Source organism: Xenorhabdus indica (assembly GCF_014467235.1).
Taxonomy (GTDB): domain Bacteria; phylum Pseudomonadota; class Gammaproteobacteria; order Enterobacterales; family Enterobacteriaceae; genus Xenorhabdus; species Xenorhabdus indica.
The window spans coordinates 89,786-144,018 of record NZ_NKHP01000012.1 but is presented as its reverse complement, the minus strand read 5'-3'; the positions used below and the strand labels follow the sequence as shown (position 1 = coordinate 144,018).

Annotated in this window: 45 protein-coding genes and 3 pseudogenes; 23 read left to right on the top strand and 25 right to left on the bottom strand. The window is 42.1% G+C overall.

Features of this window, described 5'->3' with window-relative positions:
* The first annotated feature begins 337 nt into the window (after positions 1-337).
* Positions 338-1,786: a flavin-containing monooxygenase gene (locus tag Xind_RS25460; protein ID WP_047679008.1), complete on the top strand. Its 1,449-nt coding sequence runs from the start codon at positions 338-340 to the stop codon at positions 1,784-1,786.
* Between the two features lie 478 nt (positions 1,787-2,264).
* On the top strand, positions 2,265-3,371 hold the full coding sequence (gene asd / locus Xind_RS25455; RefSeq protein ID WP_187650061.1) for an aspartate-semialdehyde dehydrogenase: 1,107 nt from the start codon (positions 2,265-2,267) through the stop codon (positions 3,369-3,371).
* Between the two features lie 443 nt (positions 3,372-3,814).
* Here asd and Xind_RS25450 read toward each other — a convergent pair whose 3' ends face one another.
* The 6 genes from Xind_RS25450 to dnaA all read right to left on the bottom strand — a co-directional run bounded on the left by Xind_RS25450 (position 3,815) and on the right by dnaA (position 11,723).
* Positions 3,815-4,117, bottom strand: coding sequence for a TM2 domain-containing protein (locus tag Xind_RS25450; protein WP_187650039.1), 303 nt, complete (start codon positions 4,115-4,117; stop codon positions 3,815-3,817).
* Between the two features lie 348 nt (positions 4,118-4,465).
* The gene (locus Xind_RS25445) at positions 4,466-5,263 is read right to left on the bottom strand and encodes a hypothetical protein (RefSeq protein WP_187650038.1); all 798 of its coding nucleotides are present in this window, start codon (positions 5,261-5,263) and stop codon (positions 4,466-4,468) included.
* A 347-nt stretch (positions 5,264-5,610) separates the two neighbouring features.
* On the bottom strand, positions 5,611-8,025 hold the full coding sequence (gene gyrB, locus Xind_RS25440) for a DNA topoisomerase (ATP-hydrolyzing) subunit B (RefSeq protein ID WP_187650037.1): 2,415 nt from the start codon (positions 8,023-8,025) through the stop codon (positions 5,611-5,613).
* Between the two features lie 38 nt (positions 8,026-8,063).
* A complete protein-coding gene (gene recF, locus Xind_RS25435; protein WP_187650036.1) occupies positions 8,064-9,194 on the bottom strand; it encodes a DNA replication/repair protein RecF in 1,131 nt (376 codons plus the stop codon).
* A gap of 35 nt (positions 9,195-9,229) precedes the next feature.
* The gene (gene dnaN, locus Xind_RS25430; protein ID WP_047678996.1) at positions 9,230-10,330 is read right to left on the bottom strand and encodes a DNA polymerase III subunit beta; all 1,101 of its coding nucleotides are present in this window, start codon (positions 10,328-10,330) and stop codon (positions 9,230-9,232) included.
* Positions 10,331-10,334: 4 nt separating this feature from the next.
* A complete protein-coding gene (gene dnaA, locus Xind_RS25425; RefSeq protein WP_047678994.1) occupies positions 10,335-11,723 on the bottom strand; it encodes a chromosomal replication initiator protein DnaA in 1,389 nt (462 codons plus the stop codon).
* A gap of 764 nt (positions 11,724-12,487) precedes the next feature.
* Between dnaA and rpmH the strand changes: the two genes are divergently transcribed.
* From rpmH to mnmE, 5 genes are all read left to right on the top strand, one after another.
* A complete protein-coding gene (rpmH, locus tag Xind_RS25420) occupies positions 12,488-12,628 on the top strand; it encodes a 50S ribosomal protein L34 (RefSeq protein WP_038267117.1) in 141 nt (46 codons plus the stop codon).
* Positions 12,629-12,646: 18 nt separating this feature from the next.
* Entirely contained in the window at positions 12,647-13,006 is a 360-nt protein-coding gene (rnpA, locus tag Xind_RS25415) for a ribonuclease P protein component (protein WP_038267113.1), read from the top strand.
* Positions 12,970-13,230 (top strand): membrane protein insertion efficiency factor YidD, encoded by a 261-nt coding sequence (gene yidD, locus Xind_RS25410; protein ID WP_047678992.1) that lies wholly within the window; start codon positions 12,970-12,972, stop codon positions 13,228-13,230. Before rnpA ends, yidD begins: the two co-directional genes overlap by 37 nt.
* Before the next feature lie 2 nt (positions 13,231-13,232).
* The gene (gene yidC, locus Xind_RS25405) at positions 13,233-14,870 is read left to right on the top strand and encodes a membrane protein insertase YidC (protein ID WP_047678990.1); all 1,638 of its coding nucleotides are present in this window, start codon (positions 13,233-13,235) and stop codon (positions 14,868-14,870) included.
* 92 nt (positions 14,871-14,962) lie between these two features.
* Complete coding sequence (mnmE, locus tag Xind_RS25400) at positions 14,963-16,327, top strand: tRNA uridine-5-carboxymethylaminomethyl(34) synthesis GTPase MnmE (protein WP_047678988.1); 1,365 nt, start codon at positions 14,963-14,965, stop codon at positions 16,325-16,327.
* Positions 16,328-16,590: 263 nt separating this feature from the next.
* On the opposite strand, the gene Xind_RS25395 is transcribed toward mnmE, so the two are convergent.
* From Xind_RS25395 to Xind_RS25380, 4 genes are all read right to left on the bottom strand, one after another.
* The gene (locus Xind_RS25395) at positions 16,591-17,406 is read right to left on the bottom strand and encodes an energy transducer TonB (protein ID WP_187650035.1); all 816 of its coding nucleotides are present in this window, start codon (positions 17,404-17,406) and stop codon (positions 16,591-16,593) included.
* An 8-nt stretch (positions 17,407-17,414) separates the two neighbouring features.
* Positions 17,415-20,366 carry a TonB-dependent receptor domain-containing protein gene (locus Xind_RS25390; RefSeq protein WP_047678984.1) on the bottom strand — a complete coding sequence of 984 codons (2,952 nt, stop codon included), beginning with the start codon at positions 20,364-20,366 and terminating at the stop codon, positions 17,415-17,417.
* A 53-nt stretch (positions 20,367-20,419) separates the two neighbouring features.
* The gene (locus tag Xind_RS25385; protein ID WP_187650034.1) at positions 20,420-21,895 is read right to left on the bottom strand and encodes a surface lipoprotein assembly modifier; all 1,476 of its coding nucleotides are present in this window, start codon (positions 21,893-21,895) and stop codon (positions 20,420-20,422) included.
* 93 nt (positions 21,896-21,988) lie between these two features.
* Positions 21,989-22,729 (bottom strand): Slam-dependent surface lipoprotein, encoded by a 741-nt coding sequence (locus tag Xind_RS25380; protein WP_047678980.1) that lies wholly within the window; start codon positions 22,727-22,729, stop codon positions 21,989-21,991.
* Positions 22,730-23,132: 403 nt separating this feature from the next.
* Between Xind_RS25380 and Xind_RS25375 the strand changes: the two genes are divergently transcribed.
* Complete coding sequence (locus Xind_RS25375; protein WP_187650033.1) at positions 23,133-23,897, top strand: N-acetyltransferase; 765 nt, start codon at positions 23,133-23,135, stop codon at positions 23,895-23,897.
* Here Xind_RS25375 and fdhD read toward each other — a convergent pair.
* Together fdhD and Xind_RS25365 are read right to left on the bottom strand one after the other, a co-directional pair.
* Positions 23,894-24,724: a formate dehydrogenase accessory sulfurtransferase FdhD gene (fdhD, locus tag Xind_RS25370; protein WP_047678976.1), complete on the bottom strand. Its 831-nt coding sequence runs from the start codon at positions 24,722-24,724 to the stop codon at positions 23,894-23,896. The two genes, Xind_RS25375 and fdhD, sit on opposite strands and share 4 nt — an antisense overlap.
* 156 nt (positions 24,725-24,880) lie before the next feature.
* The gene (locus Xind_RS25365; RefSeq protein ID WP_246432510.1) at positions 24,881-26,971 is read right to left on the bottom strand and encodes a plasmid pRiA4b ORF-3 family protein; all 2,091 of its coding nucleotides are present in this window, start codon (positions 26,969-26,971) and stop codon (positions 24,881-24,883) included.
* A gap of 364 nt (positions 26,972-27,335) precedes the next feature.
* Here Xind_RS25365 and Xind_RS25360 point away from each other — a divergent pair, with 364 nt between their 5' ends.
* Positions 27,336-28,985 carry an LTA synthase family protein gene (locus Xind_RS25360; RefSeq protein WP_047678974.1) on the top strand — a complete coding sequence of 550 codons (1,650 nt, stop codon included), beginning with the start codon at positions 27,336-27,338 and terminating at the stop codon, positions 28,983-28,985.
* Between the two features lie 81 nt (positions 28,986-29,066).
* On the opposite strand, the gene Xind_RS25355 is transcribed toward Xind_RS25360, so the two are convergent.
* A complete protein-coding gene (locus Xind_RS25355) occupies positions 29,067-29,723 on the bottom strand; it encodes a helix-turn-helix transcriptional regulator (RefSeq protein WP_047678972.1) in 657 nt (218 codons plus the stop codon).
* 95 nt (positions 29,724-29,818) lie between these two features.
* On the opposite strand from Xind_RS25355, the gene Xind_RS25350 reads away from it, so the two are divergent.
* Together Xind_RS25350 and Xind_RS25345 are read left to right on the top strand one after the other, a co-directional pair.
* Positions 29,819-31,234, top strand: coding sequence for an MFS transporter (locus tag Xind_RS25350; RefSeq protein WP_187650032.1), 1,416 nt, complete (start codon positions 29,819-29,821; stop codon positions 31,232-31,234).
* A 203-nt stretch (positions 31,235-31,437) separates the two neighbouring features.
* On the top strand, positions 31,438-32,499 hold the full coding sequence (locus Xind_RS25345) for a TPM domain-containing protein (protein WP_052189378.1): 1,062 nt from the start codon (positions 31,438-31,440) through the stop codon (positions 32,497-32,499).
* Positions 32,500-32,886: 387 nt separating this feature from the next.
* Here the strand turns inward: Xind_RS25345 and Xind_RS25340 are convergent.
* The 3 genes and pseudogenes from Xind_RS25340 to Xind_RS25330 form a co-directional block, all read right to left on the bottom strand.
* Positions 32,887-33,237: pseudogene (locus Xind_RS25340) on the bottom strand (CmlA/FloR family chloramphenicol efflux MFS transporter); the annotation flags it as partial.
* The gene (locus tag Xind_RS25335; protein WP_187650031.1) at positions 33,234-33,848 is read right to left on the bottom strand and encodes a tail fiber assembly protein; all 615 of its coding nucleotides are present in this window, start codon (positions 33,846-33,848) and stop codon (positions 33,234-33,236) included. The pseudogene Xind_RS25340 and the gene Xind_RS25335, both read right to left, overlap by 4 nt.
* The gene (locus tag Xind_RS25330; protein WP_187650030.1) at positions 33,848-34,825 is read right to left on the bottom strand and encodes a tail fiber protein; all 978 of its coding nucleotides are present in this window, start codon (positions 34,823-34,825) and stop codon (positions 33,848-33,850) included. The genes Xind_RS25335 and Xind_RS25330 overlap by 1 nt, the downstream gene beginning before the upstream one ends.
* Before the next feature lie 578 nt (positions 34,826-35,403).
* Between Xind_RS25330 and Xind_RS25325 the strand changes: the two genes are divergently transcribed.
* Together Xind_RS25325 and Xind_RS25320 are read left to right on the top strand one after the other, a co-directional pair.
* Positions 35,404-36,396 (top strand): hypothetical protein, encoded by a 993-nt coding sequence (locus Xind_RS25325; RefSeq protein ID WP_246432509.1) that lies wholly within the window; start codon positions 35,404-35,406, stop codon positions 36,394-36,396.
* A gap of 119 nt (positions 36,397-36,515) precedes the next feature.
* A pseudogene (locus Xind_RS25320) lies at positions 36,516-37,116 on the top strand (IS1 family transposase).
* Here the strand turns inward: Xind_RS25320 and Xind_RS25315 are convergent.
* A pseudogene (locus Xind_RS25315) lies at positions 37,109-37,466 on the bottom strand (Arm DNA-binding domain-containing protein); the annotation flags it as partial. The pseudogenes Xind_RS25320 and Xind_RS25315 sit on opposite strands and share 8 nt — an antisense overlap.
* 187 nt (positions 37,467-37,653) lie before the next feature.
* Positions 37,654-38,517: a YicC/YloC family endoribonuclease gene (locus Xind_RS25310; protein ID WP_047682795.1), complete on the bottom strand. Its 864-nt coding sequence runs from the start codon at positions 38,515-38,517 to the stop codon at positions 37,654-37,656.
* Between the two features lie 139 nt (positions 38,518-38,656).
* Here Xind_RS25310 and rph point away from each other — a divergent pair, with 139 nt between their 5' ends.
* Both rph and pyrE read left to right on the top strand, forming a co-directional pair.
* Positions 38,657-39,418 (top strand): ribonuclease PH, encoded by a 762-nt coding sequence (rph, locus tag Xind_RS25305; RefSeq protein WP_047682820.1) that lies wholly within the window; start codon positions 38,657-38,659, stop codon positions 39,416-39,418.
* A gap of 84 nt (positions 39,419-39,502) precedes the next feature.
* Positions 39,503-40,144, top strand: a complete 642-nt coding sequence (pyrE, locus tag Xind_RS25300) for an orotate phosphoribosyltransferase (RefSeq protein WP_047682793.1) — start codon at positions 39,503-39,505, stop codon at positions 40,142-40,144.
* Positions 40,145-40,413: 269 nt separating this feature from the next.
* Here pyrE and slmA read toward each other — a convergent pair whose 3' ends face one another.
* The 3 genes from slmA to coaBC all read right to left on the bottom strand — a co-directional run bounded on the left by slmA (position 40,414) and on the right by coaBC (position 42,833).
* Entirely contained in the window at positions 40,414-41,013 is a 600-nt protein-coding gene (gene slmA / locus Xind_RS25295) for a nucleoid occlusion factor SlmA (RefSeq protein WP_187650029.1), read from the bottom strand.
* 154 nt (positions 41,014-41,167) lie between these two features.
* Entirely contained in the window at positions 41,168-41,626 is a 459-nt protein-coding gene (gene dut, locus Xind_RS25290) for a dUTP diphosphatase (RefSeq protein WP_047682787.1), read from the bottom strand.
* Positions 41,604-42,833, bottom strand: a complete 1,230-nt coding sequence (gene coaBC / locus Xind_RS25285; RefSeq protein ID WP_187650028.1) for a bifunctional phosphopantothenoylcysteine decarboxylase/phosphopantothenate--cysteine ligase CoaBC — start codon at positions 42,831-42,833, stop codon at positions 41,604-41,606. Before coaBC ends, dut begins: the two co-directional genes overlap by 23 nt.
* A gap of 256 nt (positions 42,834-43,089) precedes the next feature.
* Here coaBC and radC point away from each other — a divergent pair, with 256 nt between their 5' ends.
* The 7 genes from radC to Xind_RS25250 all read left to right on the top strand — a co-directional run bounded on the left by radC (position 43,090) and on the right by Xind_RS25250 (position 49,221).
* Positions 43,090-43,782, top strand: a complete 693-nt coding sequence (gene radC, locus Xind_RS25280; RefSeq protein WP_047682781.1) for a RadC family protein — start codon at positions 43,090-43,092, stop codon at positions 43,780-43,782.
* Between the two features lie 262 nt (positions 43,783-44,044).
* Positions 44,045-44,281, top strand: a complete 237-nt coding sequence (gene rpmB, locus Xind_RS25275; RefSeq protein ID WP_038239873.1) for a 50S ribosomal protein L28 — start codon at positions 44,045-44,047, stop codon at positions 44,279-44,281.
* A gap of 11 nt (positions 44,282-44,292) precedes the next feature.
* Positions 44,293-44,460 (top strand): 50S ribosomal protein L33, encoded by a 168-nt coding sequence (gene rpmG, locus Xind_RS25270; RefSeq protein WP_010847629.1) that lies wholly within the window; start codon positions 44,293-44,295, stop codon positions 44,458-44,460.
* A gap of 165 nt (positions 44,461-44,625) precedes the next feature.
* Complete coding sequence (locus Xind_RS25265; RefSeq protein WP_047682777.1) at positions 44,626-45,738, top strand: glycosyltransferase family 4 protein; 1,113 nt, start codon at positions 44,626-44,628, stop codon at positions 45,736-45,738.
* 198 nt (positions 45,739-45,936) lie between these two features.
* Complete coding sequence (locus Xind_RS25260) at positions 45,937-46,926, top strand: glycosyltransferase family 9 protein (RefSeq protein ID WP_047682774.1); 990 nt, start codon at positions 45,937-45,939, stop codon at positions 46,924-46,926.
* Positions 46,927-46,942: 16 nt separating this feature from the next.
* Positions 46,943-48,049 carry a glycosyltransferase family 4 protein gene (locus tag Xind_RS25255; RefSeq protein WP_047682772.1) on the top strand — a complete coding sequence of 369 codons (1,107 nt, stop codon included), beginning with the start codon at positions 46,943-46,945 and terminating at the stop codon, positions 48,047-48,049.
* Positions 48,046-49,221 carry a glycosyltransferase family 4 protein gene (locus Xind_RS25250; protein ID WP_047682770.1) on the top strand — a complete coding sequence of 392 codons (1,176 nt, stop codon included), beginning with the start codon at positions 48,046-48,048 and terminating at the stop codon, positions 49,219-49,221. Before Xind_RS25255 ends, Xind_RS25250 begins: the two co-directional genes overlap by 4 nt.
* 68 nt (positions 49,222-49,289) lie before the next feature.
* On the opposite strand, the gene rfaL is transcribed toward Xind_RS25250, so the two are convergent.
* Complete coding sequence (rfaL, locus tag Xind_RS25245) at positions 49,290-50,552, bottom strand: O-antigen ligase RfaL (protein WP_187650027.1); 1,263 nt, start codon at positions 50,550-50,552, stop codon at positions 49,290-49,292.
* 114 nt (positions 50,553-50,666) lie between these two features.
* On the opposite strand from rfaL, the gene mutM reads away from it, so the two are divergent.
* Entirely contained in the window at positions 50,667-51,476 is an 810-nt protein-coding gene (mutM, locus tag Xind_RS25240) for a bifunctional DNA-formamidopyrimidine glycosylase/DNA-(apurinic or apyrimidinic site) lyase (protein ID WP_187650026.1), read from the top strand.
* Positions 51,477-51,512: 36 nt separating this feature from the next.
* Here mutM and coaD read toward each other — a convergent pair whose 3' ends face one another.
* Genes coaD through waaA form a run of 3 tightly spaced genes read right to left on the bottom strand, consistent with a single transcriptional unit; the run spans position 51,513 to position 54,045 of the window.
* Entirely contained in the window at positions 51,513-51,995 is a 483-nt protein-coding gene (gene coaD / locus Xind_RS25235) for a pantetheine-phosphate adenylyltransferase (RefSeq protein WP_187650025.1), read from the bottom strand.
* On the bottom strand, positions 51,992-52,768 hold the full coding sequence (locus Xind_RS25230; protein WP_187650024.1) for a glycosyltransferase family 2 protein: 777 nt from the start codon (positions 52,766-52,768) through the stop codon (positions 51,992-51,994). Before Xind_RS25230 ends, coaD begins: the two co-directional genes overlap by 4 nt.
* Positions 52,768-54,045, bottom strand: coding sequence for a lipid IV(A) 3-deoxy-D-manno-octulosonic acid transferase (gene waaA / locus Xind_RS25225; RefSeq protein WP_187650023.1), 1,278 nt, complete (start codon positions 54,043-54,045; stop codon positions 52,768-52,770). Before waaA ends, Xind_RS25230 begins: the two co-directional genes overlap by 1 nt.
* Positions 54,046-54,233: the final 188 nt, after the last annotated feature.

The following is a 54,233-nucleotide window of genomic DNA, read 5'->3' as shown; positions in this document are numbered from 1 at the left end:
TCAGTCCATTTTGGGATTTTTTTGATTTGGCGATTAATCAGATCGCAAAAATTGGACTGAGTTCCCTCCAAGTGATCTACTATTTTGAAAGCTTATTTACTTTCCATATTAGCGGTTTTAATAATTATACGCACTTTAAGTGATAATTAATTTTTTATCCATGATTTTTCAATACTAATTAATTAAAAGAAATTTTTTAATAATCAGCTATGTATCTAATCATGATACTCCTGCCTCATAAATACAAATGGTTGTTCTATTGAATAAAAAATAACATACCGTCAGTAACGGGAGATTGATTTAATCAAAAGAGTACATTTATAGGGGAGGCAATAATATGGATAACCATTATGATGTTTTGATTATGGGAGCGGGCGTTTCTGGCATTGGTATGGCATGCCATTTGGCAAGAGAATGTCCTGACAAAAAAGTGGGGATCTTAGAGCGTCGTCACGCAATAGGTGGAACTTGGGATTTATTTCGCTATCCGGGGATTCGCACAGATTCAGATATGATGAGCTATGGCTATAAATTTCGTCCCTGGACAGATACCAGTATTTTTGCTGATGGGCCTTCAATTAGGCGCTATCTGAATTCAGCAGTAGAAGAGTATGAAATTGATAAAAAAATTCAGTTTGGATTAAAGATCACCAAAATTAACTGGTCAAATGAAACTCGCCAATGGACTGTTACCGCAATAGATGAAACCAGTGGAGAAACTCGGCAATTTACTTGTCATTTTCTTATCGGCGCGACGGGTTACTACAATCAGGATGAACCTTATGTACCTAAGCTCCCCGGCCTTGAAGATTTTAAAGGCACAATAGTTCATCCACAACACTGGCCTGAGACATTAGATTACAAACGAAAGCGGGTTGTTGTGATTGGAAGTGGCGCAACCGCAGTCACTTTACTTCCGGCAATGGCATATGAGACTGAGCATATTACTATGCTACAACGTTCCCCAAGTTATATTTTTTCAATACCGGGCAGGGATAAGATAGCTGAGTTTCTGAATGGCATTATTCCACAACGTTGGATTTATACATTAAGCCGAAAACGCAATATCTTATTTTTTAGCTTGTTATATAAAATCAGCCGGTATTTTCCTCACTTTTTGAAATCGTTATTGTTGGGATTAGCCCGCAGAAAAGTTGGCCCTGATTTTGACATGAAACACTTGACACCCAAGTATATGCCATGGGATGAACGGTTGTGCTTTGTGCCTGACAGCAATCTATTTAAGGTTCTGAAAGAGGGGAAAGCTTCTATCGTCACTGATCAAATTAAACGTATTACTGAAGACGGGATTTTATTGCAATCAGGTAAAAAATTATCTGCTGATATCATAGTGACAGCGACAGGGTTGCAATTACAACTGATGGGGGGAGCTGAGATTGCTATTGATGGTCAACCACAGCAAGGTAATAACATGATGTTCTATAAAGGGACATTGATACAGGATATTCCTAATTTTGCTTATCTATTTGGTTATATTAGCAACGCCTGGACATTAAAAGTTGATCTCTCAGCGGAATATATTTGTCGTTTATTACATGAAATGGATCGCCGTCAGGCTACGGTTGTGACACCACATGCTCAGCCGGATGAGGTAGTACCTGATAAACATTTATTTGGTGCCTTGCAATCTGGCTATGTGAAACGAGGCGAAGATGCACTTCCCCGTCAGGGACGCAGTCCAAATTGGCAAGTGTCACATGATTATCAAAAAGATAAACAAGTCTTACGGCAGCCAGTGGATGATCCCGCTCTGGAATGGTTGTAATCATAATCAGCCCGTTATGATAACGGGCGAATTATTTTTTATCAGATTTCAGAGTAATAAGGGGTCATGCTCCCAATAATTAGATCTTGTGATAAACGCCCTATTTTTTATTATGGGTGAGATATGGCTAAAGTCGATGTGATTTGTCGTTATTGTCATAAAAATTTTTTGATTGGCTATTATTCTGTATTGAAATCAAGGAAATCTACAGCGTATTTAAGATATAAATTCAGGAGGAGATATTAGTTGATATAATTTTTTATTAAATGATCAATTAATAAATTATTTACTCCAGACTAATTATATTTGCAAAGGAATACCTGAATAAATTTCGATATGGTTTAAAAATGGCATGCGGATTGCCGCAAAATGGTTAGTTCTGTGGCGCATAAATTTACTTGCACCTTTTCTCATATTTTGTCAGCTTTAGTAGTGTCAGGGGTGCTGACAACGACTTTTTCAAGACAGGGTAACTATGATGAAAAGTGTAGGTTTTATCGGCTGGCGTGGTATGGTTGGCTCAGTATTGATGCAAAGAATGGTGGAAGAAGGGGATTTTAACCAGATCAAACCCGTTTTTTTTACGACTTCCCAACATGGACAACCAGCCCCAGAGTTTACTGGTAAGTCGGGCGTTTTGCAGGATGCTTTTGATATTGAAGCACTGAATGCGTTGGATATTATTATTAGTTGTCAGGGAGGGGATTATACCAATGAAATTTACCCCAAACTGAAAGCAACGGGCTGGCAGGGATATTGGATCGATGCGGCTTCTGCACTCCGCATGAATGATGATGCTGTCATTATTCTCGATCCTGTTAACCATCAACATATTCAGAACAGCCTGAATAAAGGGATTAAAACTTTTGTTGGCGGTAATTGTACTGTCAGTCTGATGCTAATGTCATTAGGTGGTTTGTTTGCTAATAATTTGATCGAGTGGGCATCAGTCTCAACCTACCAGGCAGCTTCTGGTGGTGGTGCTCGCCATATGCGCGAATTGTTGATGCAGATGGGCATGCTACATGATCAGGTTGCAGATGAACTGCAAAAATCGGCTTCTGCGATTTTAGATATTGAAAAGCGTGTAACTGATTTCACTCGCAGTGGTATTCTGCCGACCGACCAATTCGGTGTTCCTCTGGCGGGGAGTTTAATCCCGTGGATTGATAAGCAATTAGAAAATGGGCAGAGCCGTGAAGAGTGGAAAGGTCAGGCGGAAACCAACAAGATTTTGAATACGGGTGATGACATCATTCCGGTTGATGGCCTGTGTGTCCGTATTGGAGCACTGCGTTGCCATAGTCAGGCATTTACCTTGAAATTGAAAAGAGATATTCCGATTCACGAAATTGAAACGTTGTTGGCATCCCATAATGATTGGGTTCGCGTGATCCCGAATGATCGCGAACTGACCATGCGTGAATTAACACCGGCGGCGGTGACGGGGACTTTGAATACACCAGTAGGGCGTCTGCGTAAGCTGAACATGGGGCCGGAATATCTGTCTGCCTTTACGGTTGGTGATCAGTTACTGTGGGGAGCGGCAGAGCCGTTGCGCCGTATGTTGCGGATTTTGTTGTAGTAAAGCATTTAATAGACCGCCATTATTGAATAAATATTGGTGGTTGTTTTGTTTTTTTATATCTTACACTTACGTAATAGGGGCAATCAGGATGTGTCGCCATTTTATGTTGGTCCCTGCATGCTAGTTTTTTATAAATTCTCATGTTATTGATTTTAACATAATTTAGATCTCAGCGTTGTTTTTCACTTTCCGCAATTAGCTTATCACCTAGGTATTTTTAATGCCTGCCGCTCTTTCGGTGGAGCGCTGGCTAATTTCGTCAATGCACAGATAATAGCATCTACATCAAGGGGTAACTGTCCGGTTTTCGATACTTGTCAAATGCACAAACAAGAGTTGTTCTCGATAGGTGAGTGATAGTAGCTTGAAACTGATTTGAGGTGTTTTAAATGGTAAGAACGGGCGGTTTAATTCGCCCGTTTAACATAAAAGGAGTTTAATTAACCATACTTCTTAGCGAAATCTTTATCTGACATGCATAAATAGATAATAAATTCAATAAAAGAAATGATATAAGGAATAAACGTCCAGCAAAAAATAAGGTATAAAAACCCTGATCCTATTTTTCCTAGATAAAATCTATGCACCCCGATAAAACCAAGAAAGAAAGCTAATAGAGCTGCAGTTATTCTGCTTTTTTCACCTTGTGTTTCTTCTTTTTGAACTGCACCACAGCTAGGGCAAGAGCTTGCGGAGGTGTGGATTTCTTTTCCACAGCCACGGCAATAAACCATGTTTGACATATAAATATCCTTAGTGTTATCTATCTTATTCTTATTTATATTAAAACTATCAAGTTAAAAAACCAATGATTTTAAGAAAAATAAGACAGTCTCAGGGTGACCAATGGGAAGAAGGTTATAAATCCAATTTATTGATAGTGATGAATGTTTAGATAATAGCCAATTCTCAGACATGTACTGTCTCCCGACATTCCATTCATAGCCATATCTACGTTTTGTTTATGTGTGTCAGAATGACATGCGGTTCCAGTTGCCAAGAATGGCGATCGTTATTTCTGTATTTTGAATGTATCTTCCGAATAATTGGTGAGTATTATTTGCTAGCATGGTTAAGTTTCTCGATAAAAATTAAGGACACAACCCAGTAAAGCGATATCCTCCATTTGCGGCAGAAAATACCCATAATTTGCTGTTACTTGGGTCTAATATCATCGAATATGGTGCATCATCAATAAACCCAAGCCTGTTGTAGGCATTTGAAAGGTGTTTCGTTGCGGTCGTCAATTTTAATTTTCCATGATGGCCTGTTTGGTAGGACAAATTGACAGCTTTTTCTATCAATAAATAAGCACAATTTTGGATCCCCGGATGGGTAATCAGGTAACTGACTTCAGGATAATATGGGTAGTGATCATCTTCATTGTAGGTAAATAACATTATTCCAATGGGCACCATCAGAGAAGACACTGAGTCTGTTGGAAAGTGAGTTGTATAACAAACAAAGTAGGTATAATTGCAGCCTTGATATAAGGTACTATCTTTTTTTCTGATGCGAAATGATAAATTATCTTTCACTGTACATAACAGGCTATCTGTTATACAACATCGAAGATCCCATAATTCTTCGGTGGAAGGATTCGATTTTGCTTCTATATTGTCTCTTCTTCGATATGTATTTTCGATATGTGACAGCCATCCATCCTGTTGAATTGAATTATATAATTTCCTGACTGCCATTTCCGCTTCTTGCAATGTTGCTTTTTTGACTATTGGAATATATCCATTTATTAATCTGGGGTTGTGATGATTGACATTGATATTCAACATATTTTTGGAGGGCTGAGTATGGAAAGAGTTTGAGCGGGATAAAGTTCCAGATGGCGTTTTGTGTATATAGCTATTAAAAGAAGAATTTCGTTTTAACATAATAATAACCTTTATAATAGAAATTGAATATGATTAATAAAATTAAGCTACTCTTAACATTTAGGTTCAATATGTTATTGAGAATTAAAAATTCCTGATTTATATAATGAAAGTGAAATTTTTCTTATCTTATTAATAAGATCATTTTTTGTTTTTTATGAAGAAATATCCTTAAATAATCGCTCGTTATCAGGGTAAATAAATGAAGGATTTTTCAATTAATTTGAGAAGTAATATAAGGCAGTTTTAGATGGTTTTCCAAGTAACCAATGAATATTTTATAGATAAATTTTGAACCGTCTTTTCCCCGGATAACGTTTTAGTTATCCGGGGCAGGTGTAGGAATATCAGATATCAATATTCGCAGCTTTCAGTGCGTTCTCTTCAATAAATGCACGACGAGGTTCAACAGCATCACCCATCAGGGTGGTGAACAGTTGATCGGTCGCAATGGCATCTTTCACAGTGACACGCATCATACGGCGAGTTTCTGGGTTCATTGTGGTTTCCCACAACTGATCAGGGTTCATTTCCCCCAGACCTTTATAACGTTGGATAGAAAGACCACGGCGTGACTCTTTGCTCAGCCATTCCAGTGCTTGCTCAAAGCTACTTACTGCCAGACGGCGTTCGCCACGCTCAATATAAGCACCTTCTTCAATCAGATTACCGATCAATTCACCCAGTTTGCTGATGCGACGGTATTCGCCTCCGTGAATAAAATCGAAATCCAGATTGTAGTTAGTATCAACACCGTGTGTGCGGATGCACAGAACCGGCTCATAAACCTGACGCTCGCGATTTTCATGGATTTGGTAGCTGTAAGTGCTGCCATGTTGCTCTTTGTCATTCAAACGAATGGTCAGTGCACTTACCCATTCTTCCACTTTGGTCTGATCGGTTAAGGCATCTTCGGTCAATACCGGATGGTAGATTAAGTTATTCAGTAGCGCCAGCGGGTACAAGCGTTCCATGCGTTTGATTATTTTTTGTGTAGTATTGAATTCAGTTACCAGTTTTTCCAGTGCTTCGCCTTTTAGAGCCGGAGCGTGTGGATTGGTATAAAGTGATGCACCATCCAGTGCAATGGACATTTGGTAGGCTTCCATTGCATCGTCGTCCTTGATGTATTGCTCCTGTTTGCCTTTTTTCACTTTGTACAGTGGTGGCTGAGCAATATAGACATAACCACGTTCAATGATCTCCGGCATCTGACGATAGAAAAATGTCAGCAACAGAGTACGAATATGGGAACCGTCAACATCGGCGTCGGTCATGATGATAATGCTGTGATAACGCAGTTTATCCGGATTGTATTCATCACGGCCAATACCACAACCCAATGCGGTAATCAGGGTTGCCACTTCTTGTGAAGAGAGCATTTTGTCAAAACGCGCTTTTTCAACGTTCAGAATTTTACCTTTCAGTGGCAGGATAGCCTGATTTTTACGGTTGCGCCCCTGTTTGGCTGAACCGCCCGCAGAGTCACCTTCCACCAGATAGAGTTCGGACAGTGCAGGATCACGCTCCTGACAATCAGCCAGTTTGCCCGGCAGACCTGCCAGATCTAATGCCCCTTTGCGGCGGGTCATCTCACGTGCTTTGCGAGCAGCTTCACGGGCACGTGCTGCATCAATGATTTTGCCAACAACAGTTTTGGCGTCGTTAGGGTTTTCCAGCAGGTATTCCACCAGCTTCTCGTTCATCATCGTTTCAACCGCAGTTTTCACTTCAGAAGAAACCAGTTTGTCTTTCGTTTGTGAAGAGAATTTCGGATCTGGAACTTTAACCGAAATAACCGCGATCAGACCTTCACGGGCATCATCACCGGTAGCACTGACTTTGGATTTTTTGTTGTACCCCTCTTTATCCATATAGCTATTGAGAGTACGGGTCATCGCTGTACGGAAGCCCACTAAGTGGGTTCCCCCATCGCGCTGAGGTATGTTGTTGGTAAAGCAATATATGTTTTCCTGGAAGCCATCATTCCATTGCATGGAAATTTCAACACCAATACCGTCTTTTTCAGTGGAGAAATAGAAAACATTCGGATGGATCGGGTTTTTATTGCGGCTCAGGAATTCAACAAATGCCTTAATACCCCCTTCATAATGGAAGAGATCTTCTGTATTGGTGCGCTTGTCAACTAAACGGATGGAAACGCCGGAGTTCAGGAATGATAATTCACGCAGACGTTTTGCCAAAATATCAAATTCGAAATCGGTGTTAATTTTGAACGTATCCATACTTGGCCAGAAACGCACAGTTGTTCCTGTTTGTTCTGTATCACCAACGACTTTCAGTGGTGCTTGCGGAACTCCATGATGGTAGGTCTGTTCATGTACTTTACCGTCACGACGGATAGTCAGTTCCAGTTTTTCAGATAAGGCGTTAACAACAGAAACCCCTACGCCATGCAGGCCGCCGGAAACCTTATAGGAGTTGTCATCGAATTTACCCCCCGCATGCAGCACGGTCATGATGACTTCCGCTGCTGAAACACCTTCTTCTTCGTGTATGTCGGTAGGAATACCGCGGCCATCATCCTGTACAGAAACTGAGTTATCTGCATGGATTGTGACAATTATTTTGTCACAATGGCCTGCGAGGGCTTCGTCGATAGCGTTGTCAACAACCTCGAAGACCATGTGGTGCAGGCCAGTACCATCATCGGTATCACCGATATACATGCCTGGACGTTTACGAACAGCATCCAGCCCTTTTAATACCTTGATACTTGAGGAGTCATATGTATTCGACATCAACGTTTCTCGCTTATCTTAATCCTGTGGTTGAACCTCTATACCCTTCGTCTTTCGAATTGCCGCTTTGTTGGCTGCACCTCGAAATCCATTGGGCATATTTTGCCATGTTCTACGCGAAACATCCTGCTATTTACATCAATCATGTCTGCAACTTGCTCAGGCGTTATTGCACTGACAAACACCTGGGCCTGCGTAGATTTCAGACGCTCGGCTAATAAATTACGACGACCGGCATCCAACTCAGAGGCAAAATCATCAAGCAGATACAGGCATTTTTGCCCGCTCTGTCGGGTGAAATATTCACCCTGTGCTAACCTCAGGGCACACATCAGTAACTTAAGCTGACCACGTGAGAGCATATCTTCTACAGATATGCCGTCTGCCCTGATCCGCAGATCGGCTTTGTGGGGACCGGATGCGGTATAGGTTAATGCTTTGTCGCGCTCAAACTGACGCGCGAGCAGTTCTGCATATTCACTTTCTTTATCCCAACCTTGTTGGAAAGAGATATTGAGAGTGAATTCAGGTAAAAATTGTTTGCAGGTTTTTTCAATATCTCCGGCAATACCTGCAATATATTCTGCACGCCATTGGCTTATCTGGGTCGCAAGCGGTGCAAACTCGTGATCCCAGTGCTGGATCTGGTTATAACGGGTTACCTGTCGTAATGCCGCATTTCGTTGTTTGAGCAGCCTTTTCAGGTTGACCCAACCAGTAAAAAAACGCGGTTCATTATGAAAACAACCCCAATCAATAAAAGCACGGCGGTATTTCGGGCCACCATTCAACAGCGTAAAACCTTCTGGTGTGATAAGTTGCATCGGCAACATTTTTGCCAGCTCGGCAATTTTGTGCCCATCACTGCCATCAATTCTGACTTTGCTGTCACCCTGACGGTTTTTGCTTAATCCAACCGATAGCGTTCGTTCATGGGATTGTTGCTCCAGCCTCCCATGAAGAATGAACTCCTCACAATCCTGACGGATCACTCTTCCCGCCTGAACACTGCGAAAAGCGCGTCCATGGCCCAAGGTGTAAATGGATTCCAATACACTCGTTTTGCCGCTGCCATTTGGCCCAACAAGAAAATTAAATCCCGTTGCCAACGGCAAATCGGCATTTGCGATATTACGAAAATCGCGGATCAACAGACGCGAGAGAATCATGAGTTATGAATTAATACTTGTTACAGACGTATTCTTTACAGACGCATCGGCATCACGACATAAGTCGCTGCCTGACTGGCTGAATTCTCTATTTTTACACTGGATGTGGCGTCCGTCAGCAGTAAACTGACTTGCTCGCATTTTAATGCGTTGAGGACATCCAATACATAACTGACATTGAAGCCAATTTCCATTTCAGCGCCGTGATAATTGACGTCGACGATCTCTTCTGCTTCTTCTTGTTCCGGGTTATTTGCGGTAATTCGAAGCTGGTTTTCGCTTAGGTAAATGCGAACACCACGGAATTTTTCGTTGGATAAAATCGCAGCTCGTGAAAATGCCTGCTTAAGCATGTCACAATTTGCTTCCAGCGTTTTATCAGGATTCTTGGGCAGGACACGACGATAATCAGGGAAACGCCCATCAACCAGTTTTGAAGTAAATATAAAGTCACCAACGTGGGCGCGAATATTGTTGCTGCCAATCTGCAATTGGAGTGGGTTATCTCCACCATCCAGTAATCGCATTAATTCAATGACACCCTTACGAGGGACAATCACTGAGTGTGAAGGTAAACTCTGGCCGATATTCATTGAACAGACCGCCAGACGGTGGCCATCTGTAGCAACAGTACGCAGTTCTTCCCCTTCAGTTTCGAATAGCATACCGTTCAAATAATAGCGGACATCCTGATGTGCCATTGAGAATTGAGTAGACTCAATCAGACGTTTTAATGTTGCTTGTGGTAGTGAGAATTCAACTTCGCTTTGCCAGTCATCCAGATTGGGGAAATCGGATGCAGGTAAGGTAGAGAGTGAAAAACGACTGCGTCCGGAGCGAACCAGAATACGGTCACCATCCAGCTCAACGCTGATTTCCGCTCCGTCAGGCAATCCGCGCCAGATATCAAAGAACTTACGCGCGGGAATGGTGGTTGCTCCCTCTTCATGTGGCTGAGTGAGTGCTACACGAGCCTTCATTTCCATTTCTAAATCTGTACCTGTCAGTGACAGGGAGCCGGTTGTCACCTGCAACAATAAATTGCCTAAAATAGGCAGAGTAGGGCGGCCACCTAAAGGGCTGCTGACCTGCTGCAAGGGTTTTAATAATTGCTCACGTTCAATGATAAATTTCATAGCGCTAGGAAGATAATGTTCTGATTAAGTTAGAAAAATCTTCTTTGATGTCATGACTTTCTTCACGCAATTGTTCTATTTTACGACATGCGTGCAATACGGTTGTATGGTCACGACCACCAAAGGCATCCCCGATTTCAGGCAAGCTGTGATTTGTCAGCTCTTTTGCCAGCGCCATTGCCATCTGTCTTGGACGGGCAACAGAGCGTGAGCGGCGCTTGGAAAGCAGATCAGCAACTTTGATTTTGTAATATTCAGCGACTGTTTTCTGAATATTATCAATAGTTACCAGCTTTTCTTGTAGAGCCAATAAGTCACGTAATGCTTCGCGTACAAAATCAATAGTAATCGCCCGGCCAGTGAAATTGGCGTTGGCGATGACTCTGTTCAAAGCGCCTTCGAGTTCACGGACGTTGGATCGCAGGCGTTTAGCTATAAAGAAGGCCACTTCCCCCGGTAACTGAATCTGGTTTTCATCTGCTTTTTTCATCAGAATGGCAACTCGAGTTTCCAGCTCCGGTGGTTCAATAGCAACAGTTAATCCCCAGCCAAAACGGGATTTTAACCGATCTTCAACGCCATTAATCTCTTTTGGATAGCGATCTGATGTCAGAATAATCTGTTGATTACCTTCCAACAGAGCATTGAACGTGTGAAAGAATTCTTCTTGTGATCGCTCTTTATTAGCGAAAAATTGAATGTCATCAATAAGCAGGGCATCTACTGAACGATAATAACGCTTAAACTCTTCTATCGCATTGTTCTGCAACGCTTTAACCATGTCCTGTACAAAACGTTCAGAATGCATGTATACCACTTTGGCATTGGCTTTACGTGCCATGATGCTGTTGCCGACAGCATGTAAAAGGTGGGTTTTACCCAATCCCGTGCCTCCATAAAGGAATAGCGGGTTATATGCTCCTCCCGGATTATCGGCAACTTGTCTGGCTGCTGCCCTGGCGAGTTGGTTGGATTTACCTTCAACAAAGTTATCAAATGTATGTTTCGGATTTACGTTTGAACGATAGGATAACTCCGGCTGCGCTTTTGCATTATCCCAGCTCGGACGTACAGATAAACTGGATGGAGCAGTAGCCACCGGCATATCAGCAATGATTTTCTGAGACGTAGACTGGCTCGGTGAAACAGGCTTATTACCCACTTCAAAACGCAGTAATGGTACTTCAGGACCACAGAAATCATTTAATAACAAATTGATATTATTTATATATTTCTCTCTAACCCAATCCAATACAAAGCGATTAGGCGCATAAAGAGCCAAAGTGTTATTACTTAGTTCTGCCTGAAGGGGTCGTATCCACATACTGAATTCTGTGGCAGGTAACTCATCCTGCAAACGGGCAAGACATTGCTGCCAAAGCGAAAGTGACACGGCAAACTCCCCTAAAACAAGACCAATAAAAGAAACTGGAATAAATAGATACGTTATACTGGGCACAAGACATTACTATTTACCGATGAGAACGTTTTGACCGATAAGAATATTACCGATAAGAACATCTACCGATGAGAAAGCTCGCAGTACCTTGTGGCGACTTTTACTTTCATCGCTCTCCCAACGATCCGTACAGCGAGATCGGAATCGTGACCAATGATCATAACGCAAAAGACGATATAAATCCTCATTCTTTTACACAGCTTTGACGCTTTTTATCCACAGGGAGATCACCACGCGTTGGTACTCGTAGAATATAAAGCCCATAGAAGATACTGTAGTGTAATCATGGTATATAGCAAATCCCATTTAGTTATCGTTTAAAATTCAAAGGGAAAACAGCAGTATAATTACCAACCAAATGTCAGGATCTGTGTTGCATCCTTGCGCTTTATTACACAGTCCGTATAATCTTGCACCCTGTGTGTAATGCCGAACGATTTTTTTCCGGCTGTGGCTGGTGGAAGTCAGGGTTAACACTTTAAATAGCAAAATATTAGGTAGCAACAAGTCTGACACCGATTGAAGCGCGGTCAGGCTCGCGTCATCTTGGATTGACTAAGGGTAGTACATTTTATTACAATCCTGCCTCTTTCTATATATTGATGTTGCGATTGAGGCATCGGTGTCTACTTATTTCTCACTGGTCGCCAACGCATTTGCTGAATCAGTTACAAATTTTAAGTTAGGTAGAAATCGCTATGAAACGCACTTTTCAACCATCCGTACTGAAGCGTAACCGTACTCACGGCTTCCGCGCTCGTATGGCCACTAAAAATGGTCGTCAGGTTCTGGCTCGCCGTCGTGCGAAAGGCCGTGCTCGTCTGACTGTTTCTAAGTAATAAAGCTAACCATTCCAAGTGGTTAAGCTCGCTTTTCCGAGGGAGTTACGTTTGTTAACTCCCGAGCATTTCACTTATGTTTTCCAGCAGCCACAACGGGCAAGTTCCGCAGAGATCACCATCCTTGGACGCCTTAATGAGCTGGGGCATCCCCGCATCGGTCTAACCGTCGCCAAAAAAAATGTTAAACGCGCCCATGAGCGTAATCGTATTAAGCGATTGGCTCGTGAAAGTTTTCGTTTAAACCAACATAAATTGCCTTCCATGGATTTTGTCATTTTGGTGAGGAAAGGGGTCGCTGAGCTTGATAATCGTGAGCTAACGGAAACGTTAGGCAAATTATGGCGTCGTCACTGTCGCTTGGCTCGCGCCTCTTGATTATTTTAATCAGAGGTTATCAGTTAGTGATTAGTCCACTACTGGGGCCTCGTTGTCGTTTCAACCCTACTTGTTCCCAATATGGTATTGAGGCATTACGCAGGTTTGGAATGATAAAAGGCAGTTGGTTAACGGTGAAACGCGTATTAAAATGCCACCCTTTACACGAAGGTGGTGATGATCCTGTCCCACCTAGAAAAAACGAAGATAACAGAGAACATTAACGATGGATTCGCAACGCAATCTCCTTCTCATCGCTTTGCTGTTTGTTTCGTTCTTGGTCTGGCAGGCGTGGGAGAATGATAAGAACCCACAACCAACAGTACAGATCTCGCACCAAACAAGTACGCTGGGTAGCGAAGCAGGCAATGGGCAAGGCAAACTGATCACCGTGAAAACGGATGTGCTTACGTTGCACATCAATACCCGTGGTGGTGATATTGAAGAGGCTGACCTGCTGGCCTATCCTGATACTATGGGTTCCAAAACACCATTCAAACTGCTTGAATCAACCCCTGAATTTACTTATCAGGCTCAAAGTGGATTAGTGGGTCAAGATGGTCCTGATAACGCAAAACGTTATAAAGAACGTCCTTTATATAGCACAACACAAACGAATTATGTTCTGGCTGATGATCAGAATGAGTTGCGTATTCCGATGACTTACACTGCGCCGGATGGTGTAGTTTACGTTAAAACATTTGTTCTGAAACGTGGCGATTACGCGGTTTCAGTTGATTACAGCATCGATAACGTGACTGACAAGCCATTAGAAGTTGCGTTTTTTGGTAAGCTGAAACAGAGCGTTGAGTTACCAACGCATCGTGATACAGGTAGCAACAACTTTGCTCTGCACACTTATCGTGGTGCTGCTTATTCATCAGATGATGAAAAGTACAAAAAATACAGCTTTAGTGATATTGAAGATAAGGATTTATCTTTATCTACAAAAGGTGGCTGGATAGCGATGTTGCAGCAATACTTTGCTACAGCTTGGATCCCGAATCAAAACGAAACCAGCACTTTCTACACTCGACATCAGGATAAAAAATTAGCGGAAATCTGGTATCAAGGTGCTTCTGTTGATGTCGCTCCTCACAGTAAACAGTCCGTTTCTTCTACCTTGTGGGTTGGCCCTGAAATTCAGGACAAAATGGCAGCGGTTGCTCCACATCTGGATCTGACTGTTGATTACGGTTGGTTGTGGTTTATTTCCCAACCTTTGTTCAAACTATTGAAATTCCTGCATGAGTTCATCGGTAACTGGGGCTTTTCCATTATTGCGATTACCTTTATCGTGCGTGGTATCATGTACCCGCTGACTAAGGCGCAATATACCTCTATGGCGAAAATGCGTCTGTTGCAGCCGAAAATTACTGCGATGCGTGAGCGTTACGGTGATGATCGTCAGCGCATGAGTCAGGAAATGATGGCGTTGTACAAGACAGAGAAAGTAAACCCATTGGGTGGCTGTTTGCCTCTGTTGATTCAGATGCCAATCTTCCTTGCATTGTATTACATGCTGATGGGATCTGTTGAACTGCGTCATGCACCATTTATGGGCTGGATTAAGGACTTGTCTGCCCAAGACCCGTATTACATCCTGCCATTGCTGATGGGTGTGACTATGTTTGTGATCCAGAAACTGTCACCAACTACCGTCACTGACCCAATGCAGCAGAAGATCATGACTTATATGCCAGTCGTGTTTACTATCTTCTTCCTGTGGTTCCCGTCTGGTCTGGTGCTGTATTATATCGTCAGTAACCTGGTTACTATTATCCAACAGCAGGTTATTTTCCGCAGTCTGGAAAAACGTGGGTTACATACTCGCGAAAAGAAAGTAGACCTTTCTAAAAAATAAGTCTTTTAAAAATAGATTTTTTAAAAAATATAATAGAGGGCGGTCATTGGCCGCCTTTGCTATTTCAGAAAATGGGTAAAAGAGAGAATTTCATGAATACCACCGATACGATAGTCGCTCAGGCCACTCCTCCGGGACGAGGCGGTGTAGGCATTCTGCGTATTTCTGGCCCCAAAGCTGCGGAAGTTGCTGAGGTGGTATTGGGAAAACTCCCGAAACCCCGTTATGCCGACTACCTGCCGTTTTGTGATCTGGATGGTTCTGTATTAGATCAAGGTATTGCCCTTTATTTTCCTGGCCCTAACTCATTTACCGGTGAAGATGTGCTGGAGCTCCAAGGGCATGGCGGGCCGGTTATTCTTGATTTACTGTTGAAACGTATTCTGGCAATTTCCGGTGTACGCATCGCAAATCCGGGAGAGTTTTCTGAGCGCGCATTTCTGAATGATAAACTTGATTTAGCTCAGGCTGAGGCAATTGCGGATCTGATTGATGCCAGCTCAGAACAGGCTGCCCGTTCTGCAATGAACTCTTTGCAAGGAACATTCTCCAAACAGGTTCATCAAATGGTGGAAGCGCTGACTGACCTGCGTATCTATGTTGAAGCGGCGATTGATTTTCCTGATGAAGAAATTGATTTTCTTTCCGATGGCAAGATAGAGGCCAAGTTGGATGAAGTGATTGCAGAACTTGAGCAAGTTCGTTCACAAGCACGTCAAGGCAGTCTTTTGCGTGAAGGGATGAACGTGGTGATCGCCGGTCGTCCAAATGCAGGTAAATCCAGTTTGCTGAATGCGTTGGCTGGCCGTGAAGCTGCGATTGTCACCGATATTGCGGGGACAACACGTGATGTTTTACGCGAGCATATTCATATTGATGGCATGCCGTTGCATGTGATTGATACCGCAGGTTTGCGTGAAGCCAGTGATGAAGTAGAACGCATTGGTATCGAACGCGCATGGCAAGAAATCGAACAAGCTGACAGAGTACTGTTTATGGTGGACAGTACGACAACCAATGCTACCGAGCCTGCACAAATCTGGCCGGAATTTATGGCAAGTCTGCCTGCATCTTTGCCTATTACGGTTATTCGTAATAAAACAGATATGACCGGAGAAGAAACCGGTGTATCAGAGGTAAATGGTCATTCATTGATCCGCCTTTCTGCCCGTGAAGGTGATGGCATTAATTTGCTGCGTGATCATCTAAAAGAAACCATGGGCTTCAACAGTAATACCGAAGGCGGTTTTCTTGCCCGCCGTCGTCACTTACAGGCCCTGAATACCGCAGCAGAACATTTGCAGGAAGGTCATCAACAATTAGTATTTGCCCGTTCAGGAGAGTTGTTGGCGGAAGAACTGCGTTTAGCACAACAAGCATTGAGTGAAATCACGGGAGAATTTACTTCTGATGATCTGCTTGGCCGGATTTTCTCAAGTTTTTGTATTGGGAAGTAATATTCTGAAAGTCCCAAAAACATAAAGCTATTTCAAATGATATCGGCTGATTTGAAAAATTTTATTCACTGAGGGAAAGGATTCTAATCCATTGTGCTCCGATTTTAGTTTTTTGGAGCACAGTTTTTGGAGCTTTAGTTATCCCCGTAATACGGTATAAATTCCGGGAAAAATTTTTCAGTAAAAATTGCGGGTTCATGCAAGAAGTGATGAAAAGAACCGGAATATCCAGGGCAACTGACTTCAAGCTAAAAAACGATTTGTCAATCCAACTCAAAGCTAATTTTCAGTGTGATATCTGCCGCCAGATTTGCAGGTTTCGGGCCAATGGATTTAGCAAGACTGAGTGCTTTTAAAGCCTCATTATCCATTGCACTGTAACCGGAGGATTGAACGACTCTGGCTGTGGTGATGGAACCATCATCTTGCAGTGTAAAATTGACGGTAACCGTACCTTCCTGCCTCATTCGTTTTGCTTTGCGGGGATAACGTTTATGACGTTCAATTTCCTGTCTGAGTTTTGTGCGGTAATTATCTGATTCACTATGACCTTGACCCATCACTGGTTGTGAAGTTGCCGCTCTGCTCATGCCGCCTTGTGAATTGATCTGCTCAATGCCATTGGTTTCCAGCTCTTTTAGGTGCTGTTTCTGAGCGGATTGAACGGATTGTTTTTCTCCATTTTCTTTTGGTTTTTCTTTCCGCTGCTTTTTCGGCTTTTGAATGTTAACTGGCTCGACAGGTTTCTCGATCTTTTTTTCTGTTTGAACTTTTTTATCCAGTGTAATTGCTGGTGTTGTTGGTGATTCAGGAACAGTTGGCAATAGCTGAGATAATTCAACAAACTCCGGTTCCTCCTTCCACGATGAAACCGCTACCATAGTGATCGAAAACTCTTTTTCAGGCGAATTTTGGTTGAGATGTTGAGCACTCTCATCGTAAGAATCTGTATGTCGGTTTAACAGCCATATCAGACTGGTATGCACTAAAACAGCAATCAGGATACCAACCAGAAAGCGTTTATTGAGTGTCAATGGAACATAGTTAACAGGGTTGTCTGATATCGCTGTGTTGATCATATTATCCTCTAAAACTGGCTGGTAAGACTGAGTTTAAAGGTTCTGCCCGGTGCCGGTATCATTGAGCGCGTCAGCGGATCAAGATAATAGCGGTTGGTTAAGTTAGTACCAGTCAGCTCCATTGATAGGGTAGGGGTGATCTGATAGCTAACATAAGCATCGACAGTGAATACCGGATTCCAGCGCATTGGATTGTTGGACTGCCCTTTGTAAACATCTGGCAAGATATTCATCAGCCATTTTTCATCTTTGTTTTCCGCTCCGCTGTGATAGAGCATCCGGCTGCCTAGCTCCAGTTTTTCATCAAACAGACGTCCGCCGATATTCAGATTAGCTGAATATTTCGGTTGAATGGAAGTACGCAGATAACCTCCTGGAAAACCACCGTCAATACACTCAGGGATACCATAACGATTCTGGGAGTCGATTCTTGCGACTGAGTTATTGTCACACACCTTGTTTTTCATATTGTAGACCAAGCCAATATCGGTAAAAACACTACCGTTGTCGTAACGCGCCTGTAACTCCAGACCAGCCAGTTTTTGTTTATCCAGTTGGGAGAAACGATAGGTATTATCCCGGTCGAACACATTTTCAATAACAGTATTGTAATAGGAGAGTTTGATATCGGCATTGCGTTCAGCATTAACCAATTGGCTGAAATCATAGACGAAGCCCACTTCTGTGGTTTTGGCTCGTTCTGGTTTGAAGTTTAGGCCTGTGTAATTTGCTTTAAAGCCTGAAAAGCCGACAGTATCTTCAAAAATACTCGGCATTCTTACTGCTTCAGCATAACGGGTATAGATTCGGAGATTGTCGGTGATATAGGCCGTAGCAGAAAATGTTGGTGCCCATGCGTGATCCTTACGTTTTGGGGCTGGTTCCCAGGGATTGGTAGGATCAGAGCCAGATACACTATTTGCATCGACTACCATGCCGTATTCATATTTATAAACTTCTTTGCCAGTTATTGGATCGATGATTCTCTCATTCATATCAAGCTGACCGTTGAAATAGGGGTTTTGGTTCTTTTTGAGCTGACCATTACTGGAATCATATTCCCAAGTGAATTCTTCTTGAACCATCCAACGCATCTGCTCATGGCGATCAATTTTGGATTTAATTTTTTTTACTTTATTACGTAACTCTTTTTTTTCTTTTCTGTTAAGTTTGGAATAATAATCGTTATTCTGCTTTTTCTTAAAATATTCCGATTCTTCTGCTGTTAGTGTTCGCCAATAACTCATCTCATGCCCGATGGAATCACCCACTTTTTTATAACGTCCATCTCTCGCGGCACGACGTTCATTGAGAAAATCATCTTTGGACCAATAGGAAACACGTTTAGCACCCGCGCTTAATGCCAGCCATGAAGCAGGGCGCCAATCAAAGTTAAAAGCGAGATTGATTTCTTGACGTTGCCCTTTCCTTGCCGGTGACTGGAAAAAGTACATATTTTGGGGATTATACTCATCGTTGGAATCCAGATGTTCGCGTTGGAAATTTCCTATCAGGGTCAAGTCCAGATTGCGGGTCAGCTCAAATTTATTAGAAATATCCACGCCCCAGCGATTATTTTGGGAATTGGTGACGGCTGTATTTATCAATGTGCCATCAATATCGGGGGTCTTTTTGTCGCGCTCGTTTTCCCATTTATAATCCCGGCTAACCGGACTACGGGGATATCCACCCGCGGTATTGGTATTCCCTGTCGTGCGGGTTGTCCACAAGTTTATATCGAAATCGATATAGGGATTTTCAGCAGGGTGCCATTTATAAGTCAGGTTGGCTGCTTGTTGACGGACATTAGCCAGCGGCCATTGAGGAACCACATTATCTTCAGCAAGTACCATTGCCAGTCTTGAAGGCATAATATCGCCAAAATCCATGCGAGTATTGCGAAAACCAAGTTGTAGTGCTTGATCATCGGTGAAGTGCCAGGTGTTTTTGATTAACACAGATTGCATCTCACTGGAAGTATTAGGAACTTCATTACCGGGGCGGTAGATGCGGGCAGCAAAGGGCAAATAAGGGTCTAAACTTGTTTGTGGTTCAGTCATCAGTTTTTTATCGGCTTCTGTAACGGCTTCATCATAACGATGGGCTCCACCTTTACCGGCAAAATAGTTACCCTGACGGCGATAAGCATAAGCCAGCATCAAATCAAAATATTGCTGCCTTGTGCCCACGGCGATACGGAATGCATTGTCTTTGAAACCAAACAGTTTATTGTCTTTTGATGAATGTGGCGTGATTTTCAAGGCAGGATCAGTTTCAGCATCTTTGTAGGTAAAGTCAGGAATATCGCGGTAATCCTGCCCCAGTGACAAAGAAGGGATACGCTCTCTGACTGAATTACTACTGGTTTCCAGTTTGGTATTGATGCCAAACGTTTCTCCTTCCGGCACCACATCATCAATATTTAGTGTTTTGATAGCGACTGCGCCCCCGATAGATCCTTTGACTTTACGATTCAGGGAGGGGCCTTTTTCGATTTCAATACTGCTGATTAAGTTTGGGTCAATATAGTTGCGGTTATTAGCACCGTTGTAACCACGCCCAACGGTAATGGCCTGTTCCGTTCCATCAATAGTGACGGGAACACGTCCCTGCCCCTGAATACCACGGATATTAATATCTAAGGCACCACTATTGCGGGCATCACCGCTGTATACACCTGCGGCACCTTTAATGACGTCAGCAGGAGATGCACCTTTGTAGCGCTCGATCTGCTTTTTGCCGATATAGATATTAGAAATATCTTTGTCATAGACCGCATCATAACCGGTTTCATCTTTATGACTGCTATCTGTAACCCGAATTTTACCTAAATCAGTCTTGCCGTTTGGGGCTGTGGTCGCAGGTTTGGATTCAGCAAACAGAGGTGGTGCTGCCAGTGAAAATGCCAGTGATAAGGCCACTGTGGTGGGGGTAAGCCGGGTTTTGAGTCGATATGCCATTGCTATTTCCTGCCTCAATTATCATCGTACAAATAAAAATCATCAGATTTTGCTTAAAAATATTTTTCCAGCCTGATCAGCACTTCGTTTTTGTTAAAGCTGTACAACCAATCCACATTGCTGTGATTGCGTCGGTGGCGGAAAGTCACAGAGGGGGTCATGCCCAATATTTCAGCGGCAGGAATTTTGATAACAGCAGTGTAAATTTGCTCCGTATCCTGACGTCTGGCCCTAAGCATCGGGCTGTAAGCGCCAAAGCGCCGATCCCGCAGTGTGGCAAATAGTGAACCATTGATACCGCGGTAGATTTGCCCGGCAATCCCGGCACGTGCACCCCATTGTTGATAACGGTCTGCGGGATGCAGGTCGTTATCCCGGTAAACCCAGTCACCGCCGCCAAACAGGATAAATTCTTTGTTAATGGCGTGGGATAAGGTGAGGTAAGAAGAGGTGAGTGCGCCATCTTTTCTGCGGTAATGTTGCTGATGGCGCAATTGTTTGTGCTCAAGTTCAATATTAAGCGCTGTTTGGGAGGTAATTCCCCATCTCCACTCAGTTTTGAGACCTGTGGCGCGATAAAAGGTATCACCAGCCCGCTGCTTATATTCAAACACAGGGCCAAAAGAGATATTGTGGTTCCTGTTTTTATAATTATAGCCGCCGATTAGCTGGAAAGTGTTTTCGTTCTCATCATGGTAATCACGATAGTTTTCACCATAAATCAGACCACGCCCAAAAATACCGTGATGGCCGATAAGCTGGTAGCGCCGGTTTAATGTAGCATCATAAGACATCCCCCACGCCTTGATGGCTCTGGGGACTTGGCTTTGAAAGAATCGGTTATTCTTTAGGTCATAATACTGAGAGAAGCTTTCCTGATCAGGAGACATATTGACGTTATCGTTATAGGCATAACCAGCAGAGAATGAGCCACGCCAACCATTTCTCAGTTTTATGGCTTCCAGGTAACTGTTAATGTTCTTTAAAACTGCTTCTGGTAACTGTTGCGGTTCACTCGATGCTGAGAACAGGTCTTCAGCTTCCCGGTTTTTATGATCTTCAAAATAGACACGAGCTAATTCTAGTTTGATGCGAAGAAAATCGGGTTGTTGTTTCAGAATTTGTTGATAATGATAGGCAGCGAGATCCAGGTCACCTTCAAGACGTGCCAGCCCACCCTGGGCAAAATTCACCAACATAACATCATGCCCGGATAATTTTTGGTAAGCGGCGAGAAAGCGACTGACATCCGGCCATTGTCGGTGGTTTACGGCAAGATAGAGAGCCTGACCGATATCATTTAGATTATTTTCTACCTGAAATGTTCGCCCATTAATGACAATAGATGAAGCGTCGTCCTCGGTAAAAATGGGATCAGGGGTAATCAGATGGGTTTCTTTTTCCTGTTGATTATGTTGTGCCTCTTGCCAGATTTTATGTGAGGTATCTTCATCCGCATAAGTGGATAAAGAAAAGCATAAGGCTATCAATGCTGTTAATAATATTGGCGTTTTTCTATTGTCAAACATTGGGGAAACCAGATCACAAAGTTCATGCTATTAGAAAAAATAAAAACAGAGAACAGTGCCCATTTGGGGCACTGTTCTCTAAAAAATTAACAATTACTGTTTAGTACCACCGAAGGCGGTATCTTTGGATCTGTCATCGTCAAATTTGGCATATCCAGCCAGACTGGATGCATTATCTCCAAAGAAGTGACCTTCTGTTGTCCCGACAAGGTTGCCAATGTTAGCGTCGCCCTCAAACTTAGCATCGGCATAGATATCGGCATCAATATTTATTGTCATTGCAGCATTTGACATCGAACCAATCAGTGTTTTTTCACCAAAATCTGCGGTAAATTCACCGGACAGAGCATTATTACCGCTGTATTGGTTAATACCTGTTACTGTATAAGTTGCTGTACCATCGGTTGGAATGTTGGTAGTGACATCCTTGCCAGCGTAATAAACCGTATGGGTTGAGTCATCGGCATTACCCGTCTGGGACCATTCACCAAAGTAAACATCCGCATTGGCAACTTTGCTGAAATGAAATACTCCCATACTACCGTGCGTACCTGGAGCACCCGCCATTGAGATATTATGAATGCCATTATTATCGGCTGGAGCCATACGGGTCAGACCAGCAAACCCAGTGATCTGACCACCGTAGACGGAACTGACACCTATACCCGGTTCACCCGCTCCGCCACCGTGTGGACCACGACCCGCTTCGGTTTTCCCAACCTTAATATATGATGGTGTACTTACTTGACTCTGACCAAATCCTACTGCTGCCTGAGCCTGTGCCATAAATCCTAAGACGCCTACAGCGGCGACTAATACTTTAATCTTTCTCATTATTATCCTCGCTTGGAATAGGGGTTCCTTTTTACCCCATCATGAAAAATGAACTGATTTACTGCGCAAAGAAAATTACACTTTTCATATGATAATGTAAATGATAATAATTCTTGTTTGTTTTTTGTTGTGTAGGGTGGTTAAAAGAGGTTTTTATATAAGGTGGTGAATTTATTTAATTTTTTCTTTTTTTGATAGAAGGGGAACAATTTTCTTTTTGTCAAAAATGTGAGATTGGTAAACTTAAACACTTTATATTGTTGTGGTATTAATAATCTAATTTTATTCAGTGAAATAGTTATTTATACTCGGAGAAGCTTTTTTTTGCATGAGCATAACGCGAATTCTATTAAGAATGTCTTTATATTTATCAATCTGATATCTGTTTATTATGGAACCTGTTATGGACGCCAAAATCATTATTCAATCAGCTAAAGAAAGGGAAGATTTCAGGGAAGAATCTTATGATCTTATCAGTGCCAGTTGGCCGGAATTTGTAGATCATGGTGAGGTGGTCGAGCAATATTGGGATACGTTATATGAGCCTGATTTTAGTCATTTTCAAAAATGTGCCATCCTTAAACAAGGGCAACAAGAACGTCTGATTGGATTATTGAATTCAATTCCTTTTCCGTGGGAGCAAACTTCCTTAAATCAACTGCCTGACGATGGTTGGGATGCAGTATTGCGTAAGGGTGCAGAGGCTAAGGGAAAAAAGCAAGCAAATATGCTGTCAGCTTTGTCTGTGACTGTTGATCCTGAATTCCGTGGACATCATGTTCCGGCTTTATTAATTGATAGTGTGAAACAAACCGCGCGTGAAGCAGGGTTGCAAGGGATGGTTGTTCCTGTCAGGCCAAGTCTGAAAAGTTGTTATCCACTGCAAGATTTTGTCGAATACTGTAACTGGAAAAATGAAAAAGGGGAGCCATTTGATCCCTGGATACGTACTCATTGGCGTTTAGGGGCCAAAATCATCAAACCTGCACTCCGTTCGATGAATATTTACGGTACAGTGGAAGAGTGGCAAGAATGGATAGGTATGAAATTCCCACAAAGTGGGGAATACATCATTCCAGGTGGATTAGTGCCATTGGTGGTGGATACGGAGAAACAGATGGCCCACTACATCGAACCCAATTTGTGGGTGTTTCATAGCCTTGATTAATCTTTTAACCGTTGAGGGTGTGTATATATTGTTGCTCGTCCCGGCTTACAGAAACCTGCCAGTGTCAGGTTACATTTTTCCGCTACTTCGATTGCAAGTGAAGTAGCGGCAGAAACTGCAAACACTATTTCCACGCCACAATTGGCGGATTTTTGCACCATTTCGTAACTGGCCCGGCTGGAAACCAAAACAGCCCCTTGCTGCCAACCTGTTTTTGATCGCATTCCCAGTAACTTATCCAATGCAACATGGCGACCAACGTCTTCGCATCCACCCAGTAAATTTCCTTCTAAGTCAATCCAACCAGCAGCATGTGTACAACCCGTTATTGCACCGATATTTTGCAAACGGGGTAATTGTGAAAGCGCCTGATCCAGATAGCTTAATGAGAAATTTTGTGTAAAGGGCAGGGGAGTGATTGGGCGAAATATTTCAGATAGCTGTTCGGTGCCACAAATACCACAACCCGTTCTGCCAGCCATACTGCGACGGCGCTCTTTCAATTCAGCAAAGCGGCGACTGGAGAGTTCGATATGTAATTCAATGCCGCCGTGACAACTGATAATTGAATCAATACCACGAATTTCCTGCGGAGAAATGATCAGCCCTTCCGATAATGAGAAGCCGATTGCGAAATGTTCGAGATCTTTCGGACTTGCCATCATCACAACATGAGAAATGCCGTTGTAAACTAAGGCAATGGGGACTTCTTCTGCCACCCAATCCAGTTTGGGGCTGCTCAGATGGTTTTTTTGTTGTACATAGGTACGGGAAGTACCGCAAATCTCATGAGTGATTAAGTGGTTTCCTGACCTTGTGTTACCCATCTGCTTCATTCTCCATCGGATTAATTTATGATGCTGTTAATTGAATATCATCGGCTCAATCCGGCGCTTGCGTTGTCAGTAAAAATACCAGAGACTATTTTCTTCTCTGTTTTTACTGACTTTATTGATTGAACAGTTCTTTATTCGAATAAAAAACTATTCGAATAGTTTTCTGAGCCTATGATTCGCTTCTTGTTTATCAAAAGGTTCAAGTGATTCACTTGGGGACAACCCGATATATTCCAAGTGCTCTGCTTCATCTTCGGTCAATAGCTTTCTCTTTCTCAACTTGAGTAAATAATTCCATTCCCAAATACCGCCAGAATCTTCAGTTGGGCAGACTCCGTTACCTGCGGTAACTTTAGGCTGAAGGACATCTTTTTCAAGTACCTTCTCTACTGTTACCTGATGGAGCCAGTCATCACCAAAGTCATACTGGTAGTTGAGTTCATCACCAATATCACGTAAGAATAAACCAATACATACCTGGTCATAATTTTCTTCCGGGATTTCTATTCCCCCAAGTTCAAAACGGAACAGGTGCATATTTTCCCATCCCATGACATTTTGTATCACATCATGCAATTCATTCAGTGTCATCTGGTTACTGACTTGAACCCGACGCCAGATAGCAGGGCTTGCTTCCAGTAAGCTGATTTTGATAACCAACCCTTGTGGTGGGATTGAAGAAGAGAGGTCATCCAGATCCATAGTAAAAAGCCGAAAACTGAATTCAGACAGGGTATCAAATAAACCAAATCTCTTACGGTTTATCGCGGGATCGTGGAGCGCATGAGCCAAATCCAGATATTCATTCGTCAAACGTTTCTCTTCTGGTGGTAGCTTATATCTCTCGACAGCGGCGGAGTAAGTCAGACGCCCGGTAAACACGTCCTTGTTTGCATAATAGTAGAGTTTCAATAAGTCTCTGGGTTTTTTCGCTTTCAATATACATTCTTCTGGTGCCAGCCAGCTCATCATGAGCGCTGATTCAACAGATTGGCCGAGGCTGAAGTAACCGAGACGACTCTGCTCTTGCCGCTTCGGGTTTACCTCATAACCCAATTTCTGGCTCCATTGTTCAAGATTAAACTCTTCTGGTTGAGTCCAGTCGATAGGCAATTGTGACAACCAATAAAGTGAGTAAAGGTCGAGAGGTGTATTTTTAGCTTGCTGAACGGAAAAGATCCACGGTAGCACTTGTTGCAGCCAGTCTGGAGAAACAAGCGTAAATTCAACACTGGTATCGGTGCTTAATTGTGCTATTAACTCACTGAGTGTTTGGTCAGGGACGGTATTCAATAAGGTTTCCCGGATACCAGATTTAAAATCCAGCATCATACTTATCTGGTACTCCTTACCATCCAGTGTGGCTTTCATCATCATGCTAGCGCAATCATTACCGTCAACCTGGGTGGTGTATAGTTCGTATATTTCTGCTGTCGCCCGTGCCTTATGGTGTGCCAGTGCACGTTTTTTCCATCGCTTCAGATAGGGTTTAATTGAAGGATGACGGTTGAAACGGGCACACAGGTTTATAAGCTGTAAGTAGGATAAATGTTTCCAGGCAGAAGAAGAACATTGATCCAGCACTTGTGCACTGGTAAGCGCTATTGGTTCCTCAAAGTATTGAGTTAGCAAAAGTAGTGCATCAATACCCCATGAATACTGTATGACTTCCGACAGTATATAGTGTAACGCGTCAAGGGGGGCAACAGAAAAACCATCTTCAAAAAATTCAATGAATTCGATGCCGGATTGAAGATTAAGTTCATGAATGAGTTCTTTTAATTTAGGAGGATTTTGGGGAAAAGAAGCCACATTTGTGCTATCGGTATGTTTTGTAATATCCAACAATTGAGCAATGTCAGCTTTGATGTGAAACTGGTATCGCTTCAAGATTGAGGAACATAACAATACGTTTTCACTATGCAGCTCGAAGTTTTCTTTAGCATAATTTAGTATTAGTTCAATAGCTTGTTCAAATTGTTGTTTGACTTCCTTAGGTGAATTGACAGCGATTAATGCGAGTTCTGAGATGGCAACTTCAAGCCAATCTTGGACGCTGTCTCCTATATCATCCATAGTTTCTTCAGGTAGAGTTAATGCCGTAGTGATCATCAAAAAGATATTCTCTGGATTGGCAAACCACTGAACTTGCTTTGGGGTTAGATGTCGTTGCTTCTCTGGCTGGAGGGCATATTCTTCTATCGCAGAGCACAATTTTTCAGGTGTTAGTTTCATCATCAATCTCTTCTATTTTCAATATATTAATCAATAAGAATAACCATGATTGTACTGTCCAATCTAACCTAGATTGTAAATATAGTTATTAACAGGATTTCATTCTGATAATACTCTTATTTGTCACTATGATCGCCAATTTATTCAACAGATTTTAAATTTAATAGTTAATTGCGATTGAATTAATCAACATAGTGTTAACAGTAGAATCATGGTGATAGATTTTTTAAAAACTTACCCTTATCTGTCAGGTTGGCACATTAGGTACTGAAAGACTTGCTTTATTTTGTCTACAGTATGTCGGGAAACCTGTGCTATTTTCATCGGCTGGTATGAAACTGGACTCATGCATGGAACACAGTAAGGTATGAAGAAAAAAATAATCTCAGGGGTTTATTTGGGGGTATTGTTGCTCGCAGCTCTGGTATTAGTATTTGAAAAAAGTGCTGATATCTATCCCGCGTTAGTTTCTGTTGGTGTATTTAGTACGCTCTTTGGGCTGGTATTTCTTATTACAGCACGCGGGTTGTTTTCCGCAGTATTTACCGGAACCCTTTTTATTATCATCAAATTCCTCAACCAGCTAAAAGTTCACTACTATAAAGACCAACTGATGTTCTCTGATTTGAATATTATGCTCGATCCTTCAAATCAGGAAACTCTGCACCACTATTGGCTAGCCGGTCTTGCAGTAGTAGCGATGCTGGTTTGGCTAATCTTCAATATGTTCCTGAGCTGGAGAAGTGCAAATCCAGTGCGAGGGCTAAAATGGCGGGTGTTGAGTGTTGTATTGGTTGCTGCCGGTGTTGGGAGTGTCAATCTTACCGTCAATGCTTACCATAACGAATGGCAGGCTGAATTACCCAAAGGGCGTGGGACAATGACCAATATGGTGATGTCAGCTAAAGATGTAGAGTACCAATCTCCTAAATTTGGTGTATCAGCAGATTATTTTTTGCAGCAGGCGAAAAATGTCACTCTGCCTGAACCACAATCAGAGGTAAAACCGGATGTGGTTGTATTATTGCAGGAATCTACGGTTAACCCGCATATTTATCAGTTACCGACGAATACTCGGTTACCAGACCTTTTTATGTTTCAGCATGATGCGGGGGTCAGCGCGCAAAGTCCACTCCGGGTACAAACCTTTGGTGGTGGAACGTGGCTATCAGAGTTCTCTATCCTGACGGGATTAGATACTGATGACTTCGGCTCGCGTAAAAATTCTGTGTTTTATTTTGTGGTTGACCATCTGCAAAATAGCCTGTTTCATGCCATGAAAGATAATGGTTATTATACTGTGGTGCTGACGCCATTTAATAAATCTGCCTATCATGCCGGACATGCATACCAGACACTGGGTGTTGATCGCATTATCCAGCCACAAGAGTTGGGTTATCCAGCAAGTATGGATGAGAATTTGTGGCAGATCAGGACACAAGATGTATTGTCTTACGTGAAAACTCTCCTGACTGAGGAGACGGATAAACCCATCTTTATTTACGCTCTGACTATGTACGAGCATGGGCCTTATGAAGAGAACCATAGCGACGATTATGGATTGACGGGCAAACTTGAAACTTCATCGGCAATAGGAAAATTCAGCCACTATATGGAAAAGATCACGACATCGGATCCATCTATCAAAGAATTCAGTGAATTTGTGGCTAAACGCGATAAGCCGACCGTTTTTCTCTCATTTGGTGATCATCAACCTAATATCCATTTTAACCAATATTCCTCTTCACTGCCTGATCCGGCGTATCTGACTCAATTTACGATGCGGGATAATCTGAAACAGGGAACGCCTATTACCATCGGCAAGCTGACAGATATTTCTTTTCTCGGCGGGATGATTTTGGAAAGGGCTCGGTTAACCGTTCCACCTTTCTATCAGGCTAATATAACGATGCGTCATTTATGTGGTGGTGAGCTTAATGACTGTCAGGACAAAGCACTGGTGGAGAGCTATAAGCATTATATTTACCAGCAGTTATCTGTGGCAGGTAAAGAATAACCTGGCTGTTATGTAAATATTAAGCAAATAAAACCTACATGCGCTCAATCGTGTAGGTTTTATATGTAAGCTTTATCTGGTCTATTTCAATGGTGTAATGCGGTAAGCACAGCGTCGGGCACCGTTCAGAATATATTCAGTTCTTTCCACTTGTGCTTGCAGAATTTCCCGAAACATTTTGAGCTCAGCGCGACAAAAACCCTGGCATATGCTGGCGGCAGCACAGATTGGGCAGTGATTTTCAACAAACAAAACTGAATTATCTTCCTGAACGATATATTGAGCCATATAACCTTCCTGGCAGCGTATCTTAGCCAGACGCTCAATTTTTTCCTGTAATCCAGTTGCTCCTTCCATTGCGATTTTATAATTATCAGAAACTTCTTTTTCACGAGATTTGATAATGAAATCCAACGTTGATTCACCCAATTGATCGCGGATAATCGTAATCATCTGGACGGTTAATTCTGCATGAGTATTGGGAAATTTAGCGTTCCCCTTGTCGGTCAGATACCAAAGCTGAATAGGGCGACCGACTCCCCTTGTTTCTGAGTGCCCTTCAACCAGACCCTCTTTAGCCAGCTTCACAAACTGTTGGCGGGCAGCTTCCGCAGTGGTGCCTAATATCTTACCAGCATCAGCAGATTGCATAGCACCTCGCGTTTTTAATAGCATCAATAATCGTTCACTCACAGAGTGTGGCGTTATCATGCTATTTTCCAAGTCAATGCTTGACATATTGTTAGACCTGACAGTAATTTATTCCAAGATTTATCTTGTTTAATTTAACGTAACAAATTTCACAACTCAACCTGAGTTCAGGAATAATCATCATGACAATAACTGAGGAAAATCGCTGGAGGGATCTGTTTTCCAGTAAAAATGCACCGAGTGCGATAGCGCTTTCACTGGGTGTGGGATTGATGGCTGTTAATACTTTGATTGCGATTACGATTTTGCCTTCTGTTGTAAAGGATATCGGGGGATTGAACCTCTATGCCTGGAATACAACGTTGTTTGTTGTCGCATCTATTATCGGATCGATACTCTCAGCACGACTGCTGAGTGCATCAGGTGCAAGAAATGCTTATTTGGTTGCTGCCCTGGTTTTTTTTATTGGCAGTCTATTTTGTACTTTCGCACCAACAATGGAAATTATGCTGATTGGGAGAGCCATTCAGGGGCTTGGAGGTGGATTTCTCTTTGCACTTTCCTATTCAATGATTAATCTGGTATTTGCACAATCGCTTTGGCCACGAGCGATGGCATTAATTTCAGGGGTATGGGGGGTGTCAACCCTTATCGGGCCAGCTATTGGTGGTATTTTTGCTGAAATGAATGTGTGGCGTTATGCGTTTGGCATTATGTTGCCTATTATTTTGTTGTATGCCTTATTCACTTATCGGATTCTCCCCAAAAAACAGGTAGAGAATACAACGAAAACAGCGTTACCCGTTGTGCAGCTTATTCTGCTATCCGCTGCTGTACTCGCAGTCTCCGCAGGGAGTTTGTCACAAGATGTGCGTATCAATATTCTTGGCATTGTGACAGCAGTAATATTGGTATCCTTATTGGTTATCTATGAATCCCGCACTTCAGCAAAATTATTTCCAGAGAATGCGTTGAATTGGCACTCTCCCCATTTGATCTTATTCGCGACTATATCGCTTTTAGTGATAGGGCTGGCGGGTGATGTTTTTATTCCCTACTTTCTGCAAATTCTGCACGGGAAATCTCCTTTAGCTTCTGGTTATATGGTTGCCACTGCGGCAATTGGTTGGACGATTGGGGAAATGCTCAGTGCTAGTTGGCAGGGTGAGAAAATTCGCTTGGCGATTGTAAGTGGTCCTGTCTTCATGCTTATTGGTATGTTGATATTGCTTGTCATGTTGCCTTATCAGTCAGCGGGAGAGTGGCAAATAATCCTACCGATAATTTTTGGCTTGGGGCTATTTGGTTTTGGTGTCGGTTTTGGTTGGCCTCATTTGTTGACCCGCATTTTGCAGGTTTCCAATGATACTGATAAAAATATTGCCGGTTCATCTATTACTACTGTTCAGCTATTTGCCACAGCATTTGGCTCTGCATTGGCTGGCATGGTCACTAACATATTTGGATTTTATCAGCCCGGTGGCATTGAGGGCGCAGTTTCTTCTTCCCATTGGTTATTTTTACTTTTCACTATTGCACCAATATTGGCATTATTGACTGCATGGAAATCAGCAAGGATTACAGTAGAACAGCAGTAAAATAGGCAAATGGTATAATCTGTGCATTGGCTTTCTATGGAAAACCAATGCATAAAAAGTATCGGTTTTTGCAGAATATCAGCCATATTAAATTCCTTTAATACCCATCAATTCATTTAGATAATTACGATATTAGACGTAACAAGATAGGTAAATATAATATGATATGGAAAGATGTTATAAAATAAAACTAAGGATATTTGATGTTCATGATTTCCAATCTACCAATGGATGGTTTAAGTACCAACATAAAACATACCCAAAGATATAGCCGCTCAATAATAAAACATGTTTTGATACTATTTATGCTCTTCTTTAGCATAAGCAGTGTATCAGCAAAAGAGAGCCGACAAGAGACGACGCTCGTTGAAGTGCCGGCACTTACCCAGAGTGTAACGGATGTATCCAATGTCCTAACCAAGAATGAACACCAACGTTTGACTCGCAAACTGAAAAAATTGCAATCAGAACACAAAGTTCAAATGGCGGTTTTGATTATTCCGACGACAGGGAGTGATAGTATTGAAACCTTTGCTTCCCGCGTATTCACTGAATGGAAACTAGGCAGTAAACAACGTAATGATGGCATTCTGTTTTTGGTGGCATCAAATGATCATAAGATGCGTATTGCCGTTGGCTCCGGGCTTAAAAAGCAGCTAACGGAAACTCAACTGGCAAATATTTTACGTAAGGATGCGAAGCTTGCTTTCAAAGAGGATGACTATTATGAAGGTCTCAATAATAGCATTGAGTCCCTTGAATCCTTGGTAAAACAACCTTGGCAAGAGAAGGCGTCGCAAGAAACATCGAAGATTACGCAGGCTTTTGAAGACGACAACAGCGATACTTCCGACAACATATCAGATAAAGATTTTTCGAATCTGCTGATTTTTTGGTTGATCGGCCTGATATCTTTGCCACTGCTGGTTTTCCGCAAAGGTGGCCGGTTTAAGCGTTTCCTCAAGAGTGCATCAACGGTGGCTGTCTGTACTTTTGTTCTCAGTTTGGTTGGTATTTTTCCTACTATCCCGTTGGGATACTATCTGATGATTTTCTTCTTACCCGTAATCCTGATACTTGTTGTGCTCTTTTTCGGTGCATCGTTACTGGGCAGTTTATTCAGTAGTCTCTTTGGTGGGTTATTTGGTGGTTCCGGTTCAGAATCTCCTACTACTGCTACTGAGCGTACGGCAAACCCTAACGATGACAGTTTTTCCGGTGGTGGCGGAAAAAGTGACAATGATGGTGCATCAGGGGATTGGTAACCTGTTTGGTTAGAACCTGATTGTTAAGCAGACATGCTTTTTATACGTAATATAAGAACATGTCTGCTTTTTTGTACGCTTAACTAAAATATCTTCTCCATTTGGTCGATAGGGTTTTAATCGTGAAGAATTGGCATAATTATTTACCTATATTTTAGTTTATTACATGGCATATCGATAATTCCAACATTGAATATTCAAGATGTTGAAATTTTATCGAAGGCGAAATCTGACAGGTTTTGTTGATAATTCACACAACGTATTACCATTTTTACTATTTGAATAATTCGAATTAAACCAATTGCTTGAAATAGAATATTGTCAGAACACGCGATATGAGACTTCAGAAAGAAGTTATTCATATCGCGGTATCTATAGATCATCCACTTAATGATTTTGATCCGATTGCTTGTACCCTTCATTGTTAATAAAACAGGATAAACAAAGCACTACGGTTGCCAGAACTAGGCAATAAGCGACAATTGGCCAGGTAGTCGCATTGGATAAAAAGGTAATGGTGAGCGTTCCGCCTATTCCCAACAATAACCCTCCCAGACAAGAGTAGAGTGCTGTTACAGTGCCGGCCATATGATCAAAACCTTGTAGTGCGCCATTAGGTGCAACAGAAATCGCCATAGAAACTCCAACACCGACGAACCACATTGGGACGATGAAACCAAATACTGACTTAGGTATGAGCGTTTCCCCAACAGACAGCAATAGTGCTCCTGTTATCACTTTGGTTGTTCAGGCCATACGATATCAGGGGCAATTGAGCAATCCACCCGACTGAGCAACACCCGGTATTTACGCCATGCAGTGAATGCAGATTTTTCGGCATCAGTGGCAATACCTAAATCGACGGCATCCTGTAGTGGAGCAATCCGATGAAACACCTCAATCAGCAATTGTTGTTTCTGAGATTTTGCCTGCTGCACTTCATGTTGATGCTGTGCTTCAATATCCGTCACCCACTGTGTACCATTCCATTTATCAAAGGGAGTTTTCGGCTCCAGTAGCGTGAGTTCTGTGGGAAGATCCCCAATTTCCATTATCTCAATATGTTCACGAGTCTGAATATGGTATGCCTTTTTACCCCGGTAATCTGATACATACTCCCATGATTTGCCGTCAACTGTCCGGCAAATCACCTTATTCGGCGCTTTGGGCAGTTTGGGTTCATCCAGATACGATCCCGCAGATAAAGTAACACCAATAAAGGTACGTTCCAGTTTTGTTCCGATATATTCCCGGTTTACCGCATTCGTGCAATAAACCTGTACCCAACCATAGGACAGAGCAAATCCATTTTCGTCAAATTGTATCGGTGGTTCTGTTGGTTGAGTCATTACCTTCCCCTTACTAAAAATATCACCGCAACATTTTTCATCCTATTTTCAGCCGATGTCGGGACAACGGAAGATGCACGAAATTTTCGATCTTCATAAACGTAGCCATCGTCTCCAAATGCGTCACTGTAAACGTGACTTCCTCTACCTTGGTCAATGGTGGAAAATACTCCAGTTGTATGATCGGAAATCTCATCTGTTTTACGACTACCTGTCCTAATTACTCCTGTGATATCTCTGATAGCATCAGCCTGAAATGATCCCAATACCCTCCCAACCTCTGGGTCAACACTTCCGGTTTTATCCCATCCACGAGGCACATAACCCCGCCAATCTGGCAGATTTCCTGAAGGGTAGTGTTTGAGTAATTCAGGATATTTATTAGGGTCAATTTGTCCGCCCTCCATCGGCAGGAAGTTATTGGGATGCGGTAGATCACTGCACCACATTAAAATACCACCGATGGGAACTGCCAATAATTCAGCGTCTTCTTTTTTGATAAGCTCACTAATCAGCATAGTTGTCACATTTTGGCTCATCACAAGATCATTAGATACCCCAGTTTGTTGAACAATAGCTGATTTTGGCAAGGCATTTTCCGCCTGATTGACTGTATCTCGTAATCCGAGATTATTTACAAAAGTGTCTTTATCAGGAATATCAGCTCCGTTCTGGTCTTTCGCTAAGCGGGTATTGGCATTGTTATTCGCATTGTTGGCGTTTTGGTAGGCTGTATTGGCTAGGTCATAGGCTACTTTCACTGCTTTTGGTGTTGCTGCGTTAGCCTCGCTATCACTGCTGACATCATTGCTCAGGGTAACAAATCCTTTATCACGTAGCGTTGCATCTGGATGGTTGCGACTTAGGGCGTGTTTTTCTATCGCTTCTTTGATTGAATCTTTGATATATTCCGGTGTTGTAACGATCACAAGACCGCTATCATCTAATGCCTTTGTTTCAGGTTTTTTATCTTGCATATTTATTCCCTCATTTAATCAACAATACATATTGCTAAATAACATGAAGGCGGTGGGAGACTTCTCCGCCTGTGAACATAAATAAACGGGTTCATCAATACTGGAGAGTATGGGCATGGCTAAATTCAGTTGGTCAATATTTGGTGAGCTGCATGTTTTGATGGCAGGATGACTTAAAATAACAGACGGAGAAATAACAAAATTCATCTTGCTGCGGATTAAAATTATACAATAAGAAGGACCCCCTTCATTTCTTAATGATCGGACCGCACCCCTTATCAAATATGAATGAGATATATTAATTATGTAGCTTATGACGTTATTTTGATATTGGTTTTAACAGTTTCTGTTCTACTAAATAGCTTATATTTGATATGTTATTTTTACTGGTTTAAGTTCAGGTAAAACCTCTTTCTTTTGAGATATTGTGAATCGCTAAGAAACATTATTCAATATTTTTGAATCTAAGCTGACTTTATTTGATAATATATTGATTTATATATTATTTATTCCTGTGTTACCTTGAGTGGTACATTAATTTTATTTGTGTTTGATCGTTCGCGATTTACGCAGTATAAATGAATGCTACTATTATCCAACTGAAATTTGATGGAATTAATATGTCTTTAGATGTTGCTTATTCCTTAGAAATAGAAGATTTTATTGATGCTGATAGAGCTTACGAGTTTTACTGGGCAGGTCTCATTACTAGCAAAAAGGCTTTTATTTGTCCTGGTGAGAATTGCCGGGCCCAAGTAACGTGTGCAAATATCGATGAAGAAACCCAAAAAATGAAGGTTGTTCCACATTTTAGGGTTTATGGCGATCATGATGAAAGTTGTGAGGTTTTTAATAAAGTACCTTTGAAAATAACTGAGCTAATTTTAGAAAAAAATAATACCGAGAAAAAATCAATTGATCTTTCTGTTGTTGATTCTTTTTTACTGGTAAGACCTCCTTCGTATTATGAAGTTAATGATAAAAAAATAGATTTTAAGTTGGAAGATTTGAAAAGAAACATAAAATATAAAAACAAAAACATTTCATATAATCTTAAACAAATTGGTTTTATTGGCAATGTTTATTCTGTTAGAACTATAGTAAGCAGGTTTCTCAGATATTCATCTGATAATACTATTAGTAACAGGTCCATCAATATAAGTGGTATGAATATCCCATATTCTTCATTTTTAAAACTGATTTGGGAGCAAAAGCTTGAGGATTTACCAGAATATGGCTTGATTTATTATGGCTGGGCTTATGTTGATAGACATGAAAAAGGATACAAAATTAAGTTTAAAAAAGGTTTCAAGAATGAATTAGATGAAATTTTGCCTGTTTCTCTTTATATAGGAGACAAATTAATTGAAAAGTATCCTATTAAAAAATTAGTAACAAAAAGGCTTTCATCTATCTCTGCCGAAATTAAGCCGACAGCGTTTGTATTCGTTTATGGTAAACCAAGGATATATAAATCTCCAAAAACATTAAAAGAGTATGTGAATTTTGATTTGTATAACCTTGATATGATTGATGTCAATAAAGAAACTCCCTTACCTAAGAAAAAATAACATAGCAGTTGGTATTTTTAATTAATAATATAAGTTTAAAAATTAACCATCATAATTTGGTAATGCTCCCAATAATTAGATATTATGATAAACTCCCCGCTTTTTATTACGGGTGAGATATGGCTAAAGTGGATGTGGTTTGCCGTTACCGTCACAAAGCGGAAGCGGTGAAAGGACATGGAAAAGGGCGTAATGGGCATCCGCGTTATCACTGCTATGCCTACCAAAACCTTTCAACTGAATTACACCTATCAAGCCTGTAATCCCGGAATGAAAGAGCAGATTGTTGATATAGTAATGAATAACTCTGGTGTTAGAGATACCGCTCGTGTTCTGAAAATTGGCATTAACACGGTCATTCGCACATTAAAAAGCTCACGCCAAGAAACGTAACCACACTGCCGCTGGCGGGAAGTGACATTCAGATTATCTGTGAAATAGACGAGCAATGGGCATTTGTCGGTAGCAAGAAGAATCAGCGCTGGCTCTGGTACGCCTGGGAACCTTGTATGAAACGGATAGTGGCGCATGTGTTTGGTGGTCGCAGCAGGAAAACACCTCACCGGAAAGAAATTTACCCAACGTATCGAGAGAACCAATCTCACCCTCTGTATCCGCCTAAAAAGGCTGAATCGAAAAACGATAGGTTATTCCAAATCCGAAAAGATGCACGATAAAGTGATAGGAACGTTCATTGAAACAGAATACTACTTTTTCTAAACGATCTAACTATTGAGTTCATGACCTTGATAGCGTTCTTTTCAGCCTCAATCTTTGCCAGTGCTTTGGCTTTACTTTCTTGTTTTTCGCTAGCAACGTCATAGCCCAAAGCAACCCGCTCTGATAGCTCTCTGGTAAATTCGTTCTCTTGCTTTTGATAGTGATAGATCAATGTATGAACCTAAAGTTATCACTCTTGGCATACCTGCAAACTTATACCTAAAACGCCATATAGGGTGCTTAAAGGTTTTTCGATAGCATAGATATAGCCCGTTACCGTCCGCTTTCCCTTCGAATCTTTCGCCCGACTTTATCCACGCTCTGATCTCTTTATCTGTGAGCTTAGGCATTGTGCAATCTCCAATGAAAAAAGTAAGGTGTACCCAAAATGATTTTATAAATGTGCTATGGGTACACCTTTGGGTACACGATAGTCATGCGCTATTGTGAATCTTTGTGCAACATTCTGATAGAATAAAAGCCATTAATAACTTGTATTATATGGCTTTTTGATATTTTGTGAGTTTTTATGAAACACTATTCAATATTTTGAATCTGTTCTCTCATCTGCTCAATCAACACTTTTAATTCAATCGCAGAATTAGTCACATCCGCATTAATTGATTTTGATGCCAATGTATTCGATTCGCGGTTAAATTCCTGCATCATAAAATCGAGGCGGCGGCCGACAGCTTCTTTCTTTTTCAGAATATTACGAGTTTCTTTGACATGAGCATCCAAGCGATCCAGCTCTTCTGCCACATCAATACGTTGAGCCAATAAGATCAACTCTTGCTCAAGACGGTTATTTTCCAACTGAATCTGGGCTTCTTCCAACTTGGTTTGTAACCGTTCACGTTGCCATTGCAGGATGGCTGGCATCTGTACACGGACCTTGCTGACTTCCTCAGTTACGGCATCCAAACGTTGTTCAATCAGTGCGTTAAGCGCTTGGCCTTCAGTTTCTCGGCTTTGGATAAAGGCATCCAGCGCCATATCGAGTTCTGCAAGCAATTGTGTGCTGATGGCATCCAGATCTTGTTCTTCGGCAGCCATTACACCCGGCCAGCGCAGAATATCTACAGGGTTAATTTCCCCTTCATTGCTCAGTTGTTTAATCCAGCCTGCTGCTTCAACAAGTTGTTTGGCCAGATTTTCATTAAGAATCAGTGTACCCTGAGCGCGGATATCCAGCTCAAAACGTAGGTTACATTCCACTTTGCCGCGAGTCAGACGGGAACGGATACGCTCACGGATGACTGGTTCCAGACTTCTGAATTGCTCTGGCAGACGAATATAAGTTTCCAGGTAACGTTGATTGACAGAGCGCAATTCCCAGGCTGCATTTCCCCAATCTCCCTTGATATCTCGCCGCGCAAAAGCGGTCATGCTACGGATCATAACTCATTCCCAATTTATAAAATGATGAATGATTATAACGTTCCAGGCAGATGCAGGATAGGCATTCGCCACGTTAGGCCGTATAATGCGCCCCCAATAAAGTATTAACAGCGGAGAGAACACTATGAGCCTGGTAGGAATGCGTCCGGCAGGAAGAGCGGCAGGGCAGGTTCGTCCTATTAAAATAACCCGTCATTACACTAAACACGCAGAAGGTTCTGTGTTGATTGAGTTCGGGGACACCAAAGTGTTATGTAATGCCTCCGTTGAAGAAGGAATTCCACGTTTTTTGAAAGGTCAGGGGCAGGGTTGGATCACGGCAGAATATGGTATGTTGCCACGAGCGACAAATACCCGTAACGCCCGTGAAGCCGCTAAAGGCAAGCAAACTGGTCGTACGATGGAAATTCAGCGTCTGATCGCTCGCTCACTGCGCGCTGCCGTAGATTTGAAAAAACTGGGTGAATATACCATCACGTTAGATTGTGATGTCATTCAGGCAGATGGAGGCACGCGTACCGCCGCTATTTCCGGCGCATGTGTAGCTTTGGTAGATGCGCTGGATAAGCTGGTTGCTAATGGCAAACTGAAAGAAAGCCCGTTGAAATCAATGGTAGCCGCAGTTTCTGTTGGTATCGTTGATGGAGAGGGGCGTTGTGACTTAGAGTATGTAGAAGATTCTGCGGCTGAGACTGATATGAATGTTGTCATGATGGATGATGGACGAATGATTGAAGTTCAGGGCACGGCAGAAGGTGAACCGTTTAGTCATGATGAATTGCTGTCATTACTCTCCCTTGCGAAAGAAGGATTGGCAACTATTTTTGCCGCGCAGCGAGATGCGCTAACGCAATGTTTTCCAAAAGAAGATTCTCTAAAACAAGATGAATTGAAAAAATAAATGGATCAGGCGGCTGAAGAGTCGCCTTTTTTATGTCTGAGATAATGGCGATAAGAATCAAATGATGCACAAGAGGAGAACCCCATGAAAGCCTATCAGCGCGAATTTATTGAACTGGCACTGGAAAAACAGGTGCTGAAATTTGGCGAATTTACGCTGAAATCCGGTCGTCAGAGTCCGTATTTTTTCAACGCAGGGTTATTTAACACCGGACGTGATTTGGCATTGCTTGGCCGTTTTTATGCTGCGGCATTGCAGGATAGCGGTATTCAATGCGATTTGCTATTTGGACCAGCTTATAAAGGTATTCCAATTGCAACTACAACCGCAGTGGCGTTGGCGGAACATCACGATATTGATATGCCTTATTGTTTTAACCGTAAGGAGGTAAAAGATCATGGGGAAGGAGGAACACTGGTTGGCAGCCCATTACAAGGAAGAGTTGTGGTAGTTGATGATGTGATCACAGCAGGAACCGCTATTCGTGAATCAATGGAAATTATCAAACAACATGGTGCAACGTTGTCTGGCGTTATTTTGTGTCTGGATCGTCAGGAGCGTGGACGGGAAACACTTTCGGCTATCCAGGAAGTTGAGCGTGATTATCACTGCAAGGTCTTCTCTATCATTACCTTGAATGATTTGATTACCTATCTGCGTGAAAACCCAGAAATGCAGTCTTATTTAGAGGCGGTGGAAACTTACCGCAGAGAATACGGTATTTGATAGTTCGTTCTGGTTGATTGCTCTGTAAAAATTACAGACTAAAAAAATCCCTCGCCCAATGGTGGGCGGGGTGAGTAGTAGAAATGACATCCCGCAGATAATGTGGAAGGAATGTCATTACTGAGCGATTAGGTAGTCAACTCAGCTAGCCAAAGCATGTTAACACAAATTTATACAAAAAACGTTAGTGAAAAACGCATGTTATTATTTCCATATCCTGTCATGAAAAGATCCCAGAATAAAAAATGTGCGTAACAGGTTTGGGAAATTTATTGTAGTTGGGTCAATATCAAGGGCCAGCGTATTTCAAATTCTTTCGTCGGTCGATAGCGGAACTCAGAGCGAACAAAACGAGAGAGCATGCCTTCACAAAAAGCCAGTAATTGTGATGCTAATATAGTTTCGTCATAACTGAACCCTTGTCCATCCCGTATTTTTTTCTCTTTTAAGATTTGGCGAAGCTGTACTTCAATACGCTCAAACAGTTGGTTGATACGGTTTTGTAATCTGTCTTGTTCAAACATCAGGGCATGGCCTGTCATGATACGGGTTAAACCTGGATTTTTTTCTGCAAAGCCCAAAATGAGGATCAGGATTAACCGAATTCGAGGAATGGTCTCTTTTTCATCTTGCAAAATCAGGTTGATGCGAGAAATTAAAGAGTCTTCAATAAACTCAATCAGGCTATCAAACATCCGGGTTTTGCTTGGAAAATGACGATAAAGTGCAGCTTCAGAAACTCCAACGTTGGCGGCAAGTTTTGCAGTTGTAATACGCTGGCTGCCATCGCTGGATTCAAGCATATGTGCCAGTGCCTGCAAGATTTCTTCACGTCTGTTTTTCTTTTTTGTACGTTCTTTTTCTGCCATGTGTGGTAAACCCCTGCTAAGACAGCAAAACAAATCCAGCGATACCCTTTATCTTCCAAGTCAAGACTTGAAAGATAAAGGGTATACATTTTGCCCATGTTGATGATGGGCAAAAATATAAAAGTTGGTTGACGGTATCAGGCTTTATGGAAAGTTATTGACGACCAGAATGACCAAAACCACCAGCTCCACGTTCTGTGCTCTCAAAATCTTCAACCAAATTAAATTCAGCCTGTACAACGGGCACAAAAACCATTTGGGCAATACGTTCGCCCGGTTCGATGGTGAATGTCTTATCACCACGGTTCCAAACAGAAATCATCAGTTGCCCTTGATAATCAGAGTCGATGAGCCCTACCAGATTACCAAGCACTACACCATGTTTATGACCCAAACCTGAGCGGGGAAGAATGACCGCAGCCAATTGTTCATCCGCGATATGGATAGCAATCCCTGTTGGCAGAAGTTCGGTCTGGCCAGGTGCCAGTTCCACTGCGTTATCCAGACAAGCACGTAAATCTAAGCCCGCAGAACCAGGAGTAGCGTAGGTCGGTAAAGGAAATTCTTGCCCGATGCGGGGATCAAGGATTTTAACGTCGATTTTTTTCATCATAGCGTTTGAATATCTCGTCTAATAAGCGGTGGCTGAGTTGTAATTTATTACTGTGCGGTAAGTTAATGCTGCCATCATGCCAGAACAGATGTAATGCATTAGTATCACTGTTGAAGCCATGTTCAGCCAGAGATACATTATTCGCACAAATCAAGTCCAGATTCTTCTGCTTGAGTTTTACGCGGGCGTATTCTTCCACATTCTGGGTTTCGGCTGCAAATCCAACGACAAAGGGACGATGTTTTTCCATTGCTGCAACATTCGCTACGATGTCAGGATTTTTGACTAATGTATAGGTGATTTCATCACCCTGTTTTTTGATTTTTTCATCTGATATCTGCTTGAAACGGTAATCAGAGACGGCAGCACAGCCGATGAAAATATGTTGTGAAGCTGCGATTGCTTGTACTTGCTCGTGCATTTCCAATGCGCTGGTTACGTCAATACGTTTGACATTTTGAGGCGTAGTCAGATTGACAGGGCCTGCAATCAGTGTGACTTTAGCTCCACGTTCTGCGGCTGCCTGTGCGATGGAGAATCCCATTTTACCGGAGCTATGGTTGGTAATAAAACGGACAGGATCTAAGGCTTCACGAGTTGGCCCGGCTGTAATTGTTATTTGCAGGCCCATTAAATCTTGAATAGGGTTAAAAAGTTGCGTTGCCAGTTCGACAATCGCCATAGGTTCAATCATTCTTCCCGGCCCTACGTCGCCACAGGCTTGGCTTCCCTCATCCGGCCCCCAAATCAACACATTACGTTCTCTCAGTATATTGAGGTTATGTTGGGTGGCTTGTGCACGGTACATTTGCTGGTTCATCGCAGGAACGACCGCCAGGGGGGCTACTGAAGCTAAACAGATAGTTGTGACTAAATCGTTTGCCATACCAATACTTAACCGAGCTAATAGATCTGCCGTCGCAGGAGCGAGAATAATCAAGTCAGCCCATTTTGCCAGCTCAATATGCCCCATCGCCGCTTCTGCTGCCGGGTCTAAAAGATCGTCAGAAACCGGGTAACCTGATACAGCCTGTAATGTCAATGGGGTAATAAAAGCTTCTGCTGCCGGAGTCATCACGACGCGTACCTGAGCACCATAATCACGTAAACGCCGTACTAACTCTGCTGTTTTATAAGCGGCGATACCTCCACTGATGCCGAGCACGATATGCTTACCAGAAAGCCCTTTACCGGAAAGTTCTGCCATTCTGATTGTCCACCTGTAAGTTACAATTACTCAAGATTCTATCATAAGAAAATAGAGTGTTGAGCATATGGCGTTGAGAGCTCTTGTTCTGTCGCTGAGAAATACTAAGTTTGCGAAGCGCTACGCAAACCATACGCACAAGACTGGCGGTGATTTTTTCATCATGGGATATTGATGATGTGGATATTAAAGCCATAGGGTGTCATCTTCATGGCTGTTAGCCAGCCAGCAAAAGATATTTAAGGGAGGAAGTAGAATGGATATCACAATAGTGGAAAAAGACGATGAATTGCATTCAGATCTTGCTCCCCGAGAGAAATTGCTGGCGTATGGTGCGGTTGCTCTGACGGATGCGGAGTTGTTGGCCATATTTTTACGCACAGGGGCTAGAGGTGTGCCTGTTGTAAAAATGGCGGAACATCTGCTGCAATCATTTGGCTCATTATATCACTTGCTTTCTGCCGATTATGCTGATTTTTGTGCGCATAAAGGCATGGGTGTGTGCAAATATGTTCAGTTACAGGCGGTGTCTGAATTGGCAAGGCGTTTTTTCTCCAGCCAATTTATCCATGAAGATGTTATGAGCAGCCCTGCCGCGACTCAACGTTATTTGCAGGATTTATTGTCTTGGCAGGATCGGGAAGTTTTTGTCGTGCTGTTTTTGACAAATCAGAATAAAGTGATTTGTCATGATGAGATGTTCAAGGGAACAATAAACAAAGTTGAAGTCCATCCGCGTGAAATCGTAAGACAGGCGGTTAAAGTTAATGCAGCATCTATTATTCTTGCCCATAATCACCCTTCCGGTAATCCAGAACCTAGTCTGGCAGATAAACTGGTGACAGAAAAAATCATTGATGCGTGTAATTTAGTCGGTGTTAAGGTTTTGGATCATATTGTCATAGGCAAACAATATTGCGTTTCTTTTATGGAAAGAGGTTGGATTTAATACGGTTTTTTCACGAACCGGTCAGATCTTAGTTGTGCGGGACTTGAGCATCAGCGAATGAGGGCGTATACTACGCCACCTTTGAGGATCTTGGGCTTGGCGAGAAGAGCCTATCTCAGTGAGTTTTTGGCTGAGAAAATGTGATTCTTTTCAGTAACGTTCTTTATCAGTAAAGAAAATTTGCTGAGATGGGCTCCTAAGCCTGACGAGGCGGCCATACCCAATACAAAGCTCGAGCTGATTTGATTTTTGGAGAATAGACATGTCCCGAGTCTGCCAAGTTACTGGCAAGCGCCCTGTGAGTGGTAACAACCGCTCTCACGCATTAAATGCGACCAAGCGTCGTTTTCTGCCTAACCTGCACTCTCACCGTTTCTGGGTTGAGTCTGAGAAGCGTTTTGTAACTCTGCGTGTATCTGCTAAAGGTATGCGTGTGATTGACAAAAAGGGTATCGATACAGTTCTTGCTGAACTGCGTGCCCGTGGTGAGAAATACTAAGGAGCTGAAAAATGGCTAAAGGTATTCGCGATAAAATTAAACTGGTTTCTTCTGCTGGTACTGGTCACTTTTATACCACTACGAAGAACAAGCGTACTATGCCTGAAAAACTGGAAATGAAAAAATTTGATCCAGTTGTTCGTCAGCATGTAATGTACAAAGAAGCTAAAATCAAATAATTTTAGTGAATTTAAAAAACCCAGCGAAAGCTGGGTTTTTTATACCTAAAATACACCAATCCCTCCTTAATCTTAAACTTGGTTATCGGTTACCCGTGAACGTAATATGACGTTCAGTTATACTAACGCTTTTTGATATATGAACTGTCAGGCGTGGCTCAGAAAATGACTAGAAAAACCTTGAATATCTTACATACGGAATCGTCGCGTGGTTGGGGAGGGCAAGAGATTCGTATTCTGACGGAATCTCAGGGGATGATGCGTCGTGGGCATCATGTTGTTATCATTTGTTGCCCAACTTCGACACTTTACCGTGAAGCTCACCATTATGGTGTTCCTGTCGTTGCGTTGCCAATTGAAAAAAAACGTCTTTCATGCTTTATGGCAATGCGCCGTTGGTTGAAGGCTGAAGGCCATCGGTTTGATATCATTAACACTCACAGTTCTACTGATTCTTGGCTGGTAGCTGCGGCATGTTCCACATTAAGGGGAATGCCACCAATAGTTCGAACCCGTCATGTTTCCACCAATGTTTCAACCTCCATAGCGACCCGCTGGCTCTATTTGAAATCCTGCCAGCACATTGTGACAACAGGGGAGAAGTTGCGCCAATATCTCCATACGAATAATGGCTATCCGCTATCTCATATGACATCTGTACCGACAGGTATCGACTTGACACGTTTTAAGCCTGAAAATAAACAACTGTGCCGCCAGCGTATTGGAATTGCAGATAAACCGACTCTGGGTATTGTGGCGACAATGAGAACCTGGAAAGGGCATCGTTACCTGTTGGATAGCTGGAAAATACTTCATCAACGCTATCCTGATTGGCAATTACTGTTTGTTGGAGATGGCCCACAACGAAAAAATCTTGAGCCCAGGGTTAAATTAGAAGGACTGACGGATAGTGTCATTTTTCTTGGTAATCGTCAGGATGTTCCGGACTGTTTAAATGCGATGGATATTTTTGCATTGCCTTCGTTTGGAAATGAAGGGGTCCCACAAGGTATCATGCAGGCAATGGCGTGCGGATTACCCGTGGTCTCTACATCAGTGGGCGCTATCTCTGAAGCTGTGATTGATGATGAAACAGGCTATGTTATTGAACCTAAATGTATTGAACAACTAACTGAAAAATTAGATCTGTTAATGAGAAATGCAGATGTACGTTTGCAGATGGGAAATGCTTCATTTAAACGAGCCACACGTTTGTTCAGTATGGATAATATGTTAGATAAAATGGAGTCTATTTTTGTTGTTAGTGATAATCATTAGTGGGAGATCGTATTGTTTTGCTCTCATATTACCATTTTATCTAATATGTGACTAATATACTATAAGTGAAATAGAACAAATGAAATAAAACTCTTGTTTGGCTTTTGTATGGAACAATCTATTCAATATGTCCTAAATAACTTTGATGTATGTTCTCTTGAGTTGGTCTCTGAGTGGATAATTTTATAATTCATTATTATGCAACCTAAAAACATTTTGATTATCAATATTGCACGTTTTGGTGACACGTTACTTGTAACACCGGTAATTCGGGCTTTAAAGTTAAACTGGCCAGAAGCCAATATTGATGTATTGGCGCATAAAAGAACAAAAGAGATCCTTGAGAATATTGATGAAATCAATTCAATAAATGTTTTTTCAAAAGGAAAAGCGAAGTGGGTTAGTTGGTTTTCTCGTCAGAGTTATGATTTGGCATTAGTATATAATCATGATAAACCTTTACTACAATATGCCAGACGAAAAGCAAATCGGGTTGTTTGCTTTTCTGATACATCCCGCAAAACCCCAAATGAATTGCTTATAGAAAAACCCCAAAAACTTATGCAGGCTCAGCAGGAAAGGGCATTGTTAGCTAATGCGTTAGGGATTGAGATTTATGATTGGCGGTTGCAGTATTGTGTGAGTCAAAATGAAGCAGAATATGCGAGTTCTTTTCTCCGGCATTATGGGTTGGAAGATAAACTAAGGATTGGTTTTCAACTACAAAGTTTTCCTGCGAAAGCTTACCGTGATTGGCCTGTAGAATCTTTTTATGAGTTAGCCCAGCGTATTTATGCTCGTTATCCTGCTGCCCACATTTTACTGTTGGGTAGCCAGGATGGGGCGGCAGCGGCAGAAAGATTATCTGAAATGTTGGGAGTACAGAGATGTACATCTCTGGCGGGTAAAACGACGATGCGCCAAAATGCGGCGATTATGAGCCAACTTAATTTGTATGTTGGTGTTGATACCGGGACGACACATTTGGCAGGAGCATTAGGGATCCCAATGGTTGCCATGTACCATAGTTTCCATCCTGGTCGTTTTCTTGCTCCACAACAGCATGCAAAATTGGCTGTGATTGAACATCCAATAGATTATCAACAGGCAACCCGTCAAGATAACATGTCAGACATATCAGTAGAACAAGTCTGGGATTCAGTGAAAAAAATACTAGAAGTTCAATAAAAGGATAATAAAAACGATGAAAATAGGATTTATTGATGTCACCGTTACCATGTCCTATGGTGGTATTCAAACGGCGGTCTGGGAGCTGGCTAAAGCTTTAACAGATGCAGGACATGAGATCCATATTTTCGGCGGAATAGGTGATATCAGGCCTGAGTTGAAGGATCGGAATATCTGTGTGCATACTTTCCCATTTATCCCCAGAGAACGAGTAATCAATATTGGCCGTCGTTTTCAACGTATTGTTGAACGCTACTCATTTGCCCGTCATGCCCGTGAAACAGTGATTGCTGAAAATTTCGACTGGGTAATATTGACTAAGCCTTTTGATTTCTTCTGGCCCAGAATGATGCCAACCAACTCCCATACTAAGTTTTGCTATATGAGTGGGGGAACCAGCTTTTTTAAAGGTGACAGAATATTAGGGAAAAAAATATCGGCATGGGTTGCTTGCAGCCATTTTAATGCTTGGCAGATCCAGCATCATTTCAAACAATTTCCAAATGTTATCTATAATGGTGTAGATGTTGATAAGTTCAAACCTGCCAATTCTGATGTCCGCAGCCGGCTAGGGATTCATGAAAATACGTTTCTACTGACTTTTGCTGGTAGGTTAGTCGGATGGAAAGGCATGAAAATTGCTGTTGATGCGATGGACTTGTTACGTGATAAGGATGTAAAACTGTTAATTATTGGAGCAGGTGAAGAACTGAAACGGCTTGAAAAAAAAGCGGCGGAATTAAAGTTAGGACAATCAATTATTTTTCATCCTCCTGTTGGTCATGATCAGTTACCTGAGTTTTATGCTGCCGGGGATGCAGGGATCTTCCCAAGCATTGGTGATGAAGCATTTGGTATTACTATTGCGGAGGCAATGGCATGTGAGCGACCTGTCATTGCCAGTTATATTGGTGGTATACCTGAAGTGGTAGGAAATGAGAATCAGTCCGGCATTCTGGTGACGCCCGGTGATGCAGAAGCTATTGCTGGAGCTGTTAATCATCTCTTGTCTTTACCAGACAGAGGAAAAGGAATGGGTAAACATGCTCGTCAGAGAATTGAAATGATGTATACCTGGGAGCATTCGGCGGGCCGTTTATTGGATACGATAAAAAAGTCATGAAGATTGCTTATATTGATCCCTATCCTGTACCTGATTTTCGTGTTGCTTCACTGCAAATTTTGCAGAATGTGGATGCTTTTGCCCGTCAGGGTCATCAAGTCAGCCTGATTACACCAGCGGGTCAAAATGGTGTAGAGGAGATCCTTGGTAGAAAGTTGCCAACATCTGTTGCATTGATCGCTTTACGCGATGTGCGCCGTAAGTGGTATTTCCCCATCAATACGCAAAAATTATTTTATTTTCAGGTTTCCCGTTGGTTGCAAGAACATCAGGTCGATGCCATTTTTACTCGTAATATTAAAATGGCAAATTATCTCTTGCATAAGCATCCTGATATTCCACACTTCTTTGAAAGTCATGAAATTTTTTCTCAGTCTTTTAAAGAGTCCCATGACTTGAATAAACGGGCTAATAAGCGCAAATATTCTAGGCTCAGACAAATTGAACAACAGGTTTATCATCGTGCCCGGACTGTTTTTGTTCTGACTTCATTACTACGTGACGATATTTATACAGAATATGGGGTTAAAACCCCGATTATCGTTGCACCTGACGGTGTTGATTTGTTAGCCGTTGAAGCGACAAAGATGACATCTTCGGGCAAGCAATACCAGAAAGGAGAAACAACACAGGTATTGTATTTAGGTAGTTTGCATCGCTGGAAAGGCGTACCTACTGCGATGAAGTCTATGTGTCACCTTAATAATGTTGTATTGAATATTGCTGGTGGAAATAGCACGCAGATTGAACAACTCAAATCTGTAGCTCAACAAATTGGCGTAAGTGATCGGGTTAATTTTCTGGGGTTTGTCCATCCTAAAAACCGTTTCCAAGTCATTGCAGATAATGATATTTGCATCCTGCCATTGACAAAAACCAGTATTGGCAGCCGCTATACTTCCCCTCTTAAACTTTTTGAATATATGGCGATGGGCAAACCCGTTGTTATTTCTGATCTTCCTTCCATTCGTGATGCGGTTGATGAAAACGCGGTCAGCTTTGCAGACAGTGAAAATGCGACAAGTTTCGCACAACAGATTCAACTACTGATTGATAACCCGACTGAAATAATGGCTAAAGCAGAACACTCTCAGAGATTAGTCGCGGAGCAATTTAATTGGGATCAACGGGCAAAGTTGATTATGCAAGTGATAGAAAAAAATCTGTTTTGATAAATGAAAGTCAAATAATGGGACACCAGCCCGTCTCATTTATTGGATATGGGCTGGTGTATCTGAAATTAGTGGTTTTTCTGTGCTATTCTGGTTTCTTTTTGGGCGCTATATAGGGCGATCATTAATCCCAATAAGATACCTATTTCATTAATATAAGCATTTTCAAACATCCCCCTGACGATAAAAATACCAATAAATGCGGCAAGCATAATGATACCCGCTTGTCGGATTATGCCACTATTTTGACGTATGATTTGGCTTCCGGTAAATATTGCTGAGAATGTCATTAATAGTGTGGTTATTAGACCCAGGACGCCACCGGCAAACCAAAGCGATAAAAATACATTATGTGGTCCAATCGAAGTTCTGTATGTCCAGTCAGGATAATCGGCAACACGACTATTATAAACTTGGTGATATACCTGATTACCGAAACCATAACCTTTGACAGGGTTTTCCATAATCAACTGCCACGCAGAGCCTTGGGTTCCATTACTATAGCGGTGGCTGCTATCAGTTTGGGTAAGCTTATAAAGCAGTAATTTTGTGGCAGGATTCGATGCTGCCGACCAATGAGTGATCCCGGCCAATAATGCCAGACATATTGCAGCAGCAATGGTGATTTTCCATTCTCTATTAATCACAATAATAAACACTGTGGCTGCTACAATCGCAACCCAGGCACCACGAGAAAGTGTTCCAAGCAATAAGAATAGGCTGATGGCTGAAGCGATAAGCAACAATAACCAACTCAGTAAAGAATGTTTTTTCCATAATGCCCAAGTACATAACAACACAGGAAAATAGAAAATAAATCCGTATGAAAACTCCCGATGATTATAATTAGTAAATGGCATTTCACCTGTTGAATCGTAATTGATAATGTATTTCGCGAGATCGGTCAGTGAAATAGCTAACATACCAATAATAAAAGCAATCAAGATCATTTTTGCAATGTGTTGTTTACTTTCCTGATAGAGCACAATGGGAAGTGTGAAACTAAACAGCAACAGGCCATTTAAGATAGGCTTATTCATCTCTTTGAAACTCAATGCAGGATCAATCGAAATTCCAATAGAGTAGAACATTGCCAGTATAAATAGCAAAATGGATAAGAAGAGAGAATTTCTCAGTGAGTTTACTACTTGACGAAAATCCGTTACCAGATAACACAGTGCTGTTATGCAGATCAGGATCATGACAAGATTTTTATATCTTGTAATATCTGGCAGATAAACAAGAATAATGTACAGTCCAATAATAGATAAGTTCCACAGGGACTTTTTATTTTCGATTATGTTTAGCCTATTTCTGATATCAAGAAGCATGGTGCGGCCTATTCTTTCAACGATTTTGACTGGATTTAGCTATAAATAATACATGAAAACGGTCTCGTAATCTGCTAAATAGGATGCTGTAGATCGTTTATTCAAGGAGTCAGTATGCCGGAATTACCAGAGGTTGAAACCAGTCGCAGAGGAATTGAGCCACATTTAGCTGGTAATGTGATTCAATATGTTGAGGTAAGGAATTCGCGTTTGCGCTGGCCTGTTTCTGAACAGATCATGACATTATCAGATCAACCAGTGCTCAGTGTGCAGCGTCGGGCAAAGTATTTGTTGCTCGAATTGGCTGATGGATGGATTATTGTCCATCTTGGAATGTCCGGTAGCTTACGTGTCTTATTGCATGAATCTCCTCCTGCAAAACATGATCATATCGACCTGGTGATGACAGACGGTAAAATTCTCCGCTATACGGATCCACGGCGTTTCGGAGCCTGGCTATGGAGCGATGATCTTGAGAAATGTTCTGTACTGGCTCATTTGGGCCCTGAGCCCTTGTCTAATGTATTTGATGGCTCATACCTATACACGCTTTCGCGTAATAAGAAAACGGCTATTAAGCCTTGGTTGATGGATAACAAAGTGGTTGTTGGTGTTGGCAATATTTATGCCAATGAAGCTTTGTATGTGGCTCATATCTTGCCTGAGCGCCCTGCTCATTCCCTGACACAGGAAGAGGCATATCTATTAGCAGATACGATAAAGCAGATTTTACGTCGTTCTATTGAACAAGGGGGGACTACGCTGAAAGATTTTCTGCAATCTGATGGAAAACCGGGGTATTTCGCGCAGGAATTATTTGTTTATGGCAAAAAAGGCGAGCTTTGCCCAATGTGCGGAGAAAAAATAGAGAGTATAAAATTAGGGCAGCGCAGTACGTTTTTTTGTCGGCAGTGCCAGCATTAATTGTATCTTTGGGGGCTGAATTGCCCCCGACGAGTATTATTTACCTAATTTTCTTAACATTGCCAGAGCAACAGGCTCTGGCAGGAATGATGAAACATCACCATCATGACGAGCAACGTCTTTGATTAAGGATGATGAGACAAAAGACAGACTTTGAGAGGGCAACAGGAAGACACTTTCCAACTCAGACATAAAATGTCGATTCATATTGGCGAGTTGCCATTCATATTCAAAATCAGAAACTGAACGTACTCCACGAATTAAGATCGTCGCCTGTTGTTTTTTAGCAAAATTAGCCATCAACTCACTGAATCCTGCAACCTCAACATTATCCAAATGAGCAGTGACTTTTTTGGCTAATGTGACACGTTCTTCAAGGTTGAACATAGGGTTTTTTCTATCACTACTGGCAATGGCAAGTAAAACATGATCAAACATATTTGCAGCGCGGGTCACTATATCGAGATGACCATAGGTAATAGGATCAAATGTACCGGGGTAAATGGCTTTTTTTTTCATTGTCTTTGACTCTCTGCTTGGGTCAGCTCCCAGAGTGCTGCATATTTATTGAAGGTGTATTGAGCATTGACAATCGCTAACATTAGCCCTTGTTTACCATCAAGGAAACCCGCTCTTAACAGCCATGTTTTGAAAAATGCACCCAGTGTGTGGCTGATAATGGAAGAATAACGGGCTGTTTTACCCTGTTTGTAGCGATGTTTGGCCCAATCTTTCGCATAATTCAATTGTTTCTGCTGGAATTCCATCAGATTGCGGCAGGTTAAATGACGTAAATCACCTTTCAATGTCACAATATGGGCGCCTTGGGTATCCAGTGATTCATGAACCTGATTATCGTTATATTGATAACGTTCACGGCAATAGAGACGAATGACTTTATCAGGATACCAGCCGCTGTGCTTCATAAACCGGTGCATGAATAAATTAAGGCGTGCACAGGCATAGACTTTATTGTCGTTGGGATTTTCCAGAACTTGTTCAATTGAAGCTTTTAACTCAGGAGTGACTCGCTCATCTGTATCAATCATGAAAATGTAATCACTACTGGCATAGGATTGTGCGAGTTGCCGCTGAGGGCCAAAACCAGGCCACTGAGTATTCGTGTAAACTTTGGCTCCCATTTCTTTAGCGATTTGACAGGTTGCATCAGTACTACCAGCATCCAGAACGATAATTTCATCTGCCCAGTCTACAGATAGCAGGCAATCACCAATCAAGTCGGCGGCATTTTTGGCAATCATGACGATGGATAGACGTTTTCTCGTGCTCATCAATGGCTCCGTGGTGGGAGATAAGGTTCCAGTAATTTTAACAATCGTTGCAGTGCGCCCTGATTCTCGTGTAGGACTTCCGCGGCATGACGACCGTAATAAAGGCGATAATCTTCATCCGTCAGCAGGCTATTGACAGCGGTACTTAAAGATTGGCTATCTGTCACAGTAATAAGCCCATCAGCTTTATTCAGCTTGGCACAGATATCCTTAAAATTGAAAGTGTGTGGCCCCATAATGACAGGGATCGCATGAGCCGCAGCTTCCAGTGGATTATGACCACCACGTTCGATTAAGCTGCCTCCGACAAAGGCTAGATCTGCAATACCGTACAGTAGCATGAGTTCACCCATAGTATCACCAATAACAACCTGGACATTAGCATCGGGTATGGTAGCAGAACTCCTTAATACTGAACTTAGCCCAGCTTTTTGAGTTAATTCTTCCGCTTTAGCAAAACGTTCAGGATGGCGGGGAACCAAAATCAGCAATAAATCGGGATGTTGTTTCAATAAATTTCGATGCGCATCCAGTATGATAGTTTCTTCACCATCATGGGTACTGGTTGCAATCCATACAGGCCGATGTGCAGCCCATTGACGACGCAGAGTCACCGCCTTAGCGGCCAATTCAGGTGTAACAGAAATATCGAATTTAAGACTGCCTGTGACAGCCAGTTGGGTACGTTTCAGCCCTAATTCAATAAAACGTTCGCCATCTTCCTGATTTTGTGCAGCGATCAACGTGATTTTGTTTAAAATGGCTTTAATAAAACTATTAATTTTCTGATATCCGGCGGCGGAACGGGCTGAAAGCCTTGCATTGGCAATAACCAGCGGTATACCACGTTGGTGTAATTGGGCTATCAAATTAGGCCATAGCTCAGTTTCCATAATAATCATTAATTTGGGGTTGACGTTATCAAGGAAACGACTCATAGAGCCAGGCAAATCATACGGTAGGTAAACGTGGTTAACATCATCTCCTAGTGCGGAAAGTACCCTTTCGGAGCCAGTTGGCGTCATGGTTGTTACAGTAATTGGCAGAAAAGGATAGTGATGCCGTAAAATCCTGACGAGAGGAATAGCAGCTAATGTCTCTCCAACCGAAACCGAATGGAGTAATATCCCTCCTGGAGTAACTTTTTGGGCACAAAAACCATAGCGTTCACCCCAGCGCTTACGGTATGCCGGAGACTTACGGCTGCGCAGTAATAAGCGCAACCAGATAATAGGTTGGATAAGGTAGAGAAGTACCTGATATAAGCGAAGCAACATTCTATCAAATTCACTAAAATAGATTGCGGCTATAGTATCACATTGGCTTGAAGAAAGTGTGCAAAATGCAGATAAGTTGTTCGTATTTCCTTAAAAAGAGTATGCCTATTTTATGGCAAGTATTGGAAATCGAAGATACGATCTGGTCATTAATTTAGCCTATCAGTGAAGTAGCGCTTTGATTTCTC

Coding starts and splice junctions, on each gene's coding strand:
- Xind_RS25460 (WP_047679008.1), top strand. CDS start 338: ATGGATAACCATTATGATGTTTTGATTATGGGAGCGGGCGTTTCTGGC.
- asd (WP_187650061.1), top strand. CDS start 2,265: ATGAAAAGTGTAGGTTTTATCGGCTGGCGTGGTATGGTTGGCTCAGTA.
- Xind_RS25450 (WP_187650039.1), bottom strand. CDS start 4,117: ATGTCAAACATGGTTTATTGCCGTGGCTGTGGAAAAGAAATCCACACC.
- Xind_RS25445 (WP_187650038.1), bottom strand. CDS start 5,263: ATGTTAAAACGAAATTCTTCTTTTAATAGCTATATACACAAAACGCCA.
- gyrB (WP_187650037.1), bottom strand. CDS start 8,025: ATGTCGAATACATATGACTCCTCAAGTATCAAGGTATTAAAAGGGCTG.
- recF (WP_187650036.1), bottom strand. CDS start 9,194: ATGATTCTCTCGCGTCTGTTGATCCGCGATTTTCGTAATATCGCAAAT.
- dnaN (WP_047678996.1), bottom strand. CDS start 10,330: ATGAAATTTATCATTGAACGTGAGCAATTATTAAAACCCTTGCAGCAG.
- rpmH (WP_038267117.1), top strand. CDS start 12,488: ATGAAACGCACTTTTCAACCATCCGTACTGAAGCGTAACCGTACTCAC.
- yidD (WP_047678992.1), top strand. CDS start 12,970: ATGGCGTCGTCACTGTCGCTTGGCTCGCGCCTCTTGATTATTTTAATC.
- yidC (WP_047678990.1), top strand. CDS start 13,233: ATGGATTCGCAACGCAATCTCCTTCTCATCGCTTTGCTGTTTGTTTCG.
- mnmE (WP_047678988.1), top strand. CDS start 14,963: ATGAATACCACCGATACGATAGTCGCTCAGGCCACTCCTCCGGGACGA.
- Xind_RS25395 (WP_187650035.1), bottom strand. CDS start 17,406: ATGATCAACACAGCGATATCAGACAACCCTGTTAACTATGTTCCATTG.
- Xind_RS25390 (WP_047678984.1), bottom strand. CDS start 20,366: ATGGCATATCGACTCAAAACCCGGCTTACCCCCACCACAGTGGCCTTA.
- Xind_RS25385 (WP_187650034.1), bottom strand. CDS start 21,895: ATGTTTGACAATAGAAAAACGCCAATATTATTAACAGCATTGATAGCC.
- Xind_RS25380 (WP_047678980.1), bottom strand. CDS start 22,729: ATGAGAAAGATTAAAGTATTAGTCGCCGCTGTAGGCGTCTTAGGATTT.
- Xind_RS25375 (WP_187650033.1), top strand. CDS start 23,133: ATGGACGCCAAAATCATTATTCAATCAGCTAAAGAAAGGGAAGATTTC.
- fdhD (WP_047678976.1), bottom strand. CDS start 24,724: ATGGGTAACACAAGGTCAGGAAACCACTTAATCACTCATGAGATTTGC.
- Xind_RS25365 (WP_246432510.1), bottom strand. CDS start 26,971: ATGATGAAACTAACACCTGAAAAATTGTGCTCTGCGATAGAAGAATAT.
- Xind_RS25360 (WP_047678974.1), top strand. CDS start 27,336: ATGAAGAAAAAAATAATCTCAGGGGTTTATTTGGGGGTATTGTTGCTC.
- Xind_RS25355 (WP_047678972.1), bottom strand. CDS start 29,723: ATGTCAAGCATTGACTTGGAAAATAGCATGATAACGCCACACTCTGTG.
- Xind_RS25350 (WP_187650032.1), top strand. CDS start 29,819: ATGACAATAACTGAGGAAAATCGCTGGAGGGATCTGTTTTCCAGTAAA.
- Xind_RS25345 (WP_052189378.1), top strand. CDS start 31,438: ATGTTCATGATTTCCAATCTACCAATGGATGGTTTAAGTACCAACATA.
- Xind_RS25335 (WP_187650031.1), bottom strand. CDS start 33,848: ATGACTCAACCAACAGAACCACCGATACAATTTGACGAAAATGGATTT.
- Xind_RS25330 (WP_187650030.1), bottom strand. CDS start 34,825: ATGCAAGATAAAAAACCTGAAACAAAGGCATTAGATGATAGCGGTCTT.
- Xind_RS25325 (WP_246432509.1), top strand. CDS start 35,404: ATGAATGCTACTATTATCCAACTGAAATTTGATGGAATTAATATGTCT.
- Xind_RS25310 (WP_047682795.1), bottom strand. CDS start 38,517: ATGATCCGTAGCATGACCGCTTTTGCGCGGCGAGATATCAAGGGAGAT.
- rph (WP_047682820.1), top strand. CDS start 38,657: ATGCGTCCGGCAGGAAGAGCGGCAGGGCAGGTTCGTCCTATTAAAATA.
- pyrE (WP_047682793.1), top strand. CDS start 39,503: ATGAAAGCCTATCAGCGCGAATTTATTGAACTGGCACTGGAAAAACAG.
- slmA (WP_187650029.1), bottom strand. CDS start 41,013: ATGGCAGAAAAAGAACGTACAAAAAAGAAAAACAGACGTGAAGAAATC.
- dut (WP_047682787.1), bottom strand. CDS start 41,626: ATGATGAAAAAAATCGACGTTAAAATCCTTGATCCCCGCATCGGGCAA.
- coaBC (WP_187650028.1), bottom strand. CDS start 42,833: ATGGCAGAACTTTCCGGTAAAGGGCTTTCTGGTAAGCATATCGTGCTC.
- radC (WP_047682781.1), top strand. CDS start 43,090: ATGGATATCACAATAGTGGAAAAAGACGATGAATTGCATTCAGATCTT.
- rpmB (WP_038239873.1), top strand. CDS start 44,045: ATGTCCCGAGTCTGCCAAGTTACTGGCAAGCGCCCTGTGAGTGGTAAC.
- rpmG (WP_010847629.1), top strand. CDS start 44,293: ATGGCTAAAGGTATTCGCGATAAAATTAAACTGGTTTCTTCTGCTGGT.
- Xind_RS25265 (WP_047682777.1), top strand. CDS start 44,626: ATGACTAGAAAAACCTTGAATATCTTACATACGGAATCGTCGCGTGGT.
- Xind_RS25260 (WP_047682774.1), top strand. CDS start 45,937: ATGCAACCTAAAAACATTTTGATTATCAATATTGCACGTTTTGGTGAC.
- Xind_RS25255 (WP_047682772.1), top strand. CDS start 46,943: ATGAAAATAGGATTTATTGATGTCACCGTTACCATGTCCTATGGTGGT.
- Xind_RS25250 (WP_047682770.1), top strand. CDS start 48,046: ATGAAGATTGCTTATATTGATCCCTATCCTGTACCTGATTTTCGTGTT.
- rfaL (WP_187650027.1), bottom strand. CDS start 50,552: ATGCTTCTTGATATCAGAAATAGGCTAAACATAATCGAAAATAAAAAG.
- mutM (WP_187650026.1), top strand. CDS start 50,667: ATGCCGGAATTACCAGAGGTTGAAACCAGTCGCAGAGGAATTGAGCCA.
- coaD (WP_187650025.1), bottom strand. CDS start 51,995: ATGAAAAAAAAAGCCATTTACCCCGGTACATTTGATCCTATTACCTAT.
- Xind_RS25230 (WP_187650024.1), bottom strand. CDS start 52,768: ATGAGCACGAGAAAACGTCTATCCATCGTCATGATTGCCAAAAATGCC.
- waaA (WP_187650023.1), bottom strand. CDS start 54,045: ATGTTGCTTCGCTTATATCAGGTACTTCTCTACCTTATCCAACCTATT.